Source organism: Streptomyces sp. NPDC107500 (assembly GCF_055582785.1).
In genome coordinates this window covers 960720-1016934 of the sequence record NZ_JBVJPF010000003.1, presented here as the reverse complement: position 1 = coordinate 1016934, position 56215 = coordinate 960720, and the positions used below count along the sequence as shown (strand labels likewise).

General features: G+C 72.5%; 49 protein-coding genes (1 of these 49 running past the window's edge). 28 read left to right on the top strand and 21 right to left on the bottom strand.

Annotation, left to right across the window (positions count from 1 at the left end; translation table 11 throughout):
* From ACZ67M_RS16325 to ACZ67M_RS16315, 3 genes are all read left to right on the top strand, one after another.
* On the top strand, positions 1 to 1149 hold the 3' portion of the coding sequence (locus ACZ67M_RS16325; RefSeq protein WP_469851314.1) for an aminotransferase-like domain-containing protein. Its footprint begins 87 nt before the window's first position; 1149 of the gene's 1236 nt are visible here — the last part of the coding sequence; its start codon lies off the left edge, out of view; the stop codon is at positions 1147 to 1149.
* Between the two features lie 61 nt (positions 1150 to 1210).
* Positions 1211 to 2050: an arylamine N-acetyltransferase family protein gene (locus ACZ67M_RS16320; protein WP_469851313.1), complete on the top strand. Its 840-nt coding sequence runs from the start codon at positions 1211 to 1213 to the stop codon at positions 2048 to 2050.
* Between the two features lie 135 nt (positions 2051 to 2185).
* Complete coding sequence (locus ACZ67M_RS16315) at positions 2186 to 3151, top strand: hypothetical protein (RefSeq protein ID WP_469851312.1); 966 nt, start codon at positions 2186 to 2188, stop codon at positions 3149 to 3151.
* A gap of 12 nt (positions 3152 to 3163) precedes the next feature.
* Here ACZ67M_RS16315 and argS read toward each other — a convergent pair whose 3' ends face one another.
* Entirely contained in the window at positions 3164 to 4921 is a 1758-nt protein-coding gene (argS, locus tag ACZ67M_RS16310) for an arginine--tRNA ligase (protein WP_469851310.1), read from the bottom strand.
* A 169-nt stretch (positions 4922 to 5090) separates the two neighbouring features.
* Between argS and lysS the strand changes: the two genes are divergently transcribed.
* On the top strand, positions 5091 to 6839 hold the full coding sequence (gene lysS, locus ACZ67M_RS16305; RefSeq protein WP_469851308.1) for a lysine--tRNA ligase: 1749 nt from the start codon (positions 5091 to 5093) through the stop codon (positions 6837 to 6839).
* A 24-nt stretch (positions 6840 to 6863) separates the two neighbouring features.
* Here lysS and ACZ67M_RS16300 read toward each other — a convergent pair whose 3' ends face one another.
* The 5 genes from ACZ67M_RS16300 to ACZ67M_RS16280 form a co-directional block, all read right to left on the bottom strand.
* On the bottom strand, positions 6864 to 7247 hold the full coding sequence (locus ACZ67M_RS16300; protein ID WP_392105208.1) for a hypothetical protein: 384 nt from the start codon (positions 7245 to 7247) through the stop codon (positions 6864 to 6866).
* Between the two features lie 106 nt (positions 7248 to 7353).
* Positions 7354 to 10737 carry an ALF repeat-containing protein gene (locus tag ACZ67M_RS16295; RefSeq protein ID WP_392009524.1) on the bottom strand — a complete coding sequence of 1128 codons (3384 nt, stop codon included), beginning with the start codon at positions 10735 to 10737 and terminating at the stop codon, positions 7354 to 7356.
* 305 nt (positions 10738 to 11042) lie between these two features.
* Complete coding sequence (locus tag ACZ67M_RS16290; protein ID WP_453441177.1) at positions 11043 to 12350, bottom strand: DUF2637 domain-containing protein; 1308 nt, start codon at positions 12348 to 12350, stop codon at positions 11043 to 11045.
* An 89-nt stretch (positions 12351 to 12439) separates the two neighbouring features.
* Positions 12440 to 13318 carry a DUF3558 family protein gene (locus ACZ67M_RS16285; protein ID WP_469851306.1) on the bottom strand — a complete coding sequence of 293 codons (879 nt, stop codon included), beginning with the start codon at positions 13316 to 13318 and terminating at the stop codon, positions 12440 to 12442.
* Between the two features lie 117 nt (positions 13319 to 13435).
* Positions 13436 to 14296, bottom strand: coding sequence for a DUF3558 domain-containing protein (locus ACZ67M_RS16280; RefSeq protein ID WP_469851304.1), 861 nt, complete (start codon positions 14294 to 14296; stop codon positions 13436 to 13438).
* 224 nt (positions 14297 to 14520) lie between these two features.
* On the opposite strand from ACZ67M_RS16280, the gene ACZ67M_RS16275 reads away from it, so the two are divergent.
* Positions 14521 to 15714, top strand: coding sequence for an RtcB family protein (locus ACZ67M_RS16275; protein WP_385803460.1), 1194 nt, complete (start codon positions 14521 to 14523; stop codon positions 15712 to 15714).
* Between the two features lie 20 nt (positions 15715 to 15734).
* Here the strand turns inward: ACZ67M_RS16275 and ACZ67M_RS16270 are convergent, their stop codons facing one another.
* From ACZ67M_RS16270 to ACZ67M_RS16260, 3 genes are read right to left on the bottom strand one after another with little or no spacing between them, the layout of a single operon-like run.
* Complete coding sequence (locus ACZ67M_RS16270; RefSeq protein ID WP_122615576.1) at positions 15735 to 16514, bottom strand: SDR family NAD(P)-dependent oxidoreductase; 780 nt, start codon at positions 16512 to 16514, stop codon at positions 15735 to 15737.
* 43 nt (positions 16515 to 16557) lie between these two features.
* Positions 16558 to 16896 (bottom strand): YnfA family protein, encoded by a 339-nt coding sequence (locus ACZ67M_RS16265; RefSeq protein WP_361353452.1) that lies wholly within the window; start codon positions 16894 to 16896, stop codon positions 16558 to 16560.
* A gap of 5 nt (positions 16897 to 16901) precedes the next feature.
* On the bottom strand, positions 16902 to 17756 hold the full coding sequence (locus tag ACZ67M_RS16260; RefSeq protein ID WP_469851301.1) for a DUF6597 domain-containing transcriptional factor: 855 nt from the start codon (positions 17754 to 17756) through the stop codon (positions 16902 to 16904).
* A 79-nt stretch (positions 17757 to 17835) separates the two neighbouring features.
* Between ACZ67M_RS16260 and ACZ67M_RS16255 the strand changes: the two genes are divergently transcribed.
* From ACZ67M_RS16255 to ACZ67M_RS16235, 5 genes are all read left to right on the top strand, one after another.
* Complete coding sequence (locus ACZ67M_RS16255; protein WP_469851299.1) at positions 17836 to 18426, top strand: TIGR03086 family metal-binding protein; 591 nt, start codon at positions 17836 to 17838, stop codon at positions 18424 to 18426.
* An 85-nt stretch (positions 18427 to 18511) separates the two neighbouring features.
* Positions 18512 to 19627, top strand: a complete 1116-nt coding sequence (locus ACZ67M_RS16250) for an LLM class flavin-dependent oxidoreductase (RefSeq protein ID WP_467320070.1) — start codon at positions 18512 to 18514, stop codon at positions 19625 to 19627.
* Positions 19624 to 20235: an FMN reductase gene (locus ACZ67M_RS16245; RefSeq protein ID WP_469851298.1), complete on the top strand. Its 612-nt coding sequence runs from the start codon at positions 19624 to 19626 to the stop codon at positions 20233 to 20235. The genes ACZ67M_RS16250 and ACZ67M_RS16245 overlap by 4 nt, the downstream gene beginning before the upstream one ends.
* A gap of 71 nt (positions 20236 to 20306) precedes the next feature.
* The gene (locus ACZ67M_RS16240) at positions 20307 to 21047 is read left to right on the top strand and encodes a response regulator transcription factor (RefSeq protein WP_361353437.1); all 741 of its coding nucleotides are present in this window, start codon (positions 20307 to 20309) and stop codon (positions 21045 to 21047) included.
* Positions 21048 to 22499, top strand: coding sequence for a sensor histidine kinase (locus tag ACZ67M_RS16235; RefSeq protein ID WP_469851296.1), 1452 nt, complete (start codon positions 21048 to 21050; stop codon positions 22497 to 22499).
* Positions 22500 to 22591: 92 nt separating this feature from the next.
* Here ACZ67M_RS16235 and ACZ67M_RS16230 read toward each other — a convergent pair whose 3' ends face one another.
* The 4 genes from ACZ67M_RS16230 to ACZ67M_RS16215 form a co-directional block, all read right to left on the bottom strand.
* Positions 22592 to 24025 carry a macro domain-containing protein gene (locus tag ACZ67M_RS16230; RefSeq protein ID WP_392009545.1) on the bottom strand — a complete coding sequence of 478 codons (1434 nt, stop codon included), beginning with the start codon at positions 24023 to 24025 and terminating at the stop codon, positions 22592 to 22594.
* Between the two features lie 239 nt (positions 24026 to 24264).
* A complete protein-coding gene (locus ACZ67M_RS16225; RefSeq protein ID WP_361353428.1) occupies positions 24265 to 24993 on the bottom strand; it encodes a nucleotide-binding protein in 729 nt (242 codons plus the stop codon).
* On the bottom strand, positions 24990 to 26567 hold the full coding sequence (locus ACZ67M_RS16220) for a hypothetical protein (RefSeq protein WP_392009548.1): 1578 nt from the start codon (positions 26565 to 26567) through the stop codon (positions 24990 to 24992). The genes ACZ67M_RS16225 and ACZ67M_RS16220 overlap by 4 nt, the downstream gene beginning before the upstream one ends.
* 5 nt (positions 26568 to 26572) lie before the next feature.
* Positions 26573 to 27307 (bottom strand): hypothetical protein, encoded by a 735-nt coding sequence (locus ACZ67M_RS16215; RefSeq protein ID WP_469851294.1) that lies wholly within the window; start codon positions 27305 to 27307, stop codon positions 26573 to 26575.
* 250 nt (positions 27308 to 27557) lie between these two features.
* Between ACZ67M_RS16215 and ACZ67M_RS16210 the strand changes: the two genes are divergently transcribed.
* Positions 27558 to 28016: a DUF4396 domain-containing protein gene (locus ACZ67M_RS16210; RefSeq protein ID WP_392009553.1), complete on the top strand. Its 459-nt coding sequence runs from the start codon at positions 27558 to 27560 to the stop codon at positions 28014 to 28016.
* A 51-nt stretch (positions 28017 to 28067) separates the two neighbouring features.
* Here ACZ67M_RS16210 and ACZ67M_RS16205 read toward each other — a convergent pair whose 3' ends face one another.
* The 3 genes from ACZ67M_RS16205 to ACZ67M_RS16195 all read right to left on the bottom strand — a co-directional run bounded on the left by ACZ67M_RS16205 (position 28068) and on the right by ACZ67M_RS16195 (position 32141).
* Complete coding sequence (locus ACZ67M_RS16205; RefSeq protein WP_469851292.1) at positions 28068 to 30194, bottom strand: ATP-binding SpoIIE family protein phosphatase; 2127 nt, start codon at positions 30192 to 30194, stop codon at positions 28068 to 28070.
* Positions 30195 to 30366: 172 nt separating this feature from the next.
* Positions 30367 to 31596, bottom strand: a complete 1230-nt coding sequence (locus ACZ67M_RS16200) for a cation:proton antiporter (protein ID WP_469851290.1) — start codon at positions 31594 to 31596, stop codon at positions 30367 to 30369.
* A gap of 77 nt (positions 31597 to 31673) precedes the next feature.
* Positions 31674 to 32141, bottom strand: a complete 468-nt coding sequence (locus ACZ67M_RS16195; protein ID WP_361353410.1) for a MerR family transcriptional regulator — start codon at positions 32139 to 32141, stop codon at positions 31674 to 31676.
* A gap of 247 nt (positions 32142 to 32388) precedes the next feature.
* Between ACZ67M_RS16195 and ACZ67M_RS16190 the strand changes: the two genes are divergently transcribed.
* The 6 genes from ACZ67M_RS16190 (at position 32389) to ACZ67M_RS16165 (ending at position 38013) form a co-directional block, all read left to right on the top strand.
* Positions 32389 to 33894, top strand: a complete 1506-nt coding sequence (locus tag ACZ67M_RS16190; protein ID WP_450732417.1) for a SulP family inorganic anion transporter — start codon at positions 32389 to 32391, stop codon at positions 33892 to 33894.
* Between the two features lie 104 nt (positions 33895 to 33998).
* Entirely contained in the window at positions 33999 to 34943 is a 945-nt protein-coding gene (locus tag ACZ67M_RS16185; protein WP_469851288.1) for an aldo/keto reductase, read from the top strand.
* Positions 34944 to 34965: 22 nt separating this feature from the next.
* Positions 34966 to 35316, top strand: coding sequence for a MerR family transcriptional regulator (locus tag ACZ67M_RS16180; protein WP_361353398.1), 351 nt, complete (start codon positions 34966 to 34968; stop codon positions 35314 to 35316).
* 404 nt (positions 35317 to 35720) lie between these two features.
* On the top strand, positions 35721 to 36356 hold the full coding sequence (locus ACZ67M_RS16175) for a metal ABC transporter ATP-binding protein (RefSeq protein WP_469851287.1): 636 nt from the start codon (positions 35721 to 35723) through the stop codon (positions 36354 to 36356).
* A complete protein-coding gene (locus tag ACZ67M_RS16170; protein ID WP_469851286.1) occupies positions 36353 to 37222 on the top strand; it encodes a metal ABC transporter permease in 870 nt (289 codons plus the stop codon). The genes ACZ67M_RS16175 and ACZ67M_RS16170 overlap by 4 nt, the downstream gene beginning before the upstream one ends.
* Positions 37180 to 38013 (top strand): metal ABC transporter solute-binding protein, Zn/Mn family, encoded by an 834-nt coding sequence (locus tag ACZ67M_RS16165; RefSeq protein WP_453441150.1) that lies wholly within the window; start codon positions 37180 to 37182, stop codon positions 38011 to 38013. Before ACZ67M_RS16170 ends, ACZ67M_RS16165 begins: the two co-directional genes overlap by 43 nt.
* A 111-nt stretch (positions 38014 to 38124) precedes the next feature.
* On the opposite strand, the gene ACZ67M_RS16160 is transcribed toward ACZ67M_RS16165, so the two are convergent.
* Positions 38125 to 39807, bottom strand: coding sequence for a class I adenylate-forming enzyme family protein (locus ACZ67M_RS16160; protein WP_469851284.1), 1683 nt, complete (start codon positions 39805 to 39807; stop codon positions 38125 to 38127).
* Positions 39804 to 41546, bottom strand: a complete 1743-nt coding sequence (locus ACZ67M_RS16155) for a CoA transferase (RefSeq protein WP_469851283.1) — start codon at positions 41544 to 41546, stop codon at positions 39804 to 39806. Before ACZ67M_RS16155 ends, ACZ67M_RS16160 begins: the two co-directional genes overlap by 4 nt.
* Before the next feature lie 110 nt (positions 41547 to 41656).
* Here ACZ67M_RS16155 and ACZ67M_RS16150 point away from each other — a divergent pair, with 110 nt between their 5' ends.
* Complete coding sequence (locus ACZ67M_RS16150; protein ID WP_469851282.1) at positions 41657 to 42853, top strand: acyl-CoA dehydrogenase family protein; 1197 nt, start codon at positions 41657 to 41659, stop codon at positions 42851 to 42853.
* Here ACZ67M_RS16150 and ACZ67M_RS16145 read toward each other — a convergent pair.
* Both ACZ67M_RS16145 and ACZ67M_RS16140 read right to left on the bottom strand, forming a co-directional pair.
* Positions 42850 to 43896: a sugar ABC transporter permease gene (locus ACZ67M_RS16145; RefSeq protein ID WP_469851281.1), complete on the bottom strand. Its 1047-nt coding sequence runs from the start codon at positions 43894 to 43896 to the stop codon at positions 42850 to 42852. The two genes, ACZ67M_RS16150 and ACZ67M_RS16145, sit on opposite strands and share 4 nt — an antisense overlap.
* Entirely contained in the window at positions 43893 to 45011 is a 1119-nt protein-coding gene (locus ACZ67M_RS16140; protein WP_469851279.1) for an MFS transporter, read from the bottom strand. The genes ACZ67M_RS16145 and ACZ67M_RS16140 overlap by 4 nt, the downstream gene beginning before the upstream one ends.
* 263 nt (positions 45012 to 45274) lie before the next feature.
* On the opposite strand from ACZ67M_RS16140, the gene ACZ67M_RS16135 reads away from it, so the two are divergent.
* The 7 genes from ACZ67M_RS16135 (at position 45275) to ACZ67M_RS16105 (ending at position 51669) form a co-directional block, all read left to right on the top strand.
* The gene (locus ACZ67M_RS16135; protein WP_469851278.1) at positions 45275 to 45976 is read left to right on the top strand and encodes a hypothetical protein; all 702 of its coding nucleotides are present in this window, start codon (positions 45275 to 45277) and stop codon (positions 45974 to 45976) included.
* A 189-nt stretch (positions 45977 to 46165) separates the two neighbouring features.
* Positions 46166 to 46807 (top strand): sigma-70 family RNA polymerase sigma factor, encoded by a 642-nt coding sequence (locus ACZ67M_RS16130; RefSeq protein WP_469851276.1) that lies wholly within the window; start codon positions 46166 to 46168, stop codon positions 46805 to 46807.
* Positions 46808 to 46897: 90 nt separating this feature from the next.
* Positions 46898 to 47668, top strand: a complete 771-nt coding sequence (locus ACZ67M_RS16125; protein ID WP_469851274.1) for a hypothetical protein — start codon at positions 46898 to 46900, stop codon at positions 47666 to 47668.
* Positions 47669 to 47819: 151 nt separating this feature from the next.
* The gene (locus ACZ67M_RS16120) at positions 47820 to 48416 is read left to right on the top strand and encodes a sigma-70 family RNA polymerase sigma factor (protein WP_469851272.1); all 597 of its coding nucleotides are present in this window, start codon (positions 47820 to 47822) and stop codon (positions 48414 to 48416) included.
* A gap of 201 nt (positions 48417 to 48617) precedes the next feature.
* Complete coding sequence (locus ACZ67M_RS16115; protein ID WP_469851271.1) at positions 48618 to 48872, top strand: hypothetical protein; 255 nt, start codon at positions 48618 to 48620, stop codon at positions 48870 to 48872.
* The gene (locus tag ACZ67M_RS16110; protein WP_469851270.1) at positions 48872 to 51160 is read left to right on the top strand and encodes a heavy metal translocating P-type ATPase; all 2289 of its coding nucleotides are present in this window, start codon (positions 48872 to 48874) and stop codon (positions 51158 to 51160) included. Before ACZ67M_RS16115 ends, ACZ67M_RS16110 begins: the two co-directional genes overlap by 1 nt.
* Positions 51157 to 51669: a copper chaperone PCu(A)C gene (locus tag ACZ67M_RS16105; protein WP_469851268.1), complete on the top strand. Its 513-nt coding sequence runs from the start codon at positions 51157 to 51159 to the stop codon at positions 51667 to 51669. Before ACZ67M_RS16110 ends, ACZ67M_RS16105 begins: the two co-directional genes overlap by 4 nt.
* A gap of 124 nt (positions 51670 to 51793) precedes the next feature.
* On the opposite strand, the gene ACZ67M_RS16100 is transcribed toward ACZ67M_RS16105, so the two are convergent.
* Entirely contained in the window at positions 51794 to 52420 is a 627-nt protein-coding gene (locus ACZ67M_RS16100; protein WP_185832335.1) for a hypothetical protein, read from the bottom strand.
* Positions 52421 to 52772: 352 nt separating this feature from the next.
* Here ACZ67M_RS16100 and hemL point away from each other — a divergent pair, with 352 nt between their 5' ends.
* The 3 genes from hemL to ACZ67M_RS16085 all read left to right on the top strand — a co-directional run bounded on the left by hemL (position 52773) and on the right by ACZ67M_RS16085 (position 56199).
* The gene (gene hemL / locus ACZ67M_RS16095; protein WP_365637772.1) at positions 52773 to 54089 is read left to right on the top strand and encodes a glutamate-1-semialdehyde 2,1-aminomutase; all 1317 of its coding nucleotides are present in this window, start codon (positions 52773 to 52775) and stop codon (positions 54087 to 54089) included.
* Positions 54086 to 54775, top strand: coding sequence for a histidine phosphatase family protein (locus ACZ67M_RS16090; RefSeq protein ID WP_122615593.1), 690 nt, complete (start codon positions 54086 to 54088; stop codon positions 54773 to 54775). The genes hemL and ACZ67M_RS16090 overlap by 4 nt, the downstream gene beginning before the upstream one ends.
* A gap of 125 nt (positions 54776 to 54900) precedes the next feature.
* Positions 54901 to 56199, top strand: a complete 1299-nt coding sequence (locus ACZ67M_RS16085; protein WP_392098931.1) for a polysaccharide deacetylase family protein — start codon at positions 54901 to 54903, stop codon at positions 56197 to 56199.
* The last annotated feature ends 16 nt before the right edge of the window (positions 56200 to 56215 follow it).

The window sequence follows — 56215 nt, the reverse complement described above, 5'->3', positions numbered from 1 at the left end:
GTACGGGACATCCTCGCCGTCACCGCCCGCCCCGAGGTGATCAACTTCGCGGGCGGGCTGCCGGCGCCCGAGCTGTTCGACGCGGAGGGCATCGCCGCCGCGTACCGGGACGTCCTCGCGGAGACTCCCGCGCGGGCCCTCCAGTACTCCACCACCGAGGGCGAGCCCTCCCTGCGGGCCGCGCTCGCCGCCCGTACGTCGGTGCGCGGTCTGGCCACCGACGCCGAGGACATCCTCGTCACCACCGGCTCGCAGCAGGCCCTCTCGCTCCTCGCCACGGCCCTGCTCGAACCCGGCGACACCGTCCTCGTCGAGAGCCCCTGCTACCTGGCCGCGCTCCAGGCCTTCGGCTTCGCGGGCGCCCGGGTCGTCGCCGTCCCCGGCGACGAGGACGGGATCGATCCCGCCGCGCTGGAGGAGCTGGTGGTGCGCGAGCGGCCCAAGCTGCTCTACACGGTCCCCACCTTCCAGAACCCCACCGGGCGCACCATGCCCGCCGCCCGCCGGGCCGCCGTCGCCGAGGTCGCCGGGCGGTGCGGCCTGTGGATCGTCGAGGACGACCCGTACGGGGAGCTGCGCTTCGAGGGCGAGCGGGTGCCGTGGATCGCCTCCCGCGACGGGGCCCGGGACCGGACCGTGCTGCTCGGCTCCTTCTCCAAGGTCATGGCCCCCGGTCTGCGCCTGGGCTGGCTGCGGGCGCCCGCCGACCTGCTCCGGGCCTGCGCGGTCGCCAAGCAGGCCGCCGACCTGCACACCCCGACCGTCAACCAGCTCGCCGCGGCCCGGTACCTGGCCGACCGCGACCTGGACGCGCACGTCGCACACGTCGCCGCCGCCTACGGTGTCCGCCGGGACGCCATGCTCGCGGGCCTCGCGGACGCGCTCCCGGCGGGGTCGGTGTGGACCCGTCCCGAGGGCGGCATGTTCCTGTGGGCCCGCCTGCCCGAGGGGTACGACACCACCGCCCTGCTGCCCGAGGTGGTCCGGCACGACGTGGCGTACGTCCCCGGCGCCCCCTTCCACGCGGGCACCCCCGACCGTGCCACCCTGCGGCTGTGCTTCGTCACGCAGACGCCGGACGAGATCGCGGAGGGCCTGCGCAGGCTGGGCGCGGGGCTGCGGGGCGCCCGGGTCTCCGCGGGGGCGTAGGCCCGGGTCCTAGGACCAAGAGCCGAGGCCGCGGCGCCGTACCCGAACGTACGGTGAGGTCATGGCCGACAGCGCACGGACGACGACACCGTTCGACCTCGACGCGTACCTCGCCCGGATCGGCTGGGCGGGGGAGCGGCGGGCCGACGTCGCCACGCTCCGCGGGGTGCACCTCGCCCACGCCCGGGCCATCCCCTTCGAGAACCTCGACGCCCTCGGAGGGCGCGCCCCTTCCCTCCGGCTGGCCGACCTGACGGCCAAGCTGGTGCACGGCGGCCGGCGCGGCGGCTACTGCTACGAGCACAACACCCTGTTCGCGGCGGCCCTGGACGCGCTGGGCTTCGGGGTGACCCTGCTCACCGCACGGGTCGTCCTCGGCGCCGAGCGTCTCGAGGACCGCCCGCGCACGCACATGGCCCTGCTGGCCGAGGTCCCCGGCGACCCGCGGGCGTACCTGGCCGACGTCGGCTTCGGCGCGGTCGGCTCCCTGCTGGAACCGGTGCCGCTGACGGCGGACACCGAGTTCCACGACGCCGGACGCCTGCACCGGCTGGTGCACGCGCCGCGCCGGGGGCCGCTGGAGACGTGGGTGCTGGAGGCGCACGGGACAGGGGGCTGGGTGGCGCAGTACGCCTTCACCGTCGAGCCGTTCGAGCAGCCCGACTTCGAGGTCATCAACTGGCACATCGCCACGAACCCCCGCTCCCCGTTCGCCCGGCACCCCTACATCCAGCGCCTCACCCCGGACGCCCACCTGCTCCTCGAATCGGGCCGCGTCATCACGACCCGCGCCGACGGCACGGTCACCGAACACAAACCGGCCGACGAGACGGAGGCCCGGCGCGTGCTGGCGGAGGACTTCGGCATCGACGCGCCGGAAGGTCTGCGGCTGCTCGGCTGACCCCCTGTCGGGTACGGATGGGGAATGTGCGCTTCCAGTGGTTTGTGTGAGGTAACGGTGGATAGCCAACTGGTCGTTGTGCGACACCAGTTCGGGCGCTGACTCCGCGCCCGTCTCACGAAGGGGGAGGCATCCGTGCGTACCCGCACCGGATGGCGACGCGCCCTGCTCGGCGCGCTCGCGAGCCTGACCGCGACCATCGGCCTGACGGCCGGCCTGTCCGCACCCGCCGCGGCCGCCGCCGGCACGCCGGCGGCCGTCACGAAGTACAGCCACAACAGCGAGGCCGGTGACTACATCGGGCAGGGCGCCAAGGCCGCCTACACGCCCGCGACGGCGACCATCACGGCCGGCGGGGACGCGGAGTACGTGCGCTTCCGGGTCTGGGTGGAGAGCGCGGACGACGTCACCTGGTGGGACGTCGACCTCGCCGCGCCCAAGGGGGAGAAGCTGCGGCCGGGCGTCTACCGGAACGCGGAGCGGGCCTCGTTCCGCACCGGCCGCTCACCCGGGCTCGACGTCTCGGGTGACGGGCGGGGCTGCAACGAGGTGTGGGGCCAGTTCTCGGTCAACCAGATCGAGACGGACGACACGGGTGCCATCACGGTCCTGGACGCGAGCTACGTCCAGCGGTGCGACAGCGCCACCGCGCCCGCGCTCAGGGGCCAGGTCAAGTTCCGTGCCCTCCCGCTGTCCTACTCGTACTCCAGCGACCCCGACGACTGGATAGCCAGGGGCGCGAGCGGGACGCACACGGGTGCCACCAGCATCTTCGGCCTGCGCCCGTGGGCCGGCGGCGAGGGGCTCCAGTACAACGTGGAGGGCAAGCGCGAGTACTACTCGGCGCTCATGACGCCGCCCACCGGCACCCGGTTCGAGGCCGGACGCACCTACCCCGTCGCCAACACCGACGGCGAGGGCGTGGCCGGGTTCTCCGTCTCGGGCAACGGGCGCGCCTGCAACACCGTCACCGGCAGCCTGACCATCACCGACCTGGTACGCGACGAGGCCGGTGCCGTCCAGGCGTTCGCCGCCACCTTCGTCCAGCACTGCGGAGGTGGCGACGCCGCGCTGCGCGGAACGATCCGCTACTACGCCTGACCCGTCCCGGCGTCAGAGGCGCTCGGGCGTCCGGATCCCCAGCAGGGCCATGCCCTGGTGCAGGGTGCGGGCCGTGACGTCGCACAGGAAGAGGCGGTTCTCGACCTGCTGCGGCGTCTCGGCCTTCAGGACCGGGCACTTGTCGTAGAACGACGTGAACAGCGAAGCCACCTGGTAGAGGTACGCCGTCAGCTTGTGCGGGGCGTACTCCGCGGCCGCCTCGAAGACCGTGTCGCCGAACGCGTCCAGGTGCAGGCCCAGCGCCCGCTCCGCCGCGTGCAGCTCCAGCTCCGGGTGGGCGGCGGGGGCGACCTCGCCGGCCTTGCGGAGGATGGACCGGATCCGGGCGTAGGCGTACTGGAGGTACACGCTGGTGTCGCCGTTGAGCGAGACCATCTGGTCCAGGTCGAACTTGTAGTCGCGGCTCGGCGACGTCGACAGGTCCGCGTACTTCACGGCGCCGATGCCGACCTGGGCGGCCCGCTCCTGGATCTCGTCCTCGGTGAGGTCCCGCGCCTTCTCCCGCACGACCTCCGCCGCCCGCTGCACAGCCTCGTCCAGCAGGTCCTCAAGACGCACGGTCTCGCCCGCACGCGTCTTGAAGGGCTTGCCGTCCGCGCCGAGCACCGTGCCGTAGCCCATGTTGTGCGCGGTGACGTCGTCGTTCAGCCAGCCGGCCCGGCGGGCGGTCTCGAAGACCATCCTGAAGTGGAGCGACTGGCGCACGTCGACGACGTACAGCAGCGTGGTCGCGTCCAGGTCCTGGACGCGGTTGCGGATCGCCGTCAGGTCGGAGGCCGCGTAGCCGAAGCCGCCGTCGGCCTTCTGGACGATCAGCGGGACCGGCTGGTCGTCCTTGCCGCGGATCTCGTCGAAGAACACCACGAGCGCGCCCTCGGAACGCACCGCGACGCCCGTCTCCTCCAGGATGCGGGCGGTCTCGGGCATGCCCTCGTTGTACGCGGACTCGCCGACGATCTCCTCGTCGCGGATCTCCATGTCGAGCTTCTCGAAGACGGAGTAGAAGTAGACCTTCGACTCGTCCACGAACTGCTGCCACAGCTCGAGCGTCTCCTTGTCGCCGGACTGAAGGGCGACGACCCGCTTGCGGGCCCGCTCCTTGAACTCCTCGTCCGCGTCGAAGACGGCACGCGACGCCTTGTACACCCGGTTCAGGTTCGACATGGCCTGCTCGCCGTCGACGTCTTCCGCCGGGGCCAGCTCACCGGGGTGCTCGAACAGGTACTGGATGAGCATGCCGAACTGGGTGCCCCAGTCGCCGATGTGGTGCCGGCCGATCGTCTTCTCGCCGGTGAAGTCGAGCATGCCGCGCAGGGCGTCGCCGATGACCGCGGAGCGCAGGTGGCCGACGTGCATCTCCTTCGCCACGTTCGGCTGGGCGTAGTCGACGACCGTGACGCCGGCGTCCTTCTTCCGCGGCACACCGAGGCGCTCGCCGTCCGCGTACCGCGCGGCCAGGTTCTCGGTGATCGCCCGGTCGCCGACGGTGATGTTCAGGAAGCCGGGGCCGGAGACCTCGACGTCCTCGATCAGGTCGCCGGTGGTGATGTGCGCGACGACCTCGGCGGCCAGCTCCCGCGGGTTCGCCTTGGCCTTCTTGGCCAGCGCGAGGATGCCGTTGGCCTGGTAGTCCGCCCGGTCACTGCGTCGCAGCAGCGGGTCCACGCCGGCGGCCTCCGGCCGGGTGGCCGTGAGGGCGGACGCGAGATGCTGCTGGACGGAGTCGCTGAGGGACGTGACCGAGGCCATGGAGTGGCTGCCGTTCTGCTCGGGTTCGTGGAGTAGTACAGAAGCCGAGTATCCCACGCGGTGAAAAGCGGTTTTCGCGGATGCGGGCCGGGCTGGGAGAATGGAACGGTCAGCCGTGCGACGTACCGGCCGGCCGAGCAGAAATTCAGCAAACTTCGGGAAAGAGGACGTGCCGATCGTGGCTCAGAGCACAGAGACCACCGACTGGGTCTCCCGTTTCGCGGACGAGGTCATCGCCGAGTCGGAGCGCCGTGCCCCGGGCAAACCTGTGGTCGTCGCGTCCGGGCTCTCCCCGTCGGGACCCATCCACCTGGGCAACCTCCGCGAGGTCATGACCCCGCACCTGGTCGGCGACGAGGTGCGCCGCCGCGGGCACGAGGTCCGGCACCTGATCTCGTGGGACGACTACGACCGCTACCGCAAGGTCCCCGCCGGGATCGCGGGCGTCGACGAGTCCTGGGCCGAGCACATCGGCAAGCCGCTCACCTCCGTCCCCGCCCCGAAGGGCTCCCCGTACCCGAACTGGGCCGAGCACTTCAAGGCCGCGATGGTCGAGTCGCTCGCCGAGATGGGCGTGGAGTTCGACGGGATCAGCCAGACCGCGCAGTACACCTCCGGCGTCTACCGCGAGCAGATCCTGCACGCCCTGAAGCACCGGCGGGACATCGACGCGATCCTCGCCCAGTACCGGACCAAGCAGAAGACCGCGGGCGGCGGCAAGAAGTCGCAGAAGCCCGTCGACGAGGCCGAGCTGGAGGCCGCCGAGGGCTCCGGCGCAGCCGCCGAGGACGACGGCAGCCAGGGCTCCGCCGGGTACTTCCCGTACAAGCCGTACTGCGGCAACTGCGAGAAGGACCTGACCACGGTCACGGCGTACGACGACGACTCGACCGAGCTGACGTACGCCTGCACCGCGTGCGGCTTCTCCGAGACGGTCCGGCTCAGCGAGTTCAACCGCGGCAAGCTGGTCTGGAAGGTCGACTGGCCGATGCGCTGGGCGTACGAGGGCGTCGTCTTCGAGCCCAGCGGCGTCGACCACTCCTCGCCCGGGTCGTCGTTCCAGGTCGGCGGGCAGATCGTCGGGATCTTCGGCGGCGAGCAGCCGATCGGGCCGATGTACGCGTTCGTCGGCATCAGTGGCATGGCGAAGATGTCGTCGTCGAAGGGCGGGGTGCCCACCCCGGCCGACGCGCTCAAGATCATGGAGCCGCAGCTGCTGCGCTGGCTGTACGCCCGCCGCCGCCCGAACCAGTCCTTCAAGATCGCCTTCGACCAGGAGATCCAGCGGCTCTACGACGAGTGGGACCGCCTCGACGCCAAGGTCGCCGACGGCTCCGCGCTGCCCGCCGACGCCGCCGCGCACGCGCGTGCCGTGGGCACGGCCACCGGTGAGCTGCCGAGGACGCCCAGGCCGCTGCCGTACCGCACGCTCGCCTCGGTGGCCGACATCACCGCCGGGCACGAGGACCAGGCACTGCGCATCCTCAGCGAGCTGGACCCGGCGGACCCCCTGGCGACGCTGGCGGAGGCCCGGCCGCGCTACGACAAGGCCGAGGCCTGGATCAACACCCAGGTCCCCGCCGACCAGCGCACCATCGTGCGCCAGGAGCCCGACGCCGAGCTGCTGAAGTCGCTCGACGAGCCGGGCCGGCAGTCGCTGCGGCTGCTCCTCGACGGGCTGGCCGGCCAGTGGTCCCTGGACGGGCTCACCCACCTCGTGTACGGCGTGCCCAAGGTCCAGGCCGGATTCTCGGCGGACGCCACGCCCAAGGAGCTGCCGCCGGAGATCAAGACCGCCCAGCGGACGTTCTTCGCGCTGCTGTACCACCTGCTCGTGGGCCGCGACACCGGCCCGCGGCTGCCCACGCTGCTCCTCGCGGTGGGGCAGGAGCGGGTGCGGACCCTGCTCGGGGAGTAGCTCGGGAGTAGACCTTCCGCGCCGTCAGCGGGTCAGGGCGAAGCCCGCGAACAGCACGCCGACCACGCTGACGGCGAGGAGGGCGAGGTGGCTGCCCCGGGGTGTGAGGTGCTCCGTGGGCTCGCCCCGGCGCCAGCGCTCCAGGATCTCCCGGTACAGCTTGCGCTGGGGAAGCAGGCCGAGGGTCAGACCAATGTGGGCGAACGAGTACATGACGAGCGCCTCGCTCAGGCCGAAGCCGTTCAGCCGGCAGACGAGGACCAGCAGGACGCCGCCGGTGACCATGGTCACCGGGTAGGCGATGCGGAACTTCCGGAACGGGATCCAACTGCCCAGCAGCCGGCTGGACAGCGCGGTGGCGGCCACGGCCAGCAGCACCAGCCAGACGACGGGCACGGACGTGAGCATGGTGTGTCCCCCCTGCCCGGAGGCGGGTACCGGCCTCGGTGGCCCGGTACCCGCCCCGGTCGGATCAGCGGTCTGCGGTCATCCCGTGATCACCCGGAACCCGTGATCACCCGAAAAGGGAACTCAGCGTACCGGTGATGGGCGAGATGATGTCGCTGCCCAGCTGGGTGACCCGCTTGGCCACGGGCGACGCGACGCCCTCCAGCGTGGCCCCGATCCACTTGGACTGGCCGAACGTGAGCAGACCCAGGCTCGTGCCGACGAGGGACCCCGCGAACTCCGAGCTGCCGAAGCCGTGCTCGATGCCCGTGAACAGCGTGCTGAGCCCTGCCGAGGCCAGGGAGACCCAGCCGAGCACCCCCGCCGCCGCGGCGACGGCCGGAGCGAACGGGCCGGTCCACGGCGCGATGAAGGCGGCCCCCGCGGCGAGGAACCCGGAGCCGATGCTGATCCAGTTGAACGCGTCGGCGTAGAACTGGGCGTCGTTCCACCACTCGTCCTTGTCGCCCTGCGAGCCGCCCGAGTTGGTCTTGTCGTGCGTAGGGCTGTCGGCGGGGTTGCGCCCCTCCTCCTTGGCCCTGCGCGCCGCCTCGGCCGCCTTGCGGGCCGCCTCCGCGGCCTCCGCCCTGCGCTTCTGGGTGACGATGCGGCGGGCGTCGGTGGCCGCCGCCGCGGCCTCCTGCGCGTCCTTGCCGGCGGCGATCGCGGACTGGCGCGCGCTGTTCGCCGACGCCTGGGCGCTGTAGGAGGAGCGGACGGCGCTGCGCGCCGAGTCGATCGCCCGGTTCGCCGAGTAGTTGGCCGAACGGCCGGCCTTGCGGGCGGTCGCCGCCGCCGCCTTCGCCCGGTTCGCGGACGCCTGCGCGGCCGCGGCGGACTTGTCCGCGTCGTCGGCGTTCTGGTCGGCCTGCGTCGCGTAGGTGTCCGCCTGCTTCGCGGAGGCGAGCGCCTTGTCCGCCCACTCCTTGGCCTTGTCCGCCGCGTTGCGCGCCTCCGCTGCCGCCTTCGACGCGAGCTGCGCGTCCTCCTGCGCCTTGTAGGCGATCTTCGCGGCGGCGGCGATCGCGCCCCGGACCGCCGCGATGTGCGTGGCCGAGTCGTGGTCGAGCTGGGCCGCCTTGTGCTGGACGAGGGTGATGAAGTTCCGGCGCATCCACGTCGGGCCCTCCAGGGCGACCTCCGCGTACGCCTTGGTGTACATGCCGCCGGTGGTGAGCAGCGCGGCGGTGGCGACGCCGTCGTCGTCCCGGACCGCCTCGGCGTAGTCCTTGTCGAAGAAGGCCCGCAGCGCCTGGGGGGTGTTGGCGTCCAGGGCGGCGTTGGCCGCGGCGGTGACGGCCGGACCGGGCTGGGTGGACAGGATGGAGGCGATGCCGACCCGGCTGTCCTCGGCGGACGCGGTGATCAGTCCGTCGGTCAGGAAGGTCTTCACGGCGTCGGCCAGGTCGCTCGTCAGGGCCGCGTGCACGGCGTCTCCGACGGTGGCCGAGGAAACCTCCGCGACGTGCAGCGCGGTCTCCCGGTCGTCCTGGTCCTCGGCGATCGACCGGTCGGCGTCGATCCAGGCGTGCACGTCCGCGTCCGTGCCGGCCAGCGCGAACTGGGCGGCCTCGCGGGCCCAGGCGCCCTGCGAGGCGGCCATGCCGACGGCCGCCTTGCGGCCCAGGGTCGCGGCCAGTGCCAGGTCGCCGCCGGCCAGCGCCTGCTCGGCGCTCGCGATCCGGTCCTTGAGGTCCTGGGAGGTCTGCTCGTCCTGGGTGCGCCGGTCGGCCTGCGCCGCCCGGTCCTCGGCCTCCAGCTGGGCGAGCAGCCTGGCCTCCTCCAGGCCGTCCTTCTTGTCCTCCTCCAGGCGCGCCGTCTCCGCGGCCCGGGCCGCCTCCTCGACCGCCTTCGCGTCCTCGACGGCCTTGGTCGCGGTCTCGGCGGCCTTGATCGCCTCGGCCGCGTGCGCGGTGGACTTGTTGGCGTAGTCGATGGCCTGACCCGCGTACTTGACCGCCTCCTCGGCCGCGTCGGCGGCCTTGTCGGCGTGGGCCGCGGCGGAGTTGGCGGCGTCGCGGGCGGTGCGCGCGGCGGACGCGGCCTTGTTGGCCAGGGCCTGTGCGGTGGAGGCCGCGTTGGTGGCGCGGTTGGCGGCGCTGTTAGCGATCGCGGCCTGGCGGCGGGCCTCGGCGGCCTCGGACTGGGCGGCGCCCGCCGCGGAGGCGGCCTGGGCCGCGGAGTTGGCGGCGGAGGCCGCGTTGCGCGCGGCGGACGCGGCGGCGGAGCCGGCCCCGGCCGCCTGCGAGGCCGCGGTGGCGGCGTAGTCGGCGGCCTTGGCGGCCGTACGGGCCCGCGCGGCGCCGTTGCGCGCCGCGACGGCGGCGCTCTTGGCCGCACTGGCCTTGCCGGCGTCCTTGGAGGCGGCGATCGCCGCGCTGTACGCGCGTGCCGCCGCGTTGCCCGCGGTGGCGGCGGCCTGCGCGGCGGCGGCCGCGGCGAACGAGGCGCGGCGCGAGGCGGTGACGGCGGTCTGCGAGGCGCTGATGGCGCTGCGGGCGGCCTTCGCGGCACCCTGGGCGGCGCTCGCGGCCTTGCGGGCCGCCGCACCGGACTTCGCCACGTCGTCCTTGGCCGCCGCGGCCTCGGCGGCGGCCTTCTCGGCCGCCTGCTTCGCCTTCTCCGCGGCGGTCTTGGCCCGCTCGGAGGCCTCGACGGCGAGGTCGGTCTCCGCCTGGGCGCGCTTGCCCTCGCGCTCCACGACGGCGACGAGTTCCTCGATCTTCGCGGTCTCCTGGTCGCGGGCGCGCGCGATGTGCTGCCCGGTGTCCAGGAACCACTCCACCTCCTGGCGGCTGCCGCTCATCGCGCGGTCCGCGTACTTGCGCACCTCCGCGCCGCCGGAGGTCAGCATGGCGGCGGTCTCCACCCGCATGTCCTCCTCGCGGGCCTCGAACCTGCCCTCGGACAGGAACGTCGCGAGGTCCTGCTCGGTGCCCGCGTCCAGGGCGGCGGACGCCTCCCGCCTGACCGCCTTGCCGCCGGTGGCGGAGACCGTGGCCGTGGACACCTGGAGGTCTTCGAGCAGGCCGGTTCTGAAGCCGCCGTCGAGGAAGGACGCCACCGCGCCGTCGCCGCCGTCCAGCGCCGCGGACGCCTCGCGCCGCAGCCCGACGCCGGATCTCGCGAGGTAGGCGGCCACGGCGACGCGGTTGTCCTCCGCCGTCACGGTGGCGAGCGTCGTGCCGAGGAACGTCCGTATGTCCGCGTCCGTGCCGTACATCGCGTCCGCCGCGGCGGCCTTGGTGGCCTTGCCGCCGGTCAGCCAGGCCCTGACGACCTTCGCCCGATCGGTGTCCGGCAGCTCGAACGGTGTGGGCGGCTCGTCCGCCGCCCCCGTGGCGGCCCCGGCGCGGGCCGGCGCGACCAGGACGCCGGGCGTGGCGGCGACGGCCGTGACGGCGGCGAGGGTGCCGAGCAGGCGCCGTCGGCTCCAGAACACTGTCTCCATAGGGATTTCGTCCTCCAGGTAAGTGCCGTACGGCACTCGGCGGAATCATTCATGCTGCAATTGCTCAGCAATTCACATTTCTGATGCGCCGTCAATTGATTCTGGAGAGACGGTTGTTCGACCATCACGATCTCTTCACACTTGCGGTTACAACCTTCCGCTCTGGTGATCGGAGTCACACGCTCTGTTCAACTCGCGCCCCTTTTGGGGTGGTTGGCGGTGTGGACATCTCGTGGAGAGATGTATTTGATGAGAAGGGAAGTCGAATTGCGGGAATTAATGGAATTCCCGAAAGGGTGCCCGCGCTATGCGATGTGCTCGTCCTCGAGTTCCGCCGTGTGGCGTTCCTGAAAGCGCATGACCATCCGCTTGGCATCCGCGTCCAGCACGGAAACCCCGTACGTCGCCTCGATGTTGTAGCCGAACTCCCGCGGCGTCGGGTAACCGCTGCCGCTGATCGACCGCTTGAAGACCTGGTAGTACGCGTCCTCGTCCGGCTCCGCCTGCGGGCTGCCGCCCCCCTCGCCCAGCTCACGAGTGCGGTGCGGCCCCACCGGGATGGGGAAGCTGCCCGTGTCCTCCGGAGAGGGCTCCTGGACGGGCGGCGGCTCCTCGAACTGCTGCCGGTACTCGTCCGCCTGCTGCTGCTCCGCGTACCACTGCGCGTACTGCTCGTCCGGGTCGTACGCGGGGTCGTAGTCGCCGCGGTACTCGACGGACTGCGGATCCCGGGCGTGCAGCCACTGGTTCTGGTCCGGCTCGGGCTCCGGTTCCCGCCGCGCCGGCTCCGGCTCCCGGCCGTCCGTCAGCTCGGGACGCCGCTCCGCGTCCGGCTCGCCCTTGCGCAGCGAGGGCGGCGAAGACGGGGCCCCGGGGCCCTCGGTGGCCTCCTCGGGCCGCGGCGCCGGCGGCAGCAGGGCCGGTTCGATGCCCGCCGCCGCCAGACCCGCCGGAGCGGTCTGCGCGAGCGGGACGCCGTAGCGGGCCAGGCGCAGCGGCATCAGGGACTCGACGGGCGCCTTGCGGCGCCAGGAGCGGCCGAACCGGGAACGCAGCCGGGCCTGGTAGACCAGCCGCTCCTGCTCCAGCTTGATGACCTGCTCGTAGGAGCGCAGCTCCCACAGCTTCATCCGGCGCCACAGCAGGAACGTCGGCACCGGGGAGAGCATCCACCGGGTGAGGCGGACGCCCTCCATGTGCTTGTCGGCGGTGATGTCGGCGATCCGGCCGATCGCGTGCCGGGCGGCCTCGACGGACACCACGAACAGGATCGGGATCACGCCGTGCATGCCGACACCCAGCGGGTCCGGCCAGGCCGCCGCGCCGTTGAACGCGATCGTCGCCGCCGTCAGCAGCCACGCCGTCTGGCGCAGCAGCGGGAAGGGGATGCGGATCCAGGTCAGCAGCAGGTCGAGCGCGAGCAGCACGCAGATGCCCGCGTCGATGCCGATCGGGAAGACGTAGCTGAAGTTCCCGAAGCCCTTCTTCAGCGCCAGTTCCCGCACCGCCGCGTAGGAACCCGCGAAGCCGATCCCGGCGATGATGACGGCGCCGAAGACGACCATGCCGATGAGAACGCGATGCGTCCGGGTCAGCTGTAGTGGCGCGGCCACCCGTACTCCCCTCCCAGTGCCTGTTGTTGCGCGCAACAGAGTGGCACATGTGTGCGGGGAACGGGTGGCCGGTGGGTCGTTACGTTCCCTCAGCCCGACTTCGACGACGCCTTCGACGACGGCTTCGACGCCGCCTTCGACGCCGTCGAGGAGGGCTTCTTCGACGGCGACGCCGAGGCGCCCGCCCCGCCGCCGTTGGCCTTCGTCACCGCGGCCACCGCCTCCTTGGCCGCCTTCTGCGCGTCCTTCACCAGGTCGTCCGCGTCCGGCGTCTTCTCGCCGGCCAGACCCGCGCCGTTGTAGTCGAGGGTGACGACGACGTTCTCGACGCGCGCCACGACCGTCTGCTGCTTGAAGGTGCCTTCCTTCTTCTTCAGGTCGTAGCGCACGACCGAGGCCTCGTCACCCGTGCCGTCGAGCGGCGTGGTCTTGAGGCTCTTGGCACCCTCGGCGCCCTGCGCGTCCCCCAGCTGCTTCGTGTAGTAGTCGTGCGCCAGCTCGTCGCCCGCACCGCGCGTCGCGTCCGACTCGAAGCGCAGCATCGACACGCTCAGCCAGCGGAACTGGGAGCCCTTCACGCCGTTGTCGTCGAGGCTGTCCCACGAGCAACCGACCCGGGTGGCGGTGTCGTTGGAGGCGCCCTCCTTGCCGGAGTCGCCCTTCGGGACCAGGTCCTCCAGCGACTTCTTCGACAGCACCGAGCACGGCTCCGGAAGCTTCGCGTACGCCGCCGCCCGCACCGTGGGGGACGGGCTCGCGGACTTGGACGCGGCGGACTGCTCGGCGGCGGCCTTGTCCTTCCCGTCGCCGGAGCCGGAGTCCGAGGAGCAGCCGGCCACCACCAGCACGGCGGGGACGGCGGCCGCGCAGACGACGACGCGGGTCAGCCGCGACGCTTTCCGCTCTCGCTGCTCTCGCTTGTCTCGCTGGTCACGCTGGGCTCGTAGCTGCATGGTTCCTTCACTCATGACGCTCGTGGTTCCTGCGGTCGGAACGGGTCCGGGGAGCCACCGTACGCGGTGAAGAAATCGTGCGGACCCGCTTCGGGCGCACCGCGCGCGCCCGCGACGCGGCCCGGACGGGGCTCAGCCGCCGAGCGAATCCGCCAGCTGGGAGGCCAGTTTCCGGGCCATGTCCTGCATTTCCTCGCTGTCCGGCACGACTCCGAGCGTCGCCGACTGCTCCGCGTACTCGATGGTCACCATGACGTTCGACGTGCGGAACGCCACAGTCACGGTGCGCTGTTTCGCGGTGGAACCGGAGTCGCTCAGCTCGTCGTCGAGGTACCCCTCGTCGCCGAGGTCGTCGAGGAGCCGGGGCTGGAGGTCGGTGGGCGTGGCACTGCCGGAGGGGCTCGACGAGGCGTCCCCGGACGGCGCGGAGCCCGAGGGCGTGGCGGAGGGCGAGCCGGACGACGAGGCGCCGGACGGGGACCCCGACTCGGGTGAGGAGGAGGGCGAGGAGGAAGGCGAGGACGCCGACTCGGAGACGACCGGCTCGGGCAGGTCCGCGGCCTCCACCCGCTTGGCGAAGAGCTGTTCGGCCTGGCTGTCGTCGCTCACGGAGTTGTCGTACGACACCACGCGCTCGAAGTCGACGAAGAGGTGGTTGGTGGCCTGGGCCGACTCGACCTTCCAGCGGCAGCCGACCTTGCGGTCGGTGTCGTACGCGAGCGTCGGCTCCCCCTTGTACGCCTTGTCGCGCTGCGCCTCGTCCGGGATCTCCTCGATGCCGGGCAGCAGCGAGTCGAGCGTCTTGTCGCCGACCGCGCCGCACGGCTCCGGCAGGGTCCGGTACTTGCCCGGCTCGGCGGCCTCGGTGGTGACGCCCGGCCGGCCCGGGTTGGAGTCGTCCGACGTGGCGCCGTCGCCGGAGCCGCCGGTGCAGCCGGCCAGCAACACCGCCAGGCAGGCGGCGACGCCGGGTACGTAGGCCTTCCGCTGCACGGTGCGGCTCCTCTCGCCGGGGTGGCTGTGGTCCGGGACGCTCGGATCGGTTCGGGACTCCAGTGTCCCCGCTGGTTAATCGCTTGCCGCACGGGGGCGCCCCCTGGAGACAATGTGTATCGCACGCGCTGCCGTGAACGCCGGTCAGTCGTCCTTTTGACTGTCATTGGCTCCGGTTTTTGCGTTTCGATACTTCTGTTTGTTTCCGGGGGAATGAGGACGATATGTCGTACGTGGAGATGCCGGGCGCGAAGGTGCCGATCCGGATGTGGACCGACCCGGCGACGGTCGAGGAGGGCGCGCTCCAGCAGCTGCGCAACGTCTCGACCCTGCCGTGGATCAAGGGCCTGGCGGTCATGCCCGACGTGCACTACGGCAAGGGCGCGACGGTCGGCTCCGTGATCGCGATGCGGGACGCGGTGTGCCCGGCGGCGGTGGGCGTCGACATCGGCTGCGGTATGTCGGCGGTCAAGACGTCCCTGACGGCGAACGACCTGCCCGGCGACCTGTCCCGCCTCCGCTCGAAGATCGAGCAGGCGATTCCGGTGGGGCGGGGGATGCACGACAGCCCCGTCGAGCCGGGGCGCTTCCACGGGCTCGCGACGAGCGGGTGGGACGACTTCTGGGGGCGGTTCGACGGGGTCGCGGAGGCGGTCAAGTTCCGTCACGAGCGGGCCGGGAAGCAGATGGGGACGCTCGGATCCGGCAACCATTTCATTGAGTTCTGCGTGGATACGACCGGTTCCGTCTGGCTCATGCTGCACTCGGGCTCCCGCAACATCGGCAAGGAACTCGCCGAGCACCACATCGGCGTCGCCCAGGGGCTCCCGCACAACCAGGGCCTGATCGACCGCGACCTCGCGGTGTTCGTCGCGGACACCCCGCAGATGGCGGCGTACCGCAACGACCTGTTCTGGGCGCAGGAGTACGCGAAGTACAACCGCACGCTGATGATGGCGCTCTTCAAGGACGTGGTCCGCAAGGAGTTCAAGAAGGCCAAGCCGGTCTTCGAGCCGGAGATCTCCTGCCACCACAACTACGTGGCGGAGGAGCGGTACGACGGGATGGACCTGCTGGTGACCCGCAAGGGCGCGATCCGCGCGGGTTCCGGGGACTACGGGATCATCCCCGGTTCCATGGGCACGGGTTCGTACATCGTGAAGGGCCTCGGGAACGACAAGTCCTTCAACTCCGCCTCCCACGGCGCGGGCCGGCGCATGAGCCGGAACGCGGCCAAGCGGCGCTTCTCCACCAAGGATCTGGAGGAGCAGACCCGGGGCGTGGAGTGCCGCAAGGACTCCGGCGTGGTGGACGAGATCCCGGGCGCCTACAAGCCGATCGACCAGGTGATCGACCAGCAGCGCGACCTCGTGGAGGTCGTGGCGAAGCTGAAGCAGGTCGTCTGTGTGAAGGGCTGACCGGCCGGTCCGCCCCGCTCCTACGCCTCCCGGTGCACCTTCGTGTTGGAGGCCTGGGCGCGGGGGCGGACCACCAGGAGGTCGATGTTGACGTGGGCGGGGCGGGTGATCGCCCAGGTGATGGTGTCGGCGACGTCGTCGGCGGTCAGGGGGGCGGCGACGCCCTGGTAGACCTTGGCCGCCTTGTCCTGGTCGCCGGCGAAGCGGGTCAGGGCGAACTCGTCGGTCTTGACCATGCCGGGCGCGATCTCGACGACGCGGACCGGGCGGCCGACGATCTCCAGGCGCAGTGTCTCGGCGAGGACGTGTTCGGCGTGCTTGGCGGCGACGTAGCCCGCGCCGCCCTCGTAGGTGGCGAACCCGGCGGTCGAGGAGACGACGACCACCGTGCCGTCGCCGCTCGCCTCCAGCTTGGGGAGGAGGGCCTGGGTGAGGTTGAGGGTGCCGAGGACGTTGGTCTCGTACATCCGGCGCCAGTCCTCCGGGTCGCCGGTGGCCACCGGGTCGGCGCCGAGCGCGCCGCCGGCGTTGTTGACCAGGACGCCGATCGTCTTGAAGGCCGTGGCGAACTCGTCGACGGCCGCGCGGTCGGTGACGTCCAGGGGGTACGCCGTGGCCTGGTGTCCGGCGGCCTGGATCTCCTCGGCGAGCGCCTCGACGCGGTCCTTGCGGCGGGCGGTGAGGACGACCCGGTAACCCGCCGCGGCGAGCTGCCGGGCCGTTGCGGCGCCGATGCCGCTGCTCGCACCGGTGACGACGGCGATGCGCGAGGCGGCGGACGGGGCGGCTGCGGTGGCCATGGGCTGCTCCTTGATCGGTGCTGGACGTCGCCGTCCAGGGTAGTCAGCCGCCGTTGCGGGGCGCCCACATGATCACGGACATCCCGGCCAGGCAGACCAGCGCGCCGGTGATGTCCCACCGGTCGGGGCGGTAGCCGTCGGCGACCACGCCCCACAGGATCGAGCCGGCCACGAAGATGCCGCCGTACGCGGCGAGGATGCGGCCGAAGTGGGCGTCGGGCTGGAAGGTCGCGACGAAGCCGTACGCGCCGAGCGCGAGGACCCCGCCGGCCGCCCAGAGCCAGCCGCGCTGCTCGCGCACCCCCTGCCAGACCAGCCAGGCACCGCCGATCTCGAAGAGGGCGGCGACGACGAAGAGGGCGGCCGAGCGGAGGATGACCATGGCCGTCAGCTTCGCACGCCGCCGTCCGGGTCTCCGGGGCCGGCCGGATCCGACTCCGCCGCGTACGCCGTCGGCGGTACCCCGACCGTCGCCGTGAAGTCGCGCACCAGATGGGCCTGGTCGGCGTAGCCGAGCTCGGCGGCGAGGGCGGCCCAGTCGATGCCGGTGCGGGTGCCGGCGCGTTCCAGGGCCTCGTGGATGCGGTACCGGAGGATGACCCACTTCGGGCTGACGCCGACATGGGTCGCGAAGAGCCGCTGCACGGCCCGCACCGACATTCCCTCCGCCCGGGCGAAGTCGCCGACGCGGCGCACCGTGCGGTCGGAGCGGATGCGGTCGACGAGGTCCACGGCGTGGTCGGCCTGCGGGTCCGGGGCACAGTCCAGGGCGAGCAGGAAGGTGTCGAGGGCGGCTACCCGGTCCCGGTCGTCGGCGGGGGCGACGACGGCGGCGGCCGTGGCGTCCGTCACCTGGGGGAACACCTCCCGGGCGGGCAGGGCGTGCCCCGTCCATCGCGACACCGGCGTCCGCGGGGTGTACGGCCGGAATCCGCCGGGCCGGAACTTCGCCCCGCAGACCCGGCCCCGTCCGGTCAGCTTCCGGGTGTACAGGCCGAGCGCGACGCCGGTGACCTCGGCGTAGGGCGGGCCCTCGTCCTCGTCCCACTGGAAGGTGAGGTTGACGCAGGGGTGCGGTACGACGTGGGAGGCGTAGGGGGCGGGCAGGTCCCAGTCGATGAGCCAGTACCACTCGACGTACCGGCGCAGCGGCTCGGCGGGCGCGTGCCGGCGGAATCGCACGTGGTGGAGCAGCGCGGTCGGGTCGACGATCCCGCGGGTGTCGTGGCGGGGTGCCTCCATGGCCGGATCGTACGTCGCGCTTCCCCGGGTGTCGCGTTTCTTCAAGAAGGGCGGCCCCGGCCGTCCCTACGGTCGGAGCATGGACACGAACGGTGTGAAGACGTACGGCATCGGTGAGCTGCTGGCCAGGGCGCGTGAGCGGGCCGTCCCGGTGGTGCGGGGTGTTTCGGACGCGGCGCTCGGCGCTCCCACGCCCTGCGCCGAGTACGACGTGAAGTCGCTGGTCAATCACCTCTTCCAGGTGATCGAGCAGTTCCAGCGGCTGGCCCGGAAGGAGGCGTCGGACTTCGGTGAGACCCCGGACCGGGTCGCCGGGAGCCCCGAGTGGCGGGAGCGGCTGGTGGCCGAGGCGGACCGGTTGGTGGCGGCCTGGTCGGCGCCGGGTGCCGAGGAGGGGACGACCGGCGGGATGGACATGCCCGCGCGGCTGGTCGGCTCGATGGCGCTGCTCGATCTGACCGTGCACGTGTGGGACCTGGCGCGGGCGACGGGGCAGGAGTACCCGGGTGCCGACGAGGCGGTCGTGGCGGAGCTGGCGGGCGCGGTGGCGGAGCTGGCGCCGACGGCCAGGGCGATGGGCATGTTCGGGGTGCCGGTCGAGCCGGCCGAGGGCGCGTCGGGGTTCGAGCGGCTGCTCGCGGGGACGGGGCGGGATCCGTACTGGCGGTGAGGGTTCCGCACGGGGGAATAGTCCCTGGTCGTTCTCCGTTCTCCGGGTATAGTTGAAGAGTCAACAAACCGGAGGTTGAGCGACCATGCAGTTCGGCATTTTCAGCGTCGGCGACGTCACGCCCGACCCGACCACGGGCCGTACGCCGACCGAGCGTGAGCGGATCAAGGCCATGGTCGCCATCGCGCTGAAGGCCGAGGAGGTCGGGCTCGACGTGTTCGCGACCGGCGAGCACCACAACCCGCCGTTCGTCCCCTCGTCGCCCACGACCATGCTCGGCTACATCGCGGCCCGCACCGAGCGGCTGGTCCTCTCCACCTCCACCACCCTCATCACCACCAACGACCCGGTGAAGATCGCCGAGGACTTCGCGATGCTCCAGCACCTGGCCGACGGCCGGGTGGACCTGATGATGGGGCGCGGCAACACCGGACCCGTCTACCCGTGGTTCGGCAAGGACATCCGCCAGGGGATCAACCTCGCCGTCGAGAACTACGCCCTGCTCCACCGCCTGTGGCGCGAGGACACCGTGGACTGGGAGGGGCAGTTCCGCACGCCGCTCCAGGGCTTCACGTCCACGCCCCGGCCGCTGGACGGCGTCGCGCCCTTCGTCTGGCACGGCTCCATCCGCTCGCCGGAGATCGCCGAGCAGGCCGCGTACTACGGCGACGGCTTCTTCCACAACAACATCTTCTGGCCCGCCGAGCACACCAAGCGCATGGTCGAGCTGTACCGGGCCCGCTACGCCCACTACGGGCACGGCACCCCCGAGCAGGCGATCGTCGGCCTCGGCGGGCAGGTGTTCATGCGGCGGAACAGCCAGGACGCGGTGCGGGAGTTCCGGCCGTACTTCGACGTGGCGCCCGTGTACGGGCACGGCCCGTCCCTGGAGGAGTTCACCGAGCAGACGCCGCTCACGGTCGGCTCGCCGCAGCAGGTGATCGAGAAGACGCTGGCCTTCCGCGACTACGCCGGCGACTACCAGCGCCAGCTGTTCCTGATGGACCACGCCGGCCTGCCCCTGAAGACCGTCCTGGAGCAGCTCGACCTGCTCGGCGAGGAGGTCGTGCCGGTGCTGCGGAAGGAGTTCGCCAAGGACCGTCCGGCGGACGTGCCGGACGCGCCCACCCACGCGTCCCTGCTGGCCGCCGCCCGCAAGAACGCCCCCGAGGACGTCCGCGAGGAAGGAGTACGGGCATGAGGCTCGTCGTCGTCTCGGCGGGACTGAGCGTCCCGTCGTCCACCCGGCTGCTGGCCGACCGGCTGGCCGCCGCCACCGCCGGGCAGACGTCGGCGGAGGTCCGGGTGATCGAACTGCGCGACCTCGCCGTGGAGATCGCGCACCCCTTCACCAACGGTTTCCCCGCGCCGCCGCTGGCCGACGCGTTCGCCGCGGTCGCGGAGGCCGACGGGCTGATCGTGGTCACGCCGGTGTTCTCGGCGTCGTACAGCGGGCTGTTCAAGTCGTTCTTCGACGCGCTGAGCGTCACCGACGAGGACGCCCTCGCCGGGAAGCCGGTGCTGATCGGCGCGACCGGCGGTACGGCCCGGCACTCGCTGGTCCTCGATCACGCCCTGCGTCCGCTCTTCGCGTACCTGAAGGCCGTCGTCGTCCCCACCGGGGTGTACGCCGCCTCCGAGGACTGGGGCGCCGAAGGGCTCGACGGCCGGACCGCGCGGGCCGCGGGCGAGCTGGCCGCGCTGATGACGGGCCTGTCCTCGGCCGCCCGGCCGGGGCCCCGGCGCGACTCCTTCGAGGAGGTCGTGCCCTTCGAGCAGCGGCTCGCCGCGCTGCGGCCCGCCGGGTGACATCCGGGCGGTCCCGGGCGGAAGCCGGGCCCGTCCGGCCGGGGCGCCGCCGGTCTTGGCAGACTGGACGGGTGCCCCGGACTGTTCTGCTCGCCGAAGACGACCGCGCCATCCGGCACGCCCTGGAGCGCGCCCTCACCCTGGAGGGGTACCGGGTCACCGCGGTCGCCGACGGCGTCGAGGCGCTGGCGCAGGCCCACCGCGGCCGGCCCGACGTCCTGGTGCTGGACGTGATGATGCCCGGCATCGACGGCCTCCAGGTCTGCCGGGAGCTGCGCGCCGAGGGTGACGCCACCCCCATCCTGATGCTGACCGCGCTGGTGGAGACCGCCGACCGCATCGCGGGACTGGACGCGGGCGCCGACGACTACGTGGTGAAGCCCTTCGACGTCGAGGAGGTCTTCGCCCGCCTGCGCGCCCTGCTGCGGCGCACGGACCGCGCGGACCCCGCCGAGCGCGCGGAGGCCGACACCGACGACCGTGCCGCGGCGCCCGGGGAGGCTCCGGACGACCGGTACCCGCAGGCCGCCGGCCTGCGCATGGACCCGCGGGCCCGCCGCGCCTGGCGCGACGGACGCGAGCTGGAGCTGACCCGCACCGAGTTCGAACTCCTCGAACTGCTGGTCCGCAACGCGGGCACCGTGCTCGACCACTCCACGATCTACGACCGCATCTGGGGCTACGACTTCGGTCCCGGCTCCAAGAACCTCGCCGTCTACGTCGGCTACCTGCGCCGCAAGCTCGACCAGCCGGGCGCCCCGCAGCTGATCCAGACCGTGCGCGGTGTGGGTTACGTCCTGCGGGCCGACTGAGTGGGCGCCTCACCGCTCGGGCGCCGGCCCCGTCTGCTGTCGCTGCGGACCACCTTCGCGGTGTCCTTCGCGACGATCACCGCCGTCGTCACGGTCCTCGTCGGAGGGCTCTCCTACAACGCGGCGGCCCGGCTGGTCCGGGTGGACCAGGAGTCCGTCTTCGAACAGGCCGCGCGGGACCTGCGGGCCGAGGTGCGCCGGCTGCGGCTGTCGCCGGGCGACTTCTCCTCCTCGGCGCCCGGCCACGACATCGTGCGCCCCGCCCGCACCGACGTACAGGTCCTCGGGCCGGACGGCGCGGTCCTGGACCCGGCCGAGCCCCGGCTGCCGGTGACCGGCGCCGACCGGCGGGCCGCCGGTGCCGCCGAGGCCGGGCGGGTGGTCCAGCACGACGACGTCGACGTCGGCACCGACGTCTTCCGGGTGGCGACCGTCTCCCTCGGCGGCGGCCGGGGCGCGGTGCAGGTGGCGCAGGAGTTCAGCGACACCGAGGACCTGCTGCGCGCCCTGCAGCGCCGGACGCTGGTCCTGATGGCCGCGGTGGTGCTCGCCGCGGGCCTGTTCGGCTGGTGGCTGGCCCGGCGCATCACCCGGCGTCTGGTGGTCCTCACCTCCGCCGCCGAGAACGTCGCCCGCACCCGCCGGCTCGGCGTCCCGGTCCCGGTCACCGGACCCGACGAGGTGGGGCGCCTCGGCCGCGCCTTCGACCTGATGCTGGGCCGCCTCGCCCAGTCCGAGGAGGACCAGCGGCGCCTGGTCCAGGACGCCGGGCACGAGCTGCGGACACCGCTGACCTCGCTGCGGACCAACATCTCGCTGCTGCGCCGGATCGACGAACTCCCGCCCGCCGCCCGGGAGGAACTCGTGGCCGACCTGGGGCAGGAGGCCCGGGAGCTGACCGACCTGGTCAACGAACTGGTCGAGCTGGCGGCCGGCCAGTCCGCGGGCGAGCCCCCGCAGCCGGTCGACCTGGCGGACCTCGCGTACGACGTGGCGGCGCTGGCCCGGCGCCGCACCGGCCGCGAGATCGACGTACGCGTCTGCGGCGAGACCACGGCCGAGGGGCGGCCCGCGATGCTGACCCGCGCGCTCTCCAACCTGGTCGAGAACGCGGCGAAGTTCGACCCGGAGGGCACCGGCCCCATCGAGGTGGCCGTCGCCGGACCCGCCCGGCCGGGCCCGATCCGCGTCGAGGTCCTCGACCGCGGCCCCGGCATCGCCGACGCCGACCTGACCCGCGTCTTCGACCGCTTCTACCGCGCCGCCGACGCCCGCTCACGGCCCGGTTCGGGCCTCGGCCTGTCCATCGTGCGCGAGGTCGCCCTGGCCCACGGGGGCGCTCCGTTCGCGTACCGGCGGGACGGCGGCGGCACGGTGATCGGCTTCACGGTGGTCCCGTCGTCGGCGGGCGGTGCGCGGGACGCGGCGGGGGGAGCGGGCCGGCACCCCTAGGGTCCCCCCGGCCCCGCGTCGGAAGCGCTTCGGAAGCGGATCGCCGCTGGTGCCGGAAGCGGGCGTGCTGGTGCGCTGGGCCCATGCCGACGTCACCGGTGGCCCTGGGCCCCACCGCTGTCGCCGGCGCCGGCACCGGTGTCGCGGGTCCCGGTGCCGGCGCCGACGTCGGTGCTGGTGCCCGGCGCTCCCCAGGTGCGCAGGAAGGTGCCGAGGGCGGACAGGTCGGTGCGTTCGAGGTCGGCCGGGCGGATCACGACGCGCAGTTCGGGGGCGGTGGCCGGGTCCCGGCGGCAGTGCGCGGCGAAACTCTCGACGATCATGAAGAGCAGCTGGGTGCGGTCGAGTTCGACGATCCGGGCGAGGCCGGAGCCGATCAGGGGGATCGCCACCGGCTTGTACATGCCGTACCGGGCGACGGCCGGCCAGAGGGTGTCCAGGCTCGCCCGCAGGTCGGCCGGTCCGGAACGGGCGACGAGGTCGTTGCCGAGCCGGGAGTAGGCCACGGCGAAGACCCGGCGGCCGTCCACCGTGAGCGGCACGGTGGTGCCGAGCGGATAGCGGACCCGGCGGCCGCGCGGCTTGTCCTGGGGCCGCTCCGTGCGCAGCGGGGTGAGACCCCGCAGCCCGGCCTGGATCCGGTCGTCGAGGAGCTTGCGCTCGCCGCCGAACAGCCGCTGCACCAGCTGCCCCTGCACGCTGTCCCGGCTGATCACCAGGTCCTGTTCGGTGGCGGTGTCGAAGGTGTCGGTGAACCCGACCACCAGATTGGCGTCCTCCTGGTCGAACAGGTCGCCGCGCACCACCACCAGGTCTCCGGCGCCGGGGACGGGCTGACGCAGCAGTTCCTGCCCGTGCCGCTCCCGCAGCCGCGCCCGCAGCGAGCCGAGCAGTTCGGCGACGTCCTGGTCGTCCGGCCGCTCCCGGGCCATCTGCTGGGCGACCGGCAGGGCGAGGTCGTGCCGGCCCAGGTCCATCCGGCTGCGGATCAGCTGGCGGCGGGCCGTCTCGCGCAGCGCGAGCAGCCGGCGGACCAGCGGCCGGGCGAAGTCCTCGTCGCCCGCCTCGGCCAGGGGACGGCCGCGGACCAGGGCCAGCGCCGCCGCCAGCCGGTCGGCGGCCGACGCGGGCGCCGCGAGCAGCGCCGAGTTGACCAGGTCGGTGAACTCCGCGCAGTCCAGCTGCTCGGGCGTGAGCACCAGCCGGTACGCGGTCTCGGGCGCCGGTGCGGCCAGCAGCTGCTCGGTGCGCAGCACCCGGGCGCCGTCACCGTTCTGGGCGGGGTCGAGGGCGCGGCGCAGTTCGAGGACGCGCTTCTGCACCTCGTTGCGGTGCCGCCCGGACTGGTGCGGCTGCTCGCCGCCCACCGCCCACACGTCGCGGTGCAGCGTGCGGACCGGTACGGACTCTCCCTCCGCCGCCACCAGCCGGACCAGCAGCCGTGTCGTCAACGGAGTCAACCGGGCCGGTTCGCCGTCGATTTCGAGACCTGCCGGGCCCAGGACCCTCACACGGATGCGCGCCATACAAGTGGTCTCCACTCGTTTCGCCCTCTTCCGCCCAGTGGTCACGGGGGAGGTTTCGGCAGCGTATCAATTGTCCGTTTGGGGGAGTTGGGGATTCGGGCGGTTCGGGTGGCGCACCGGACGGGGTGGGATCCGACGGCGGCGGGCAAGGGTCGGCCCCCGGGACGCGTTCCGACGTGCGGGACGCGTCCCGGGGGCCGCCTGCGCCGGTCCCCCGAGCGGCGCGCGGATCCGCCGGGCTACGGCCGGCGGTGGTAGGCGGACAGGTGCTGGAACGGGTAGGTGTGGCGCCAGTCCGAACCGGTGTCGTTGACCGTGCAGCCCGCCAGCTTCAGCCGTTCCACGATCTTGCCGAGCGCCGTCCCGGAGCCGTCGAAGCGGATGACGTTGCGCCCCGCGATGTCGGCGATCGGCCGCAGGCTGCCCACCTCGACGATCAGGGTGCGCTCGGGGTACGCCATCAGCACCATGCCCAGCTCGATCAGCACGTTCGGGCGCGGCTGGCACACATGCCGGGTCTCGTACTCCGGCTCGTTGTGACCCCGCAGGTCCCGGTGGAGGCTGACGACGTCGTCCGGGGTGAGCAGCACGAGCGCCGCCTGGGCCTGCGCCGGGGCGCCGGCGACCACGTCACCGAGGAAGGGTGACGCCTGCCCGGTCGCTTGGACCAGGTCCTCCCACTCCTTGGGGCGCAGGTCGAGCCGGCGCAGCAGTTCGAACATCTCCCGCCGCACCTGGTCGTCCCGGCCGTGCACGACGAAGACGCTCCGGGCCCGGTCGGCGTCCGAGGGCATCGGCACCGCGTTGCGCCGGACGCCGTCGGCGTACGGGTGCCCGGACGGTGCGGGGTGCACCGGGGAGTTGTCGCCGAAGGTCTGGGTGCCGCCGTTGCCGACGCTCTGATTGCCCCCGAAGTTGTTGGTGCTGCCCTGGCCGAACTCGTTGCCTTGGAACTTCTGGGCGCTCATGCCGGTCGTGCCTCCCTGGTGATGCCGGAGTTGTTGCCGAAGGTCTGGGTGCCGTTGTTGCCGACGCTCTGGTTGCCGCCGAAGTTGTTGGTGCTGTTGGCCCCGAAGTTCTGCTGGAGGATGTTGGTCTGGTTCGCGTCGTGCTCGCGGGTGTCGACGTCGTGGTCGCGCAGGAAGTCACCGACGATCTGGAGCAGGTGGCGCTCGATGATCTGGATGTACTTGATCGCGTCCGACTCCTGGAAGAAGTGGTGGAAGTCGTTGCCGGGCGCCAGTTCGCGGACGCTGGTGAGCGCGCCGCAGTCCACGGAGGTGAGCGCGTAGCGGCCAAGCCGGAACTCGCTGGTGTCGTTGGGCTGGCTCACCAGGGTGCGTACGGTGTCGGTGCCGAAGCGGCTGGGCAGCCGCTCCCGCAGCGGGTTGAAGACCAGGCGCAGCAGTTCGCCGGGCGCGCTGCGGGTCACGTCCCAGGCGATGCGCAGCATGAGCCGGCCGTCGATGGTGGCGGGCAGCCGGTCGGCGAGGTGGAAGCTCTCCGGCACGGGTCCGAGCACGTAGGTGTAGAACTCGGTGTGCAGGGTGCTGCCCTTGATGTCGAAGCCGATGAACACCGAGGTGACCAGTTCCTGTTGCCAGGCGCCGATGCGGATGCACAGGTACTCGCGCCGCGCGTCGTAGTCCTCCCGCCAGTGCTCGTCGCCGACCTCGGGGTCGGGCACGTCCAGGAGTACGGCGACGGAGTCGCCGCCCTCGGCCGTCCGGACCGCCTTGGTGAACCTGCGCCGGTCGACGGAGAGCAGCTGGATCCGGTCGCTGGGCGCGGGCTTGTCGCGCAGCTCGGCGAGCATCTGCTCGCTGACGCGCCCGGTGATGTCCTCGACGGTGAACGGGATGATCGGCTTGCGCTCGGCCGGGGCGTGGTCACCCGCGCCGTCGACCGGGCCGTGCTGGGCGGGGAAGTGCCCGTTGAGCAGCCCGCCCGGGCCGGTGAGCACACCGTTGCGGGACACCGGGGCGCCCAGCAGCAGCTCGGCGTTGGCCCAGCGGCGGATGGAGCTTCCGGCGCCGACGAACGGCTTGTAGCCGCCGTAGTAGACCGTGTCGGAGGCCTGCTGCCGGTTGATCTTGCCGACCAGCTCCGGGGTGAAGCGCGTGGTCATCGGATAGGCGCCGTCGAATCCCGGGCGGCCCTCCGACGCCGGCGCGAGGTGCTCGGCGAGGGTCTGGAGGATGGCCAGGCGGCGCAGGAACATCGTGGCCCAGGCGACCCAGAAGAACAGCAGCGCCGCACCGAGCCCGCTCAGCAGCCCCGTGGCGAGCAGCAGTACGACGACGGCGGTGCCCGCGCCGAGGGCGGCCAGCTGGTTGCGGCGCAGGTTGTGGGCGGCGAGGGCGTGCGCGAGCACGGGGGCGGCGTCGTAGCCGTAGGAGGGGGCCACCATCCGGTAGGAGTGGGTCAGCAGCTCCCGGATCACCGCCTTGCGGTAGACGGGGTCGAGGTAGGTGCCGGCGCAGAGCAGGCGGGTGACGTTGCTGGTCGCGTCCGGGGGCGGCGGGGCGGCGTGGGTGGTCATGGTCCTCAGTTCCCTTCCCGCATGTCCGCTGCGGTGATGACGCCGTCGCTCACCGTGTAGGTGCCCTCGAAGGTGGCCGAGGTGCCGTCGGTGTTCCAGGCCACGACGGTGACGGACACCTCGTCGCCGGTCGTCGAGTCCACGGTGACGTCGTCGCGGTCGGTCGTCTCGAAGCCGGCGACGAAGTGGTCGTAGTCCGGGTCGAGGTTCTTGCCGCCCAGCTCCCAGGCGGTCGCGAAGTCGCGGTTGTTGATGGCCTCGAAGTACGCGGTCACCGTCGCCTCCGGCCCGTCCCCGTCGGTGAGGGCGGAGTCGTCGGAGGGGTCGTCCGCCGGGTCGTCGGTGGCGGTGCCGTCCGTGCCGTCGCCGTACGGGTCGTACGGGTCGTCGGTCGTGCCGTCGCCCCACAGGCCGGTGTCGTCGCCGGTCGTGCCGCCGGAGCCGTCGGGGCTGGTGCCGTCGTCGTACGTGCCGTCGTCGTAGGTGTCGCTGTCGGAGGTCCCGTCGTCCGAGGTGCCGGAACCCCAGTCGGGCAGTGCTCCGCTGCCGTAGAAGTCGTCGGTGGCGGGGGCCCCGTCGTCGCGGCCGGCCGTGGCGAGCACGACGGCCAGCACGACTATGAGGACGAACGGGATCGCGATGACGGTCAGGGCCTGGTTGCGTATCTGGCCGGGCGTGAGTGCGAGGCTCGGTGCCGGGTAGGAACCACGGGCGCCGGGCGGAACGCGGGTATTACTCATCTGTCACCTCATTGCCGCCGGTATCCGGACGGGCGGATACGGCACGCGCCCCGAGTGGGCCGATGTGCCTTGTGCATCGACCGATCCGATCAGGGACGGCGCTTCCGGATCCAGATTTCCGGCGTTCCGATGCGCTTCCGATCGGCTTCCGGTATGGGGGAGGCGGGTGCTCCGACCTGGAGGGAATATACCCCCGGGGGGTATGGTTGACGCAGACGACCGAGATCCACCGAGCGAAGGGGAGAACGCCATGGATCACGTGGCCCACCACGCGTCCTGGGGGACCGCCGCCAGGGCGACGCTGCACTGCCTGACCGGCTGTGCCGTCGGCGAGATCCTCGGCATGGTCATCGGTACCGCCCTGGCCTGGGGAAACGCGCCGACCATGGCGCTGGCGATCGCGCTCGCGTTCCTCTTCGGCTACTCCTTCACCCTGTTCTCGGTGGTGCGGGCAGGCCTCGACCTCAGGTCCGCGGTCAAGGTCGCGCTGGCCGCCGACACCGTCTCCATCGCGGTGATGGAGCTGGTCGACAACGGGATCATCGCCCTCACGCCGGGCGCCATGGACGCCCACCTGTCGGACGGCCTGTTCTGGGGCGCCCTGCTCGGCGGGCTCGCCGTCGCCTTCGTGCTCACCACGCCGGTCAACAAGTGGATGATCGGCCGCGGCAAGGGGCACGCCGTCGCGCACGCCCACGCCCACCACTGAGCCGCGCACGCCCACCACCGAGTGGCCCTCGCACGGCCGCCCGGCGGCGCGTCACAGGTCCGCCGCGTCCATCACGTCCATCACGTCCGTCATGTCGAACGCGCCCGGGGCGGCCGACTCGTCCTCGGCGGCCGACGCGCCCGGTGGCTCGCCGCCGAGGCGCTGTTCGGACCAGATGGTCTTGCCGTGGCGGCCGTGCCGGACGCCCCAGCGCGTGCTGAGCCGCATGACGATGTACAGGCCCCGGCCCCCCTCGTCGCTCTCCCGCGCGCGGCGCACGTGGGGGCTGGCGCTGTTGGTGTCCGTGACCTCGGTCAGCAGCCGGCCCCGGTCGTGGATGAGCCGCAGCCGCACCGGTCCTTCGCCGTACCGGATGGCGTTGGTGACGAGTTCGCTGACGACGAGTCCGGTGGTGAAGGCCGCCTCGTCCAGCTCCCAGGCGGCGAGCTGCCGGTCCACCAGACGGCGGGCCGTGGACACGACGGAGGCGTCGGAGGGCAGCGTCCAGTCGGCGACCTGGTCGGCGGAGAGCGCGTGGGTGCGGGCCAGCAGCAGGACGGCGTCGTCGTGGCGGGAGGGCGCCATGCGGTAGACGGCGGTGTCGCACAGCTCCTGGAGCGGCCGGGTGGTGGAGGCGAGGATGTGTTCGAGGCGGCGGGGGCCCGAGGCGCGGTCGTGGCCGTCGCCGACGAGCAGGCCGTTGGTGTAGTGGGCGAGCAGGCTGCCCGGCTCCAGCTCCACCACGGCGGGCGTGCACACGTGTCCGCCGCCCGCCCCCAGCGGCGGTCCCTGGGGGACGTCCACGGCCCGGGGGGACCCGTCGGGGTCGACGATCACCGGTGCGGGGTGCCCGGCGCGGACCATCGTGCACTGCCGGGAGACCGGGTTGTAGACGGTGACCGCGCAGGTCGCCACCTCGGTCCCCGCCCCCTTCGAGGCGTCCGCGAGCTGGGCGGCCACCTCGTCCAGGCGGGTCAGCAACTCGTCCGTCTCCAGGTCCTGGAGGGCGAGGGTGCGCAGGGCCAGGCGGAGCTGCCCCATGGTGGCCGCCGCCTCGATGCCGTGGCCGACGACGTCCCCGACGACGAGGGCCACGCGGGTGCCGGACAGGGGGACGACGTCGAACCAGTCGCCGCCCGCGCTCTCGGGAAGGTAGACGTGCGCGGTCTCCACCGCCGAGAGGCCGGGGATCCGGCCCGGCTGGAGCGTGCGCTGGAGGGCGGCGGCGACGGTGTGCTCGCGCCGGTAGCTGCACGCGTTGTCGAGGTGCACCGACGCGGTGAACGCCGCCTGCCGGGCCACGTCCAGGTCGGCCTCCTCGAAGGGGTCGGTGCGGTGCCGGTACAGCGTCAGCAGCCCGAGCACGGTGTCCCGCGCGGTCAGCGGGGCCACGATCATGGAGTGCACGCCCGTCCTGAGCAGCGGCGCGAAGCCGTCCGGGTCGGCCGCGAGCCACGGTTCACGGGCCGAGACCCGCACCAGCCGGGCCCGCAGATCGTTGAGGGCCTGCGTGTACGGGGTGGGGAAGGGGAAGCGCCGGCTCTCCCCCCGCTTCCTGCTCACGTCGGCGGTCGGGGGAGCGAAGGCCACCCGGCGCAGCGGCACCCCCGGCGGCGGGGGACCGGCCGGGCGGGCGGATCCCGCGCCGCCGTCGTCCAGCAGGTCGACGGTGGCCACGTCGGCGAAGGCGGGCACCAGCGCCCGTACCAGCTCGTCGGCGGTGGCCCGCTCCTCCAGTGTGGAGCCGACGCCCGCGTGTACCGCGCTCAGGACCGCCAGCCGGTCCGCGTCGGCCTGCCGCTCGGTCACGTCCTCGACCACGCAGACCAGCCCGGGCCGGCCGTCGCCGGGGGTCTCCAGCGGGAAGAGGGACACCTCCAGGGCGAGGCTCCGGTGCGCGCCGGACAGGGAACGCCCGCGAACCAGCCGGCCCCGCAGCGGTTCGCCGGTCGCGAGCACCTCGTCGATCAGGGACCTCAGCTCGCCCGGCTCGAACCCCGACGCGAAGTCGTCGATGCCGTGCCCGATGACGTCCTCGGCGCGCAGGTCCCGCACCGAGCGGCCGGTGGGGTTGTAGCGGGTGACCTTCAGCTCCGGGTCGAAGACGAACAGACCCTGGGGAGAGTTGGCGAACAGCGCGTTGAGCACCGCGGTGTCGCCGATGGGATCGCCTGTCACGCGAGCTCCCTTCGCGGGGCGGCTCCCTGGGCGGGTCGGCCCCTTGGCGGATCTCCCCCTCACCTTCTCGCATCGGCCCCGTACGGCAACTCGGCCGGACCCGTCACCCGTCCCACGTCAGCCCCCACCGCATCACCCGGTCGCCCCGTCACCACATCGCCTGGTCACCCCGTCACCACGTCTCCGAGTCATCGGGCACCCCGGCCCGCCCCCGCCCCCGTCCCCCAGCCCGGTCCGCCCCGGCCCGGCGCAGCCGCGTCGCCAGCAGCGGAAGCAGCAGTACGGAGATCATCGCGGCGCCGACCAGGGAAGCCGCCTCGTCGGAGCCGATGAGCCGCTGGTCCACCCCGATGGTCGTGATCGCCACCACCAGCGGCAGACACGTGGAGGCGAACAGGGCCAGCGCGGCCCGGTCCGGCCGCCCGAGGTCCTTGGGGGCCAGCACATACACCGGTACGCCGCGCACCAGCAGGACCAGCAGCAGGAATCCCGGTACGAGCAGCAGGGCGCCCGGGTCGTGGAGCAGCGCGTCCAGGTCGAACTCGATGCCGGTGACGACGTAGAACAGCGGCACGAGGAAGCCGAACCCCATGGCCTCCACCTTGCCGAGGACCTCCCCGCTGCTGTCGGGCGCCGCCCGGTGCAGGACGAGGCGGGTGAGGACGCCGGCCGCGAAGGCGCCCAGCAGCACGTCGAGCCCGAAGACCTCGGCGAGGCCCAGCATGCAGGCCAGCAGCAGCATCACGAACCGCACGGCGAACTGGGCGCTGCTGTGCAGGGTCCGTTCGGTCAGCCGGCCGAACCAGGGCGGCCGCGGACGCAGCGCCCAGAAGACGGCGAGCGCCGTGACCGCCCCGAACGCGGCGAGCAGCGCGGCCGACTCGGCCGGCCGGCGCCCGCTGAGCAGCAGCGCCACGGCGACCACGGGCCCGAACTCGCCGACCGCCCCGAACGCCGACACCACCGTCCCGAACCGCCCGCGCAGCTCCCCGCGGTCCCGCAGCATCGGCAGTACGGTGCCGAGCGCCGTACTGGTCAGCGCGGTACCGATGACGAACGCCTCGAACACGTCCCCGCCGCTGATCAGAAGGGCCAGACCGATCCCGAGGACCAGCGACAGCAGCCAGGACCGCACGGAGCGGCGCAGCGTGTCCCCGCGCACCGCCGCGAAGTCGATCTCGTACCCGGCCAGGAAGATCAGCATCGACAGCCCCAGATCGGCGAGCGTGTCGACGACCTCGTCGGGCCGCGCCCACCCGAGCACGTCCGGCCCGACCAGGATCCCCAGCCCGATCTCGAAGATCACCAGCGGCACCCGCACCCGTCGCCCGGTGGCGTACACGAGCAGCGGGGCCAGCACGGCGATGCCCATGATCAGCACGAGCGTGCCCGGATGGGTCATGTCTCCCTCACCGGCGGAGTGCGGAGGCCGGCCGTACGACGGCCCGCTGCCAGCCTCGCCCGGCGGACGGGCGCGGACTACCGCATGTACTCCGTCGGAGGGTTCTCCGCGGCCGGGGTCTCCTCCGCCGGGGTCTGCGCGGGCGGGGGAGCCGACTCCGGCAGGCGTCCCCGGAGGGTCGCGGCGAAGTCCTCCGCCCGGCGCAGCTGGACGCGCAGCTTCTCGACCTGCTCGGTGGCCGCCTCTTCGTACCCGCGGACACGGTCCACCAGCGCCTCGCGCTCACCCGCGTCCAGCGGGTCGCCGCTGTCCAGGCGGTCGGTGGCGGAGAGCAGGTCGCGCATCTGGTCCAGGGTGAAGCCGAGCGGCTTCATCCGGCGGATGACCATGAGCCGGGCGACGTCCTGCTCGGTGTAGAGACGGAAGCCGCCCTGGGAGCGGGCGGAGGGGATGACCAGCCCGGTGTCCTCGTAGTGCCGGATGGTGCGCAGGGACAGCTCGGTCCGCTCGGCGACTTCACCGATCTGCATGTGCCTGTCGTCCACGCCCTGTGACCTGGCCCTTCGTGTCATGGCGGGCGGCGCCCGCCATGGACCTCGCCCATCTCTACCCTAACGTCAGGGTAGAGTTGTGGTCGGTGAGGGCGGCCCGGCCGCTCCCGCACCGCTGTCTCCGGGACCGATGACGCCCCCGGCGAAGAGCCGATTCTCGCAGCCGCCCGGCCCCGCACGCCCCTTCCGCACACCCCGGTCCCGCACGGGGTGTGCCCGAGCACGACAGGTACGTATCTCCTTGTCTTCTGCCGCTGTCAGCCCCGCCGCGCGGCTGCGCGCCCTCAAGCCCGACTGGCTGAACGACCCCCGGGTCTGGCGCACCGAGGTCCTCGGCGGGCTGGTCGTCGCCCTGGCGCTGATCCCGGAGGCGATCTCCTTCTCGATCATCGCCGGGGTCGATCCGGCCATCGGGCTGTTCGCCTCGTTCACGATGGCCGTCACCATCTCGATCGTCGGCGGTCGCCGCGCGATGATCTCCGCGGCGACCGGTGCGGTCGCCCTGGTCATCGCCCCCGTGAACCGCGAACACGGCCTGGGGTACCTGGTCGCCACCGTCATCCTGGCCGGCGTCTTCCAGATCGTCCTCGGTGCCGTGGGCGTCGCCAGGCTCATGCGCTTCGTCCCCCGCTCGGTCATGACCGGCTTCGTCAACGCCCTCGCGATCCTGATCTTCATGGCGCAGGTGCCGGAGATGCGCGACGTGCCCTGGCCGGTCTACCCCCTGATCATCGGCGGGCTCGCGCTGATGGTGTTCTTCCCGAGGATCACCCGGGTCGTCCCGGCGCCCCTGGTCTCCATCGTCATCCTCACCGTGATCACCGTGGCCGCCGGGATCGCCGTGCCCACCGTGGGGGACAAGGGCGAACTGCCCTCCTCGCTTCCGGTGCCCGGCCTGCCGGACGTGCCCTTCACCCCGGACACCCTGACCACCATCGCCCCGTACGCCCTCGCCATGGCGCTGGTCGGCCTGATGGAGTCCCTGATGACCGCCCAGCTGGTCGACGAGATCACCGACACCCGCTCCTCCAAGACCCGCGAGTCCGTCGGCCAGGGCGTCGCCAACATCGTCACCGGCTTCTTCGGCGGCATGGGCGGCTGCGCCATGATCGGCCAGACGATGATCAACGTGAAGGTGTCCGGCGCCCGCACCCGCCTCTCCACCTTCCTCGCGGGCGCCTTCCTGATGGTGCTGTGCGTCGTCTTCGGCCCGGTCGTCTCCGACATCCCCATGGCCGCCCTGGTCGCCGTCATGGTCATGGTCGCGTTCGGCACCTTCGACTGGCACTCCGTCTCGCCGAAGACCCTCAAGCGGATGCCGGCCGGGGAGATCGCCGTCATGGCCCTCACCGTGGCCGTCGTGGTCGCCACCCACAACCTCGCGATCGGCGTCGTCGTCGGCACGGTCACGGCCATGGTCGTCTTCGCCCGGCGCGTGGCCCACCTCGCCCACGTCACCGCCGTCACCGACCCCGACGGAACCCAGGTCGTCTACGCCGTCACGGGCGAGCTCTTCTTCGCGTCCTCCAACGACCTCGTCGACCGCTTCGACTACGCGGGCGACCCCGACGACGTCGTCATCGACCTCTCCGCCGCCCACATCTGGGACGCCTCCTCGGTCGCCGCCCTCGACACCGTCGAATCCCGCTACGCCCGGCGCGGCAAGACCGTCCGGATCACCGGCCTGAACACCCCGAGCGCCGACCTGCACGGCAGGCTCACGGGTGAACCGGCGGGCGGCCACTGACGCGTAGACGCCCGCCATGGCCGGCACTGCCGGGGACCGCGTCTGGAAGCGTCTCCCCAAAGGCACTTGATCTGGAGCGCGCTCCAGATCTGAGGATGGAGGGCATGGACCTCGACACCACTGCCCCCCAGGTCGTCCTCGGAACGATGGACTTCGGCACCCGCGTCGGCCCGGACGAAGCCTTCGCGATCCTCGACTCCTTCGTCGACGGAGGCGGCGTCTGGCTCGACACCGCGAACTGCTACTCCTTCTGGGCCGATTCGAGTGGCGTCGGCGGTGCGAGCGAGCGGGTCATCGGCTCGTGGCTTCGATCCCGGCCCGGCGCGCGCGACGCGGTGCGCATCGCGACGAAGGTCCGGCAGAATCCGCTCGTACCGCACGCCTGGCCCCAGAGCGCCGAAGGGCTTTCCGCCTCCGCCGTACGAACGGGTGTCGAGGAGAGCCTGGGGCGTCTCGGAGTCGATCACGTCGATCTCCTCTGGGCGCACGCCGAGGACCGCACTGTGCCACTGGAGGCGACCGTCGGCGCCTTCGGCGACCTGGTCACGAAGGGAACGGCTCTGCGCGTCGGGGCGGCCAATCACGCTGCCTGGCGCGTCGAGCGCGCCCGGTCACTCTCCCGGGAACAGGGCGTGGAACCGTGGACGGCCCTGCAATTGCGCCACTCGCTTGTCCAGCCGCGCCCACTCACTCCGCTCGCGGAGGGCGGGCATCGCCTGCTCACCGAGGAGGACCTGGACTTCGCGCGGTCGGAGGGGCTGACCATGTGGTCGTACAGCTCGCTGATGTGGGGTTCCTACGTGCGCGCGGACAAGCCGCTTCCACAGACCTATGATCACCCCGGTACCACCAGGGTGCTTTCGGTTCTGGACGAGGTGGCCGGCGAGCTGGCGGCCACGAGGAACCAGGTCGTCCTCGCATGGCTGATGCGCCGGGGGATCGATCCCATCGTCGGTGCGAGCCGGGTGGAGCAGATCGAGGAGGCACTCGCCGCACGTCGTGTGCGGCTGAGCGACGAGCACCTGGCGCGCTTCGCCGAAGCGCGGTAGCCACGGTCGGACAAGGAGCCCTGTGACCGCCCCCCTCACCCCGGCAGCAGCGGCCGACCGCACCGGCGTCTCCCTCGACACCCTGCGCTACTACGAGCGCGAAGGGCTGATCGGGCCGATCCGGCGCTCCCCCGGTGGGCGCAGGGAGTACACCGAGGACGACGTCTTCTGGATCGGCCTTGTCACGTGCTTCCGGGACGCCGGCCTCGGCATCGCGGACCTGCGGGAATTCGTCACCATCCTGCGCGCCGAGCATTCCGCGCAGGACCGGGTCACCTTCCTCCGTGAGCGCCGGGCCGGCCTGGAGCAGCGAGTGGCGGCGTTGCGCCGGGCCATGGACGTCCTCGACGACAAGATCGCCTACTACAGCTGAGAGGGCGGTTCGTGAGTCCGGTCGGGGAGAGACGAAGCCCGAGGACCTCGCTCAAGCCACGAAACCCCAGCTCAGGAAGTCCTGCCACGCGTGCGGGGATTGGGGGTGGGAGGGCGCTGACCTGGGGCTTCGCATCACCGCGCCGCCGTACCTGAACTCGGCCCGGGCTCGTACGATCCGCACCGGCCAAGGCCGCCGGCGGAGCCGAGCGCTGCCGCCGGTCGCGGTCACCCTGCCCTGGCCAAGCCGGATGGCGAGCCGAAGACCTTCCACCTTCTCTTCGTCGACTTCCTGACGCCAATACGCAGAAGGCAGGCGAAGGCCGAGTCCGTTCAGGTCTCTTCGGCACCGCGGGAACTGAGCGCGTATCCCGTCCGACTGCTCTGAGGAGGTGGGGAGGTGGCATGGAAGGGCTGGATGTCCGGCTGTCGGGCGTCGTGTGCCGGCACGGCAGGGTCGAGGCCGTGCGCGACGTCGACCTCGACGTCGCGCCGGGGCAGCGTGTCGCTCTGACCGGTACCAACGGGTCGGGCAAGACCACGTTGGTGCGCGCCGTCCTGGGGCTGCACCGGCATTTCGCCGGCCGGATCCTGGTGGGCGGGCGGGCCACCAGGAGCGCCGCCGAGTGGGCATGGCGGAGACGGGCGTGCGCGTGGATCCCGCAGAAGCCGGCGGCCGGACGCTTCCCCCTGCTGGGCCACGAGCTGCTGACCAGCGGGGGTTCCCGCGCCGAGGCGCTGGAGGCGGCCGACAAGCTGAGGGTCGGTCACCTCGTGGACCGGCCCCTGCACACACTGTCCGGTGGCCAGCTCCAGCGCATGTACCTGGCGCGGGCGGTCGGCTGTGTGGCGGCCGGGGCGGGCGTGCTGCTCGCCGACGAGCCCACCGCCGCCCTCGACTTCTCGGGGCAGGAGGAGGCGGCCGACGTACTGCTGTCCCTGCCGGTGACCGTCGTGGTCGTCACGCACGACAGGGCTCTGGCCGAACGCTGTGACCGGGTGCTGGAGATGGCCGCGGGCCGGCTGCGGGAGGCCCGGTGAATGCCCTGGCCGCCGCCGATGTCGGGCAGCTCCTGCAACTCGTGCCGGTTCAGCGAGCCGGGATCGCCCTGCTGGTGGCCGCGGTCGGGCTGCCGGTGATCGGCGTGGTGATCGTGGGCCTCGACATCATGCCCGTGCGGTTCGCGATGATGCACGTGGCCCTCCTGGGCATCGCCGTGGGTCTGCTGACCGGGCTGGACCCCATGCTGTGCGCGCTGGTGGCCTGCGCGCTCGCCGGAGCCGGAGTCGCACCGCTGGCCCGCACTCCGGACGGTCTGTCCGGCGCGATGGGACTGCTGATGAGCCTGGCGATCGCCGCCGCCCTGTTGGTGCTCGCCGTCTCCGGCGTCAACGCGGCGGGCGCCTTCGCCCTGCTCTGGGGATCCATCCTCTCGGTCGGCACCGCCGACCTGTGGCTTCTCGTCGCGCTGGCCGTGGTCGTACCCGCCCTGTTCTGGTGGCGCCGCAGGGACATCGCCCTCCTCCTCTACGACCGTGAACTGGCCCTCTCCTCGGGTGTACGGGTCGATCGGCTCACGCTCGTGCTGCTGGTCCTGGTCGCGGTGTCCGTCGCCGGAGCCATCAAGCTCACCGGTGCTCTCCTCGTGGACGCGCTGACCCTCCTTCCGGCCCTCGCCGCCCGGCGGCTCGGCCGTTCCCTGCTGTCCATCACCGCCTGGGCGATCGGCATCGGGGTGGTCGTGAACCTGACCGGGTTCCTGATCGCACTCCGTTTCGACTGGCCTCCCGGCCCCGTCCTCGTTCTGACCGCCGGCGTGGTCGTCCTCGCCGTCCACCTCGTACCCGAACGGAGAATCAGCTCATGGCGCGCACCAGCGTCCGCATCACTCCCCTCCTCGCACTGAGCTTCAGCGCGGCCCTCCTGCTGACGGCCACCGGCTGCGGTGGCGACAGCGATACGTCGGCCACCTCGTCCTCCTCGTCCGGCGCGGAGGGTGACGCGGCCGGTAAGGACAGCCCGGTCGTGGTCGCCACGACGAGCTGGGAAGGCGCGTTCGCCAAGGCGGCGGGTGCCGAGGACGTCACGGTCATCGTGCCGGAGTCGGTGCAGCACGCCCCCGACTACGACCCGAAGCCCTCCGATCTCGCGGCCGTGGCGGACGCGGACTTCGTGCTCTACGCGCCCTTCGAGCCGTACGCCGAGAAGTTCAAGGAGGCCGCCGGGGGCGACGCCGAACTCGTCGAGGTCAATCTCGACAACGACGCGGACAAGGCGAAGGCGGAGGTGACGCGGCTGGGCAAGATGTTCGGCACCGAGGCCACCGCCGCCGAGTGGATCACCTCGTTCGACACCGAGTACGGCAAGTTGCAGAAGGAACTCAAGAGCGCCTGGCCGGACGGCAAGGCACCCACCGCCGTCGCCCAGGTCTTCGCCGCCTGGTCGGCGAAACTGGCGGGGGCGGAGGTGGTCGGGACGTACGGGCCGGAGGCGGTGACGGCCAAGCAGTTGTCCGACCTCTCCAAGGAGAAGCCGCAACTCGTCCTCGACAACGTGCACATGGCGACCGGCACCGTGCTGCCCGACTCGGGCGCACGCCAGGTGGGAATCGTCAACTATCCGGACCGGAAACTGGACCTGCTGACCGTGTACAAGAATGCGGCGACGACGCTGGAGAAGGCGATGAAGGCCTCCTGAGTGGCGACGTGTTGTCGAGCGCACGTCCGGTGACGGGCGGCTGACCGCGCGTCGCCCGTCGAAAGGGCCGCCTCGGGGACTTCCCTGGGCGGCCCTCCGGCGTCCCGCGGTTCAGCCGGCCGGGGCCAGGGGCTGTCGGCGTTCCGTCTCGGACGCACACCGTTCCCGCAGCCCAGCTCGGTCCGGCTTGCCGGCAGGTGTCAGGGGCAGCTCGCTCAGCACGAGCAGATGCTCGGGGTGCTTGCGTCGTTCAAGACCACGCGCGTCCAGGTGGGCGCACAGGTCTTCCAGCGTGGGCGCCGCCTCCTCCTTGGGCACGACGCAGGCCGCGAGACGCTCACCCATCAGCGGGTCGGGCACGCCGACGCACACGACGTCCCGGACCGCCGGGTGCGCGGCCAGCCCGATCTCGACTTCGGCGGGGCTGATGTTCGCCCCACCGCGGATCACCACGTCTTTCAGCCGTCCGACGACCCGCAGCGTGCCGTCCTCGTCGATGAGGCCGAGGTCTCCGGTGCGTACCCAGCCGTCCTCGGTGCGGTATCGGGTGTCGAGGTCGGGGGCGGCGACGTAGCACAGCGGTGTCATCGGGCCGCGGGCGACGATCTCACCGACGTTGCCCCCGCTGACTTCCCGCAGCTCACGGGTGCCGGGGACGGCGATTCGGATGTCGGCGACCCGGGGGTCGGGTTGTCCGGCGGCGATGCCGGGGCGCCCGTCGCCGTCGGGGGAGTGGGATGCCAGCCCCGTGTGGCAGTTGACGCCGTCGGCGGAGCCGTAGAGGTTGACGACCGGGCAGCCGAAGGCCAGGCGGGCCTCGGCCGCCGTGACCTCGTCCAGGGGTGAGCCGCCGACGACCACGGCCGTCGGCGGAGCGAACTTCCGGTGTCCGCCCTCCGCGATCCGGTCCAACATCATGCGGATCATGGTCGGCACGCCCAGGACATGGGTCGGCTCGTGCTCGGCGATCGCCTCGAGCGCGGCGTCTGGGGTGAAGTGGTCGAGCAGGACCAGCGTTCCACCGTGCCGGGCGAGGGTCACCGGAGTGCCGTTGCTGCCGAACGCGGAGGCGAGTGGCACCAGGAAGAGGCAGCGCGGCGGGCGTCCGTCCGGGATGAGGGAGCCGAGGAAGTTGCCCCGGCCGCCGGCCAGGGCGTTGTGCGAGTAGGCCACCATCTTCGGCTCGGACTCCGACCCGGAGGACACGAGGATGCGGGCGGCGGTGTCGGGGTCCGGACGGGCCGGCGTGAACGTCCTCGGGTCGGTGCGCAGCAGAGCCGACAGGGGGACCGCTCCCTCCGGTGCGGTGCCCGCCGTCCCCGCGGCTACCACCGTACGCAGCGCGGGCAGCTCACCCGTCAGCGCCAGCAGGTCGTCCGCGTGCCGGTTGCCCCGGTGTTCGGCTGCCGCGATCACCGCGACCGCCTCCGATCTGCGCAGCAGCGAGGCGGCCTCGCGCCCGCCCCGCCCGACGGGGAAGGGCAGCGCCACCGCGCCCAGGGCGGCCAGTGCCAGATCCGCGACGACGGCGTCGCGGCCGTTGGGTATCTGGACACCGACGACATCACCGGCGCGTATCCCGAGGCCGGAGAGTCCGGCGGCCAGACATCGGGCTCTGCGGTCCAGCGCGGTGTAGCAGAGCTTGCCCTTGGCGTCGAGGACTGCCGTGCGGTGGGGGTCGGCGATCTGACGGGCGCGGTAGAGGCTGTAGAGGTCCAGGTCGGGGCAGGTTCCCTCGACGGCCCAGGTGCGGCGCAGGTTGGCGGGCAGCAGGTCGTGCAGAGCGACGGTCATGCGAACCTCCAGGGGGCGGGGACGGCGGGGGAGCCGTGGGCGTCACGGCTGATCGGTCCGGAGGAGAGCAGTTCGGCGAGGTCGGTGACGACCGGAACGGCTGTGATGCCGCGCTCGTGCAGTCGACTCACAGCCTCGGCCGTGGACAGGTGCCGCGCGTCGTGCGGAAGGGCTGCGTGGTCGGGCAGGGCGATCCAGCCGTCGGTGGTGGGCACGGGCCTGCGGAAGCCGGCCGGCTGCCGTGGGGCGAGGCCCTGGGCCGCACGGCTTCGCGCCGGTGCGGTGAGTACGTCTGCCGCTCCGAGCAGGGACGAGTCCACCCGCACACCGGCTCCCGTGCGCCGGCGCAGCAGCAGCCCCGCGAGGACGGCTTCGGCTCCGAGGAGCCCTCCGAGTACGTCGAGCAGAGTCATCAGCGACGGTACTGGCGGCTCGTCCGCGGCCCGTACCGCCTCACCCACCCCGGTGCGGGCCTGCACCATGAAGTCGGTGCCCATCGGCGCTCCGGGGAGCCGGTCGGCCCAGCCGCTGGTGTAGGCGTAGACGAGCGCGGGGTTGTCGGCGGACAGGTCCGCGTGGTCCAGGCCGAGGGCGGCGGCCTTGCCCGGAGCCCAGTTGTGGAGGAAGACGTCCGCTTCCGCCGCCATCGCGCGCAACCGCCTCCGGTCCGTGGCGGACTTGATGTCCACCTCAAGGGCCTTCTTGCCCCGGTTGAGCGCCAGCCAGCGGGCCGAGACGCCCGAGCAGGTCGGTGGCATACCGCGCAGCGGATCGCCGCCCGGCGGCTCGATCCGCACCACTTCGGCGCCGAGCAGCCCCAGCAGATGCGCCGTCAGCGGTGCCTGGATGCGGCGCCCGGCTTCCAGGACGGTCAGTCCGGCCAGCGGGGCGTCGGTGTCCGGTGGTGCGCCGGAGTCCGAGTACGACGCGTCGTGCGCCGTCAGTTTCCAGGGCGGGGCGCCGTCGTACTCGGCGGCCCGCTCGCTGAGCGAGTGCAGAGCACATACCTCGGCACCGGAGGTCCGGGCGGCTTCCCGGACGCGCTCCCAGCCGTGGCTCCCGGCCGCGACGTGCAGTTCCCGCGGGAAGGGTGCGCAGGCCGTGGCGTACCGGAACTGGAAGGGGCGCCAGCCGCGCCGTATGGCGTCCGCGGGTGCGCCGAGGGCCCGCCAGAAAGCGGCCCACGCGCCCGGGTCCAGGGTCTCCAGCTCGAAGACGATGCCTTCGGCGGAGGTGAACGGAGGACCGCCGGGGGCGGTCTCCGCCGCCTCGGCCTCTTCCGCTCCGGCCGCGGCGAGGTACTGCGAGACGGCGAGCAGTCCGGCCCGTTCGGCGCTCACCTCGGTCAGCGCCACGTGGGAGCCGCGCGCCTGGGCGAGGAGCCCGGCCAGCAGGCCCTGCACGGTCAGCACGCCGGCGGCGGTGGCGGCGTAGTCGGCGGCGAGCCCGCGTGGCGTCCCGTCCCGGCGTCCGTGCACCCCCATGATGCCGGTCACCGCCTGCGTCGTCGCCTCGTCGACGGCTCGGTCGCCCCACGTCGTGTGGGCGGTGACGCCGCTGAACTCCGCGCCGGCGAGTGTCGCGCGTTCGCCGGAGCGTCCGGTCTCCGCCGCGCCGAGCAGCCGTAGGTGCTCCGCGACGAGTCCGCCCGCCGGGCCCGGCGGGCCCGAGGCTTCCAGACGGAGTCCGTCGAGGGGCCGGGACGGCTGCGCGGTGGGCGGTGTGGCCTGTGGTGCCATGCCTCTCCTTTCCTGACGCGCGGGAACCCGGGGGTGATCACCCCCGACCGGTTCCACGAACAGACAGTCGGATCGGCGGGAGCCGAAGTTCCCTGGAAGGTGGGGGAGACGTGCTGGACGAGACACTCGGTGACCCGCAGTGCCCTTCGGACGTACGGGAGTTGAGAGAGCGGGTCGCGGACTTCGTCCGCAGCCGGGTCGTGCCCTGTGAACGGCTTCTGGACGGTGGTGGTCCGGACGCGGCCCGGACGCTGCACCGACTGCGTCAGGAGGCCAAGGACCGCGGCCTGTGGGCGCTGCCTCTCCCCGTCGAGCTGGGCGGTCGGGGGCTTGGACTGCGGTCCTATGCCCATGTCGCGGAGGCGGAGGGCGCCAGTGACCACGGGCCGGCGGCCCTCGGGTCGGCCTCCCTGCTGGACGCGCTCATGCTGTGGCGACACGGCAGTCCACGCGTCCGCGAGCGTTACCTTGCGCCGCTGGTCGCCGGAGAGCTGCGGGCCAGTTACGCGATGACGGAGCCGGAGGTCCCGGGCACCGATCCGTTCCTCACCGACACCCGTGCCGTCGAGACCGAGGCCGAGACCGAGGCCGAGGGCGGCTGGCGGGTGACGGGAGGCAAGTGGTTCGTCAGCGGGGGCGACGCCGCCGACCTCGTCACCGTCCTCGCGCGCACGGACGGGCAACCTCCACAACGCGAGGGCCTGTCCCTCCTGTTGGTCCCGGCCGGCTCTCCCGGCTTCCGGGTGGTGCGCGAGCTGCCCGTGCTCGGCGCTGCCGGACAGGTGGAGATCGCACTCGACGGAGTCGCGGTGGACGCCGACCACCTGATCGGCGATCGCGGCAAGGCCCTCGCCGTCGCCGCCGAACGGCTCCAGCTCGGCCGGACCCTGCGCTGCCTGCGCTGGCTCGGTCAGGCCGCCCGCGCCTTCGATCTCATGCGGGAACGCGCCGTCACCCGCTCCCGCTCCCGCGGCCCCCTCGGCGACCTGCAACTCGTCCAGCGCCACGTCTTCGAGTCACTGCTCGCCCTGCGGACGACCCGGCCGTTGGTCCACGAGGCCGTGGCGCGGCTGGACGCGGGCGCCGACGCCCACGTGGAAGTGGGGCTGGCCAAGGTCGCCGCCGCTCGTACGCTCCAACTGGTGGCCGACGCGGCGATACAGGTTCACGGCGCGGCCGGTCTCGGACCGGACACCGCGCTGCCCGCCCTGTTCCGTACGGGACGCGCGGCCCGCATCCTCGACGGACCCGACGAACTGCACATCACCTCCGTGGCCCGGCGTGTGCTGCGCGCGGAGCAGGTCTAACCGGTGTGCCCGTCCATCCGGCCGGTGAGTTCCGCGAGAGCGTAGGCCAGGAAGAAGTCGCCCCAGATCAGCTCGTGCCGCACGGCGTTTCCGGAACCGAGGTCGTAACAGCCGTCCAGGAGGCGGCCGTCGGCGGTCAGGTGCCGCTGGACCAGCGTTTCCAGGATGCCTGCGGCTCGGTCCCGATGGTCCAGACGCAGCAGCGCGAGCGCGGTGATGGCGGCGGCTGAGGTGTCGAGGGGGCCGGCGGGGCGGGCGTCGTCGGCGAGGGGCACGGAACAGGCCGGCGTCAACGCGTCGGCGAGACCGGCAAGCGCGTCGTCGCCCAGTAGAGGGGCGCCTTCGGCAAGGCCGAGCAGCAGCCACGCCGGACCACGGCTCCAGCCCGGTGCCGGGTCGGCACAGGAGGCCCAGCCGGATGCCTCGGTGTGCAGCCAGGACCAGGACGACGACCGGGAGCCCAGACACAGGCCGAGGTGGCGGCGCAGATGCGAGGCGGCGGCCTCCGCGTCCACCGTGGCCAGCAGAGGCACCATGCCGGGGACGCCGTCCACGCGGGCCATCCGCCGTGGTCCGCCGAACGCCGACCCCCACGGCACGAGGCCCAGCTCCGGGTCGAAGGCGTCCCGGCAGGCCCGAGCGGCCCGGTCCCGGATCGGAGCCCCGTCGTCGGCGAAGAGGGTGCCGTACCAGAAGATCAGGCCCCGGGTGGAGGTGTCCGCCTCGACCCAGGGGGCCAGTCGGGCGGTGCACGCCTGTGCGGCCTCCCGGTCGGCGCCGGCGCCGGTGTGCCGGGCGAGCAGCCACAGCAGTCCGGCCCAGAAACCGCCGGTCCAGGAGCCACGCGCGGTGGTCTTCCACCCGCCGGAGCCGGGGTCCGCGTAGAGGGGGAAGCGTTCGCCGACTTCGGTGCGGGTGGCGGCGACCCTGGCGAGGACGGAGTCGAGCGCCGAGGCGGCCCACTCGGGCGCGGCCTGCGGCCCCGTGCGGTTGGCCCATCGTTCCTCGGGGGGCCGGGCGGTCCCCTCCGCGTGCGCCCTCACCGACGCACGCCCGACCGGCGTTCCCGCACGGCCCACAGCAGTGCCACCAGCCCGGCCCCCGTGAACTCGGCCGCCACGAGGAGCCAACCACCCGCGTACCGGCCCGCCTCGGCCAGCACCCCGAACAGCGGTGGACCGATCGCGAACCCGGCGAAGAAACCGGCGGAGACCAGCGCGGAGTCCTGCCCGGCCCGGCCCGGCGCCGCGCGCTGCATGACGAGCACCATCGACACCGCGTTCGCCGCCACCGCGAACACCCCGACGGCCAGGGCCGCCGCCCACACCAGCGGGCCGGCGGATGCCGAGCCCACCAGGAGCAGGGCCGCCGCCACCGCTCCGACGGCGAGCGAACCCGGCAGCCAGACCGCCCGTCCAGGCTGCCCGGCCACCTTCGACCAGCCCAGCCTCCCCACGATCCCGGAGACGCCGAGCACGGCCACCAGCGCCCCCGCCGCCGTGGGACCCAGCCCCAGACGCTCGGTGCCGTACAGCGACAGGTAGGTGTTGACCGAGGCGATACCGCAGCCGAGCAGGAGCGAGAACACCATCAGCCACGCGATCATCCCCCGCGGGACCCACACCGTCGGGGTGGACTTCGCGGGAGGGTCGGCGGGCAACGCGCGTGCCGCCCACACGGCGGCCGCCACCGCCGCACCCGCAGCGGTCCACACGGCGCCCCGCCATCCGGTGAGGCCGGCCAGCGCCGCGAGCGGCAACCCCGCCGCGAACGCTCCCAGTTGTACTCCCGACTGCTTCATGCCGGTCACCGAACCGCGCCGGGCAGGCGGAACGGCGGCGAGGATCGCCTTGTTCGTGGCCGGGTTGGCCAGCGCCTGCGGCACACCACCGAGCGCGACGGCGGCCAGCAGGAACCCGGAGCCTGGAGCCGTCCCGATCAGTGCCAGCGCGACGGCGGCCACGGCAAGGAGGGCCACAAGGCAGCGTCGAGGCCCCACCCGGTCCACCACCCGTCCGCCGACCGGGGAGAGCACGGCCGCCGTGGTGAACCCGACGGTGGTCGTCAGCCCGAGCACCGTCGGTGATACGCCGAGGTCCGCGACGAGTCGCGGGCCGAGGGCCCCGAGCAGGAACAGCTGCATCATCGAGAAGGCCATGGCGCACGTCAGCAGCGTGGTCAGCGCCCCCGTCGCTCCTTCGGGTGCTCCCTCGGCCGCCGGACCTGCCCCGCCTCGACCGACTTGCCCCGCCCGTCCCGTCGTCACAGACGCACCTCCTTGGAGGAGGCAGTCGAAAGCAACCTCGCCCGGGTTCCCACGATGTGACGTGACGTGAATCACCGCGAGCCGTTGAGTGGTGGACTGGCGAACTTTTCGTACTGCCTCAGGACGGGGTGCCGAAAATGCAAGGATGAGCCGCCATGGGTGCTGGGTGGTGTCTCCGCACAACACGGGCCGCGGTGTTCGCGGCCGTCTGCGTGCTGCTCGCCGCCCTGGGGCACGTCATGATGTCCGGCCTCTCCGTCCCCTGGTGGGCTCTCGCGGTCGGGGTGGTGACGTGCGGTGGGACGGGATGGTGTCTGGCCCGCCGGGAACGCGGGATGCTTCTCGTCGCTTTCATCGTGGTGGTCGCCCAGTCGGCACTGCACGAGTGGTTCTCCTACGCCCAGGCGCTGTCCGCGCCTTCCCTGTCCCTGGGCGGTGCGGCTGATGACGTGTTCCCCATGCTCTCCCCGGCCTCCACGGGGCACACCGGTCATGCCACGCACTCCATGACCCGAGGCGGGCCCGCCATGGAGTCGGCGGACGGCATGGACCCCATGACGGGAGCCGACCACATGATGGGCGGTGGGATGGGCGCCGGCATGCTCGCCGCTCACTTGCTGGCCGCCCTGCTGAGCGGCCTGTGGCTCGCTCACGGCGAACGGGCGGCCTTCCGCATTCTGCGGGCCGTCACCGGATGGCTGGCCGCCCCACTGCGACTGCTCCTCGCCCTTCCCGCGACGCCACGCCGACCGCGCCTCCTCCGGCGCCGCGGTCGCACGGACCGTCGCCCACACCGGCTGCTTCTGGTGTACGCGATCACCTCCAGGGGCCCACCGACGGGAACCGCTGTCCGCTGAGACAGCCGGCTCCCCGACACCGTCCTGGGCCACACCCCCGGACGGCTTCGGGCACCGGGAGTACGCCGCGATCCAGGCGTACTCCCGCCATCCCCTGCCCTTACCGGACCCGGGTGTGCCTCATGGCCGCCCGGTCCGGTCTCCGGATGTCCGCGTGCCGGCCCTCCGGACCCTCGAGAAGGACACCAGGTGATCAGTCCAACTCTTTCTGCCGCACGTGCCAGGACCCAGCAGCCGCCCAGAGCACCTGAAGAAGGGACGTCTCCCGACGAGCTGATAACGACCTGGGCGCTGAGCGCCCGCGGTGGTGATCCGGAAGCTGTCGAGAGGTTCGTCCGCGCTCTCCAACGAGACGTCCGGCGCTTCGTCGGGTATCTCAGTGCCGACCCGCAGACCGCCGACGACCTGGCGCAGGACACCTTCCTGCGGGCACTGGGCAGCCTGCACCGCTTCGAGGGCCGATCCTCCGCCCGTGTCTGGATGCTGTCCATCGCACGCCGGGCGGTGATCGACAGCTACCGGTACGCGTCCGCCCGGCCGCGTCTCGCCGACACCGACGACTGGCAGGCCGCCGCCGAGCGAGCCCAGGAGCGCGGACTGCCCGGCTTCGACGACGGTGTCGCGTTGTCCGAGCTGTTGGACGCGCTGCCCGCCGAGCGCCGGGAGGCGTTCGTCCTCACCCAGCTTCTCGGTCTCCCCTACGCGGAGGCGGCCGAGCTCAGCGGGTGCCCGGTCGGTACGGTCCGGTCACGAGTCGCTCGGGCCCGTGCCGCGCTGCTGGAGTTGCTGCACGAGGCGGAACGCGCCGACCCGTGGAGGACTCCGGCCTGACGGGCCGGGCGGACTCGGTTCCTGCCGCGGGCCGGGCGGGTCGCCTCCCCGGTGACGGCGCTCGTCCACCGAGTGCCAGGATGGGGCGCCATGTCAGTCGGTGGGTTTCTGCGAGTGCTGCGGGCCGCGGTGTTCGCGGCCGTCTGCGTGGTGCTCGCCGCCCTCGGACACGTGGTGATGTCGGGGGAGGGGCTGCCCTGGTGGGTGCTCCTCTCCGGCGCCTCGGTGGTCGGTGCCGTCGGTTGGGCCTTCGGGGCCCGTGAGCGGCGCCGCCGTACGGTGGCCGGTCTGACGGTCGCCGCGCAGACCGTCCTGCACGTCGCCTTCACGCTCGCACAGTCCGGCGACCGGCCGGTTGCGGCGCCCGGGACGACGCAGTCCCTTCGACAGTGGGCCGACCACTTCCTGTGCGGTGCGGCCCCGACGCCGGCGCAGGCCGCCCGGGCTTATGACATCGCCGTGGCGGCGGGGCTGCACCACGCGGATCACGTGACGGCTCACGGTGCCCACGGCGTGGCCCCGGCGGGACATGACATGCAGGCGATGACCGGCATGGGTGGCATGCACGGCATGACGCACATGGCCGGCACGTCCTCGTGGGGCATGCTGGCCGCCCACGTGCTGGCCGCGGTCCTGTGCGGACTCTGGCTGGCCCAGGGCGAGAGCGCGGCCTTCAAGCTGGTCCGCGCCTGTGCCGACCGCGCGTTCGTGCCGTTGCGGCTGGTGCTGGCCGTACTCTGCCCGCCTCCCGCTCTGCCCTCCTTCCGGCCGGCTCCCCGGTCGAGGGGGCGACTGCGGCAACTCCTGCTCGTCCACTTCCTCGCCACCCGGGGGCCTCCCGGGGAGACCGCTGTCGTCTGACAGCCGGATCACCGCCACCGCCCTGCGTGCGGAGGCGGTCTCCCGTCCGCCCTCTCACGCGGCCGGGTCTCCCCAGCACCCGTGCGACGGCTCACGGCGCCCGCGCCGATTCCGGCCGGTGCGCGCGGGATTCAGGAAGGACCACAGGACCATGACACCTGCCCTGCCCACCGTGACCGACGAGACGGTCACCGCATGGGCCCTCGCCGCCGCCGACGGCGACAGTGAAGCGGTCGACCGCTTCGTGCGGGCACTGCAACGCGACGTGCGCCGCTTCGTCTCGTACCTCGCCGACGACGCGCAGGCGGCGGACGACCTGACCCAGGACACGTTCCTGCGCGCCCTGACGGCACTCCCCCGGTTCGAGGGGCGTTCCTCGGCGCGCGTCTGGCTGCTGTCGATCGCCCGCCGGACCGTCATCGACAGCCTGCGCCGTGCCGCATGCCGACCTCGCACCGCGTGGACCGACGACTGGCAGGTCGCGGTCGAACGCGCCCAGCCGGCCGGGCTGCCCGGCTTCGACGAGGGCATCGCCCTCATGGAGCTGGTCGATGCCCTCCCCGGTGACCGCCGTGAGGCGTTCGTGCTGACCCAACTCCTCGGCCTGCCGTACGCCGAGGTCGCCGAAGTGAGCCGGTGCCCGGTCGGCACGGTGCGTTCCCGGGTGTCCCGGGCCCGGGCCGCCCTGGTCGAGTGGGCGGCGGAGGAGTCCGCCGCCCGCCACTCGGTGGAACCCGCCGCGGCCTGACGGGACAGCAGGCCTCCCGGACCGATGTCCGCTGCCCTGTGGCAGCGGACATCGCGGGCCGTCAGGTCTCGACGCCATCCAGTGATGGACATCACGCTCACCCCTGGGGAACTGGAACACCAACGACCCCGACTGGTGTACCGGCGCCCCTCGTTCCAGCGGCAGCCGTAGGACGTGCGACGCGATCGGGAGAATCGACAGATGGCGCAGACACGGCAATTCGCCTCAGGCGCACCAACTGGCCTCTTGCGCCGATTACTGCCCCCTCCCGCGCTGTGCGGGTTCCTCGTGCTGCTGGTCCTGGTGTTCGCCGCCTCCTACGCCGTTGGCCGAAGTGTCGGCCCCGTCGCCCCCGGGATGCACGGTCCCGGCATCACCCAGGACGGTCGTGAGGGCGGCGGCACGGACGCGGAGGACGACGACATGGGCGGCATGAACCACGGGAGCGGACACTGATGGTCGGTGAACCGGCATCCGTGCAGGAGGTGACCGACCTCACGGTCGGCGGCATGACCTGCGCGGCCTGCGTGAAGCGGGTGGAGAAGAAGCTGGCCAGGCTGGACGGCGTCACCGCCAGCGTGAACCTGGCCACCGGACGGGCCCGCGTGCACCATCCCCCCGAAGTACTTCCGGAGCAGCTCGTCACCGCCGTGGAGCAGGCCGGCTACACCGCCGCGCTGCCCGAGCCGCCCGAAGAGCGGCGCCGCGAGGATGACGCCGCGGAGGCGGAGGCCGGGCAGGAACGCAATCGGCTCACGGTCACCGTCCTGCTGGCCGTCCCCGTGCTGGTGCTGTCGATGGTGCCCGCCTGGCAGTTCCGCAACTGGCAGTGGCTGTGTTTCGTGCTCGCCGCGCCCGTCGTGGTCTGGGGCGCATGGCCCTTCCACCAGCGGGCGGCGCGGGCCCTGCGGCACTCGGCGTCGACCATGGACACCCTGGTCTCGCTGGGCACCGTGGCCTCTTTCTCCTGGTCCTTCTACGCCCTGTTCTTCGGCGGAGCGGGCGATCCGGGCATGCGGATGCCCTTCAGCCTGGTGCCGACCGCCTCGGACGGCGTCGCCCACATCTACCTGGAAGCCGCTGTCGGCGTCCCCCTGTTCGTCCTGGCGGGCCGGTACCTGGAGGCGCGGGCCCGACAGGGCACCGGAGCCGCCTTGCGTTCACTGGCGGAGCTGGCCGCCAAGGAGGTCGCCGTACGCGACGACACGGGTGAGCGTCTCGTCGCCATCGAGGAACTCCGGGTGGGACAGATCTTCGTCGTCCGGCCCGGGGAACGCGTGGCCACCGACGGCACTGTCGCCGAAGGCAGTTCGGCCGTCGACCTCTCCCTGGTCACCGGAGAGAGCGAGCCGGCCGAGGTCGGTCCCGGCGCTGCCGTGATCGGCGGTTCCGTGAACGTCGGCGGTCTGCTGGCAGTGCGGGCCACCGCGGTCGGGGCCGACACCCAGCTGGCCCGCATCACCCACCTGGTGACCGAGGCCCAAGCCGGCAAGGCGCGGGCACAGCGCCTCGCCGACAAGGTCGCCGGGGTCTTCGTACCGGTCGTGCTGACCCTGGCCGCAACGGTCCTGGGCTTCTGGCTCGGCGCGGGGGCCGACCCGCAGGCCGCGATCACCGCCTCCGTGGCCGTCCTGGTCGTCGCCTGTCCCTGCGCCCTCGGCCTCGCCACCCCGACCGCCCTGATGGCCGCCACCGGCCGTGGCGCTCAACTGGGCGTTCTGGTCAGCGGCCCGCAGGCCCTGGAAGGACTCCAGCACATCGACGCCGTGGTGCTCGACAAGACCGGGACCCTCACCTCCGGGCACATGAGCGTCGCCCGGGTCACAGCCGCGCCCCGGGGCATCGGCGAGGAACAGGCGATCAGGCTCGCGGCCGCGGTGGAGCGCGGCTCCGAACACCCACTGGGACAAGCCATCACGGCCCACGCCCGGCGCGCCGCCCCGGCTGGGACGCTGCCCGACGTGACCGGCTTCGCCGCTCTGCCGGGGCGCGGCGTGCGCGGCAACGTCGAGGGACGGCGCGTGGAGGTCCTGGCACCGGACGACGACCTGCCGGCCCCGCTGGCCGAGGCGCTGGCCGCCGCCGAGACGGCCGCTCGCACCCCCGTCATGGTCCGCGTCGACGGAGTGACCGAGGCGGTCATCGAGGTCGGAGACGTACTGCGACCGGGCAGCTACCGGGCCGTGGACCGGCTGCGCCGCCTGGGCGTACGTCCGGTGCTGGCCACCGGAGACAGCGAGGCGCCTTCCCGCGCCGTCTCCACGGCCCTGCGCATCGATGACGTCCACATTCGCTGCACCCCGGAGGACAAGGCCAGACTCGTCCGGGAGTTGCAGGCAGAGGGCTGTCGGGTCGCCGTTGTCGGCGACGGCGTCAACGATGCCGCGGCGCTGGCCGGAGCCGACCTGGGCATCGCCATGGGCACCGGCACCGACGTGGCGATCGGAGCCGCCGACGTCACTCTCGTGCGCGGAGACATCGACGCTCTCGCGGACGCCGTCCGCCTGTCCCGCAGCACGCTGGCGACGATCCGCGTCAACCTGCTGTGGGCCTTCGGCTACAACGTCGTGACCGTGCCCCTTGCGATGGTCGGACTGCTCAACCCGATGCTGGCGGCCGTCGCCATGTCCGCCAGCTCACTCCTCGTGGTGGGCAACAGCCTGCGGCTGCGCGCCTGGCAGCCGTCACCGGCCCGCAGCAACGGACCGGCCGCGTCGCAGGCCAGGGCGGAGACCTCGGGATGACACTTTCCACCTGGGCACCCACCCGGCGTCGACTCGTGGACACCGCCCTGGCCGCCCTGGCGCCGGTCTGCGCCTGCGTACTGGCCCTGGGCGGTCTGGCCGTCTGGACCGCTACGGGCAACGCCGGCACGCCCGCCCGCATCGCTGTCGCTGACGCGCGACTCTTCCTCCCCTCCCAGGGAGTGCCGGAGACGGCGGCGTTCTTCCGGATCAGCAACACCGGTGGCGCTCGGGACCGTCTGCTGGAGGTGACCTCGTCCGACGTCTCCGAGGGCATCTCCCTCAGCAGCCACCGGATGACCGCCGGCGGAGCGGCCTACCGACAGCCGGCCGACTCCCTGCCGGTTCCCGCGGGCGGCACCCTCGACATGACGCCGCTCAGCAACGACGTGACCGTCCCGGCCACGGCGGGCTGGGAGATCGGCGACCTGGTGCCCTTCACGCTCCGCTTCGAGCACAGCGGGCGAGTGGAGGTCCTGGCGGTGGTCGTCCGGCCCGTGTCCGAGTGACCACGACGCGCGCGAGGGCACCTTGGGGCGCACGCCTCAATGTGCCCCGGCCACCTGACGGCCCCGCCCCGGCACGCAAAAGGGCGAGGCCCGAATGCCCCGCCCGTCCTCATGAAATCCCAGCTCAGGGCCACACCAGACAGTACGGCTGATGCCCCGCCTCATGCAGCCGGTGGCTGAAGTCCTGCCACTCGTGCAGCAACTGGTACACGTTGAACGCGTCCCGCGGCCCGCCCCGGTCGGGGACCGTCGACCAGATGAAGGCCGCCGCGCCGACCGCTTCCTCGCCGATGCCGCGCAGGGGGTCGACGACGGTCATCGGGAGTTTCACCACCGCGTAGTCGGGGTGGAGGACGACCAGTTCCAGCGGGGGGACCTTGTGCAGGGGCACGCCCTCGATGCCGGTGAGGACCATGGCGGCCATGGTCTCCGGCTTGATCTTGGTGAACATGCCGTTCATCCCGAGCTCGTCGCCGCCGAGTTCCTCGGGGCGCATCGAGATCGGGACGCGGGCCGCGGTCGCGCCGTCGGGCGCGCCGAAGTACTTGTAGGTCACCCCCACCCGACCACCATTCCTGCTCTCCGCCCCCGGCCGGCCGGCGTGCCGTGCGTCCCGGTCGGGCTCGCTCGGTGTGCCGTGTGTCTGACGTGCTTCGGACGCTTCCTCCGCCTCGCGTCGGTGCCTTCCCCGCCGGGCACGTCGAGGACCCAGGTCGTCGGTCCCCTCGCCCAGTCCGCCACCGCGATGCATATCTCCACCCGACTGCTTTTCTAGGACGCGTGGCCCCCGCCGCGCAACCCGATCATCGTGTCAGTGACCTCCCCCACGGCCGCTCGCCGAAACGTGCGGTGAAACATCTGTCCGTCACGAGTCCGCAGGACGGTCGGCAGCCGCGCCCGCGCCGCCTCATTGAGCTGCGTGGACGGGCTCCAGTCTGGCAGACGGCACGGCGATCGGGGCGGTTGTCTACCCTTGTCAAGGTCACCCTGGGCAACCAGGGGCCGGGCCGGGGGCCGATCAGGGTCCGCGCATGGCCCGGGCGGGGGCCACGCAGAGTCCGATACGTCGGAGAAGGTCGAGAAGGTCGGAGAAGTCGCAGGTCATGAGCGAACTGGCATATCCATACGAAGCACCGGCCTCGCAGGCTCTGTTCGACCGCGCGGCGGCCGTCACGCCGGGCGGCGTGAACTCCCCGGTGCGCGCCTTCCGCGCGGTCGGCGGCACGCCGCGGTTCATGGTGTCCGGCACCGGGCCGTACCTGACCGACGCGGACGGGCGCGAGTACGTCGACCTCGTCTGCTCCTGGGGCCCGATGATCCTCGGGCACGCCCACCCCGAGGTGATCGCCGCCGTGCAGGAGGCGGTCGCGCGCGGGACGTCGTTCGGCACGCCCGCCGAGGGTGAGGTCGCCCTCGCCGAGGCGATGGTCGAGCGGGTCGCGCCGCTGGAGGAGGTGCGGCTGGTCTCCAGCGGGACGGAGGCGACCATGTCGGCCATCCGGCTCGCCCGCGGGTTCACGCGGCGCACCAAGGTGATCAAGTTCGCCGGGTGCTACCACGGCCACGTCGACTCGCTGCTGGCCGCCGCCGGCTCCGGCGTCGCCACCTTCGCGCTCCCCGACACCCCCGGCGTCACCGGCGCCCAGGCGAGCGACACGATCGTGCTGCCGTACAACGACCTTGAGGCCGTGCACGCCGCCTTCGCCGCGCACCCCGGCGAGATCGCCTGCGTGATCACCGAGGCGTCCCCCGGCAACATGGGCGTCGTGCCGCCGCTGCCCGGGTTCAACCAGGGACTGAAGGACGCCTGCGCCGCGAACGGCGCGCTGTTCGTGTCCGACGAGGTCATGACCGGGTTCCGGACCAGCCGCGCGGGCTGGTACGGCGTGGAGGGGGTCGTCCCCGACCTCATGACCTTCGGGAAGGTCATGGGCGGTGGGTTCCCCGCCGCTGCCTTCGGCGGGCGCGCCGACGTCATGGCGCACCTCGCCCCGGCCGGCCCCGTCTACCAGGCCGGCACCCTCTCCGGAAACCCCGTCGCCACCGCCGCCGGCCTCGCCCAGCTGCGGCTCCTCGACGACGCGGCGTACGAGACGGTCGACGCCGTGTCGCGGCAGATCCAGGGGCTCGTCACCGAGGCGCTGAGCAAGGAAGGCGTCGCGCACACGCTGCAGAACGCCTCCAACATGTTCTCCGTGTTCTTCACCGACCGGCCGGTCACCAACTACGAGGACGCCAAGGCGCAGGAGTCCTTCCGGTTCACCGCGTTCTTCCACTCGCTCCTCGCGAACGGCGTCTACCTGCCGCCGTCCTCCTTCGAGTCCTGGTTCGTCTCCACCGCCCACGACGAGCGGGCCGTCCAGCGCATCGCCGACGCCCTCCCGGCGGCGGCCCGCGCGGCCGCGGAGGCGACGGCATGAGCAACGACGACAAGGCGGAGCTGACCGTCGTCCACGTGATGCGGCACGGCGAGGTCGAGAACCCCACCGGCGTCCTCTACGGCCGCCTGCCCGGCTACCACCTCTCCGAGCTGGGCCGCCGCATGGCCGACCGCGTCGCCGAGCACCTCGCCCCGCGCGACGTGACCTACGTCGTGGCCTCCCCGCTGGAGCGGGCGCAGGAGACGGCGACGCCGATCGCCAAGTCGCACGGGGTCGACCTGGACACCGACGCGCGGCTCATCGAGGCGGGCAACGTCTTCCAGGGCAAGACCTTCGGCATCGGCGACGGCGCCCTGCGCCGGCCCGGCAACTGGAAGCACGTGGTCAACCCGTTCCGCCCGTCCTGGGGTGAGCCGTACGTCGACCAGGTGGTCCGGATGAAGGGCGCGCTGGACGCGGCCCGCGACAAGGCCCGCGGCCACGAGGCCGTGATCGTCAGCCACCAGCTGCCGATCTGGATCCTGCGCTCGTACGTCGAGCGGCGGCGGCTGTGGCACGACCCGCGGAAGCGGCAGTGCACGCTGGCGTCCCTGACGACGTTCACGTACCGCGGCGACCGGATCGTCTCCGTCGGCTACACCGAGCCCGCCCGCGACCTCGTCCCCGCCCACCTCCTCGCGGGCGCCAAGCCGGTGAAGGGGCAGGGCAAGGCGTACGGCGCCTGACCCGGCGGTACGGCCCGGGGCGGTGTGACGCCCGTTACCGAATCCGCACACGTTTTCGCGAACCCACCCGTTCGTCGCGTCCTCTCACAGGGTGACCACCCAAGGACGCGACGAACGAGGTTGCGATGCGCACTTCCAACCGCACTCTCACCCGCAGGGGGATGCTCGGACTCGGCGCCGGCGCCGCGGCGGCCGTCGGGCTCGCGGGCTGCGGCTCCGGTTCCCACCAGTCGTCGGCCGGCTCGCACCAGGCCGGTGACTCCGGGAAGCCCTCGCCCTCCGGCAGCAGCGAGGCCCCGGCGAAGCCGATCGGCGACGGCTCCACGTCGTACACCGGCAAGCAGCCGCACCAGCCGGACGCGCCGGTGCCGTTGGAGCCCGGCCAGACGCCCCCGCAGTTCGTCGTCTTCTCCTGGGACGGCGCCGGCGAGGTCGGCAACGGGCTCTTCCCGCGCTTCCTCGACCTCGCGCAGGAGCACGGCGCGCACATGACGTTCTTCCTGTCGGGCCTGTACCTGCTGCCCGAGTCGAAGAAGCGCCTCTACGACCCGCCGAACAACCCGCGCGGCGCCTCCGACATCGGCTACCTCACCGACGCCCACATCAAGGACACGCTGAAGAACGTCCGCCGGGCCTGGCTGGACGGCCACGAGATAGGCACCCACTTCAACGGCCACTTCTGCGGTGGCGGCGGCTCGGTCGGCAACTGGACGCCCGCGCAGTGGCGCAGCGAGATCGACCAGGCCAAGTCCTTCGTCAAGGAGTGGCGGACCAACAGCGGCTGGACCGACCTGCCGTCCCTGCCCTTCGACTACGACAAGGAACTCGTCGGCGGCCGCACGCCCTGCCTGCTCGGCCAGGACAACCTGCTGCCCACCGCCCGCGAGCTGGGCTGGCGCTACGACGCCTCCTCGCCCGGCGGCCGTCAGGTGTGGCCGGCGAAGAAGGACGGCGTCTGGGACTTCCCGCTCCAGCAGATACCGTTCCCCGGGCACTCCTTCGAGGTCCTCTCGATGGACTACAACATCCTCGCCAACCAGTCGGTCAACTCGACCAAGGCCCCCGCCCACAACTACCCGGGCTGGCGCGAACAGGCCACGAACGCGTACATATCCGGCTTCAAGCGGGCGTACGAGACGAACCGGGCACCCTTCTTCATAGGCAACCACTTCGAGGAGTGGAACGGCGGCATCTACATGGACGCCGTCGAGAACGTCCTCAAGCACGTCGCGCGGGAGAAGGAGAAGGGCGAGGACATCCGGCTCGTCTCCTTCCGCCAGTTCACCGACTGGATGGACGCGCAGAAGCCGGAGGTGCTGGCCAAGCTGCGCACCGTCGAGGTGGGGCAGCGTCCGGCCGGTGGCTGGAACGCCTTCCTCAAGGACGCGCCGGCCGGTTCGGGAGCACCCTCGAACGCCGCCTGAAATGCGGGTTTCCGGC

Bases quoted from the DNA above. Each gene is read 5' to 3' on its own strand.
- ACZ67M_RS16085 (WP_392098931.1), top strand. From the start codon at position 54,901: ATGCGCACTTCCAACCGCACTCTCACCCGCAGGGGGATGCTCGGACTC.
- ACZ67M_RS16220 (WP_392009548.1), bottom strand. From the start codon at position 26,567: ATGACCACCCACGCCGCCCCGCCGCCCCCGGACGCGACCAGCAACGTC.
- ACZ67M_RS16270 (WP_122615576.1), bottom strand. From the start codon at position 16,514: ATGGCCACCGCAGCCGCCCCGTCCGCCGCCTCGCGCATCGCCGTCGTC.
- ACZ67M_RS16115 (WP_469851271.1), top strand. From the start codon at position 48,618: ATGGCGCAGACACGGCAATTCGCCTCAGGCGCACCAACTGGCCTCTTG.
- ACZ67M_RS16265 (WP_361353452.1), bottom strand. From the start codon at position 16,896: ATGGTCATCCTCCGCTCGGCCGCCCTCTTCGTCGTCGCCGCCCTCTTC.
- ACZ67M_RS16140 (WP_469851279.1), bottom strand. From the start codon at position 45,011: ATGGCCTTCTCGATGATGCAGCTGTTCCTGCTCGGGGCCCTCGGCCCG.
- ACZ67M_RS16255 (WP_469851299.1), top strand. From the start codon at position 17,836: ATGGACACGAACGGTGTGAAGACGTACGGCATCGGTGAGCTGCTGGCC.
- ACZ67M_RS16260 (WP_469851301.1), bottom strand. From the start codon at position 17,756: ATGGAGGCACCCCGCCACGACACCCGCGGGATCGTCGACCCGACCGCG.
- ACZ67M_RS16275 (WP_385803460.1), top strand. From the start codon at position 14,521: ATGTCGTACGTGGAGATGCCGGGCGCGAAGGTGCCGATCCGGATGTGG.
- ACZ67M_RS16100 (WP_185832335.1), bottom strand. From the start codon at position 52,420: ATGCATCGCGGTGGCGGACTGGGCGAGGGGACCGACGACCTGGGTCCT.
- ACZ67M_RS16200 (WP_469851290.1), bottom strand. From the start codon at position 31,596: ATGACCCATCCGGGCACGCTCGTGCTGATCATGGGCATCGCCGTGCTG.
- ACZ67M_RS16165 (WP_453441150.1), top strand. From the start codon at position 37,180: ATGGCGCGCACCAGCGTCCGCATCACTCCCCTCCTCGCACTGAGCTTC.
- ACZ67M_RS16155 (WP_469851283.1), bottom strand. From the start codon at position 41,546: ATGGCACCACAGGCCACACCGCCCACCGCGCAGCCGTCCCGGCCCCTC.
- ACZ67M_RS16160 (WP_469851284.1), bottom strand. From the start codon at position 39,807: ATGACCGTCGCTCTGCACGACCTGCTGCCCGCCAACCTGCGCCGCACC.
- ACZ67M_RS16185 (WP_469851288.1), top strand. From the start codon at position 33,999: ATGGACCTCGACACCACTGCCCCCCAGGTCGTCCTCGGAACGATGGAC.
- ACZ67M_RS16215 (WP_469851294.1), bottom strand. From the start codon at position 27,307: ATGAGTAATACCCGCGTTCCGCCCGGCGCCCGTGGTTCCTACCCGGCA.
- ACZ67M_RS16295 (WP_392009524.1), bottom strand. From the start codon at position 10,737: ATGGAGACAGTGTTCTGGAGCCGACGGCGCCTGCTCGGCACCCTCGCC.
- ACZ67M_RS16230 (WP_392009545.1), bottom strand. From the start codon at position 24,025: ATGGCGCGCATCCGTGTGAGGGTCCTGGGCCCGGCAGGTCTCGAAATC.
- ACZ67M_RS16175 (WP_469851287.1), top strand. From the start codon at position 35,721: ATGGAAGGGCTGGATGTCCGGCTGTCGGGCGTCGTGTGCCGGCACGGC.
- ACZ67M_RS16300 (WP_392105208.1), bottom strand. From the start codon at position 7,247: ATGCTCACGTCCGTGCCCGTCGTCTGGCTGGTGCTGCTGGCCGTGGCC.
- hemL (WP_365637772.1), top strand. From the start codon at position 52,773: ATGAGCGAACTGGCATATCCATACGAAGCACCGGCCTCGCAGGCTCTG.
- ACZ67M_RS16105 (WP_469851268.1), top strand. From the start codon at position 51,157: ATGACACTTTCCACCTGGGCACCCACCCGGCGTCGACTCGTGGACACC.
- ACZ67M_RS16245 (WP_469851298.1), top strand. From the start codon at position 19,624: ATGAGGCTCGTCGTCGTCTCGGCGGGACTGAGCGTCCCGTCGTCCACC.
- ACZ67M_RS16225 (WP_361353428.1), bottom strand. From the start codon at position 24,993: ATGAGCGCCCAGAAGTTCCAAGGCAACGAGTTCGGCCAGGGCAGCACC.
- argS (WP_469851310.1), bottom strand. From the start codon at position 4,921: ATGGCCTCGGTCACGTCCCTCAGCGACTCCGTCCAGCAGCATCTCGCG.
- ACZ67M_RS16320 (WP_469851313.1), top strand. From the start codon at position 1,211: ATGGCCGACAGCGCACGGACGACGACACCGTTCGACCTCGACGCGTAC.
- ACZ67M_RS16250 (WP_467320070.1), top strand. From the start codon at position 18,512: ATGCAGTTCGGCATTTTCAGCGTCGGCGACGTCACGCCCGACCCGACC.
- ACZ67M_RS16285 (WP_469851306.1), bottom strand. From the start codon at position 13,318: ATGAGTGAAGGAACCATGCAGCTACGAGCCCAGCGTGACCAGCGAGAC.
- ACZ67M_RS16110 (WP_469851270.1), top strand. From the start codon at position 48,872: ATGGTCGGTGAACCGGCATCCGTGCAGGAGGTGACCGACCTCACGGTC.
- ACZ67M_RS16120 (WP_469851272.1), top strand. From the start codon at position 47,820: ATGACACCTGCCCTGCCCACCGTGACCGACGAGACGGTCACCGCATGG.
- ACZ67M_RS16210 (WP_392009553.1), top strand. From the start codon at position 27,558: ATGGATCACGTGGCCCACCACGCGTCCTGGGGGACCGCCGCCAGGGCG.
- ACZ67M_RS16090 (WP_122615593.1), top strand. From the start codon at position 54,086: ATGAGCAACGACGACAAGGCGGAGCTGACCGTCGTCCACGTGATGCGG.
- ACZ67M_RS16135 (WP_469851278.1), top strand. From the start codon at position 45,275: ATGGGTGCTGGGTGGTGTCTCCGCACAACACGGGCCGCGGTGTTCGCG.
- ACZ67M_RS16125 (WP_469851274.1), top strand. From the start codon at position 46,898: ATGTCAGTCGGTGGGTTTCTGCGAGTGCTGCGGGCCGCGGTGTTCGCG.